The sequence below is a fragment of the Pseudomonas sp. ES4 genome, assembly GCF_050586665.1.
GTDB lineage: Bacteria > Pseudomonadota > Gammaproteobacteria > Pseudomonadales > Pseudomonadaceae > Aquipseudomonas > Aquipseudomonas frederiksbergensis.
Genome location: NZ_JBOBDO010000005.1, coordinates 1 through 57,671 on the forward strand (window position 1 = coordinate 1; position 57,671 = coordinate 57,671).

Consider the following 57,671-nt stretch of genomic DNA (forward strand, 5'->3'; position numbering starts at 1 on the left):
CATGCCGAGCCTAGGCGAGGCACCGTACGTCAGGGGCAAGAGCGCTTGGTTACTTGGCGCTTCTCCAAGTGACCCGCCGTAAGGGCGGAACCCTAAGTCGCCATCACCGCAGCAACGGATATGTCCCCCAACCTTAGTGACGCTGCCCGGTCTAGTGCCCGCGAATGTAATGCTCCAGCTGCCGAATCAAATCCGCCTGCTCAACGATAGCTTCCTTGACCAGATCCCCAATCGATAACAACCCCATCAGTTCGCCGCCCTCCATCACCGGCAGATGACGCAGATGGCTGTCAGTCATCACCGCCATGCAACGCTCGATACTCTGCTGACTGTCAGCCGTCACCACCGGCGCGCTCATGATGTCGCGCACCGGCGTACCCACCGAAGAGCGCCCCTGCAGCACGACCTTGCGCGCATAGTCACGCTCGCTGATCACCCCGACCACCTGCCCGGCCTCGATCACCGGAAGCGCGCCCACATTCTTTTCGGCCATGATCCTCAGCGCTTCAAGCACCATTTCATCCGGCGCGATGCTATGCACCTGGCGGTTTTGTACGACCTTGAGTTTCAGCAATTGTGCGGCTGTTTTCATAAATGCCTCCGATGCGGATACGCGATGCTGTTGACCAGGCTCAAGCCACTCCGACTTCCACCACGCCGCTGTTCAACCGCACGGGCCAGACACGCAGACGCTGTTGCGGATACTCCAGGCAACTGCCGTCCTCAAGGCGGAAATGCTGTTTGTAGATCGGCGATGCAACCACCAGATCACCCTTGATGCTGCCGACCAAGCCGCGACCGATCACATTCGCCCCGGATTGCGGGTCATGGTTGTCGATGGCGTAGAGGGTCCGACCCTCGGCACCCGGCAGGTAGAACAGCGCCACTTGCGCGCCATCGAGCCAGACGACGACACCGGAGTTGCTGACCAGGTCCTGTTGCTCGCACACCGTTTGCCAGGCCTCGGGGTTTTCCAGGGAATCGATGCGTTGGGTATTGGACTGGCTCATCAGGCAATCTCCTCGGTAACAGGGATAAGGTTGAGTTCGGCGGCCATGATCGGGCGCCGCTGGCCGCGCTCCTGGACAAAGTGGATGTCCGGGTCCGGGCGTTTATCGTTGACGAAGGTACGGAAGCGCTTGAGTTTTTCCGGGTCTTTGAGGGCGTTGGCCCACTCGCACTCATAGCGGTTGACCACCAGTTGCATCTGCGATTCGAGCTCTTCACCCAACCCGAGGCTGTCGTTGATGATCACGTCCTTGAGGTAATCGAGGCCGCCTTCCAGGCTTTCGCGCCAGACCGAGGTGCGCTGCAATTTGTCGGCGGTGCGGATGTAGAACATCAGGAAGCGGTCGATGTAGCGGATCAGGGACGCATCGTCGAGGTCGGTGGCGAACAGTTCGGCGTGACGCGGGCGCATGCCGCCGTTGCCGGCGATGTAAAGGTTCCAGCCTTTCTCGGTGGCGATCACGCCAACGTCTTTGCTCTGGGCTTCGGCGCACTCGCGGGTGCAGCCGGACACCGCGAACTTGAGTTTGTGCGGCGAGCGCAGGCCCTTGTATCGGTCCTCGATGGTCAGGGCCATTTGCACGCTGTCCTGCACGCCATACCGGCACCAGGTGCTGCCGACGCAGGATTTCACGGTGCGGGTCGATTTGCCGTAGGCGTGCCCGGTTTCGAAACCGGCTTCAATCAGCTCGGCCCAGATGTCCGGCAATTCATGCAACTGCGCGCCGAACAGGTCGATACGCTGGCCGCCGGTGATTTTGGTGTAGAGGTCGTATTTCTTCGCCACCACACCAATCGCGATCAGTTTGTCGGCAGTGATCTCGCCACCGGGGATCCGTGGCACCACCGAATAGGTGCCGTTTTTCTGCATGTTGGCCATGAAGGTGTCGTTGGTGTCCTGCAACGGCACCAGCGAGGCGTCCATGATCGGCTGGTTCCAGCACGACGCGAGGATCGACCCCACCGCCGGTTTGCACACGTCGCAACCGGTGTGGCCACGGCCATGCTTGGCCAGCAGTTCTTCGAAGGTGATCACCCCTTCTACCCGCACCAGCGCATAAAGCTCTTGGCGGGTATAGGCAAAGTGTTCGCACAGGCTCTTGTCGACGCTGACGCCACGGGCGATCAACTCGTGCTCGAACACCTGCTTGAGCAGCCCGGCACAACCACCGCAACCGGTGCACGCCTTGGTCTGCGACTTGAGCAAGCCAAGGTCGGTGCAGCCACCGTCGATGGCCGAGCAAATGGAGCCCTTGGTGACGTTGTGGCACGAGCACACCGTGGCCGCTTCGGGCAACGCGCCCGGGCCCAGGGTCGGCGCGCCTTCGGAGGATGGCAGAATCAGGCTGGCAGGTTCGGCCGGCAACGCAATCGCGTTCTGCATGTATTGCAGCAACGTGTCGTAATAGCTGTTGTCACCGACCAGCACCGCGCCGAGTACGTGCTTGCCCGTCGCGTCCACCACCAGGCGTCGATAGCTGGCCGTGGTTTCGTCGATGAACTGATAACTGCGCGCGCCCGGCGTGCTGCCGTGGGCGTCGCCGATGGAACCGACATCGACGCCCAGCAGCTTGAGTTTGGTCGACATGTCCGCGCCCATGAACGGCTCGGCGGTTTCGTTGCACAACAGTGCGGCAACGCCGCGCGCCATTTGATAGCCCGGGGCGACCAGGCCAAAAATGCTGCCATTCCACGCGGCACACTCGCCGATCGCATAGATGTTCGGATCGCTGCTTTGGCATTGGTCGTCAATCACCACGCCGCCGCGCGGGCCGACTTCCAGCAAGCATTGACGTGCCAGTGCGTCTTGCGCACGGATACCGGCGGAGAACACGATCAGGTCAGTTTCAAGGAATTCGTCATTGGCGAAGTTCATCCGGTAACGGTATTCCTCGCCTGCACTGATCGATTGTGTGCCGCGCGACAAATGCACGCCGACGCCGAGGCGTTCGATCTGCGCCTTGAGCGCCAAGCCACCGTATTCGTCCAGTTGCACCGGCATCAGGCGCGGGGCGAACTCCACCACATGCGCTTCCAGCCCCAGGGTTTTCAGGGCATTGGCCGCTTCAAGTCCCAGCAGACCACCGCCGACCACCACACCGCGTCGGGCGTTGCTGGCCGCGGCACGAATGGCGTCGAGGTCTTCAAGGGTGCGATACACCAGCCGCGAATCGCCCTCGGCGCCTTCGATCGGTGGCACAAACGGATAGGACCCGGTGGCCAGCACCAATTTGTCGTAGGAGACACAACCTTGCGCGGTGATCACCTGACGGCGTCCGCGGTCGATTTCCAGCACCGGCACTCCCAGATGCAGCGTGACGCCCGGGGTCTGGTACAGCGAGGCTTCGCCGAGGGCCAGCGACTCGGCATCGCGGCCGGAGAAATACTCGGAAAGGTGCACACGGTCGTAGGCACGCATTGGCTCTTCGCTGAACACGTGCAGCCGATAGTGATCAAGGGCACCGCGTTCGATCAGCTGTTCGACACAATGATGTCCGACCATGCCATTGCCGATCACGATCAGCGTTTGCAGCTTGTTCAAAGTGGCAACATTGGAATTCATAAGAGACACCCGTCGATAGCTGTTCAAAAAGCAAAAAAAAACGCCTGAAACCTTGCGGTTCCAGGCGTCTTTGCCTGTTCATTTACGGTGCTAAGTCAGGCATCTATGCCGGAACCACCGATGTTGCCCACGACCTGCTCGGCCAATCGATCGTCGTTGACCGAGGGGGCTGCCCACTCGACTGCGTCACAGTGGGCCTGAACAGTGTCTTGCAGACTTTGTGCCAGCCAGCGATTGGCAGCATTTGCATAGGTAAACAGGGGCCAAGGGGGTCCAGAACATCCGATATTTGCCTTCGCATAGTGCAGCGCAGTGTTGCGTGGCCTTATAAAAGTGCACAAAGGTCAGCAACTCGATGATGGTGAAATTCCATTGTTCCTATCCTTTTACGCACACCACCTGACGCAAGGTGTGCAGCACTTCCACCAGCTCGCGCTGGGCGTGCATGACGTGGTCGATGTCTTTGTAGGCCATCGGAATTTCATCGATGACGGCAGCATCCTTGCGACACTCCACGTGGGCGGTGGCACGGATCTGGTCTTCGACGGTAAACAGGCTTTTCGCCTTGGTACGACTCATGGTGCGGCCGGCGCCGTGGCTGCAGGAGCAGAACGATTCCTCGTTACCCAGCCCGCGAACGATGAAGCTTTTCGCCCCCATCGACCCCGGGATAATCCCCAACTCGCCCTTCTTGGCCGATACCGCGCCTTTGCGGGTGACCAGGATTTCCTGACCAAAATGCCGCTCTTTCTGCACGTAGTTGTGATGGCAATTCACCGCTTCCAGCGCCGCCTCAAAAGGCTTGTTGATCACTTTTCGGGTCGCCTGAATCACCGCTTGCATCATTAACGCACGGTTCTGCCTGGCGAAGTCCTGGGCCCAACCGACCGCTTCAACGTAGTCATCGAAGTGCCGGCTGCCCTCTTTAAAGTAAGCCAGGTCACGGTCCGGCAGGTTGGCGAGGTGCAGACGCATGTCCGCCTGTGCCATTTGAATGAACAGGTTGCCGATAGCGTTGCCGACACCACGGGAACCGCTGTGCAGCATGAACCAGACCCGGTCGGTTTCATCCAGGCACACCTCGACGAAGTGGTTTCCGCTACCCAGCGTGCCCAAGTGCCCACGGTTGTTGGTGTTGGCGAGTTTCGGGTACTTGTCGGTGATCACCTTGAACCGGGGTTCCAGTGCCGCCCAGGCCCGGTCCGCCTCACGCGGAACACTGTCCCAGGCGCCCTTGTCCCGAACGCCGCGCCCAATGGTGCGGCCATGGGGCACCGCTTTCTCGATCGCGCAACGCAAGCCATGCAGGTTGTCGGGTAAATCACTGGCGGTCAGCGAGGTGCACGCGGCGATCATCCCGCAGCCGATATCCACTCCGACAGCGGCTGGAATGATCGCGCCGACCGTGGGAATGACGCTGCCGATGGTCGAGCCCTTGCCCAGGTGTACGTCGGGCATCACGGCCAGGTGCTTGAAGATGAACGGCATCCTGGCGGTGTTCATCAATTGCTGTCTGGCTTCGTGTTCTACCGGGACGCCTTCGGTCCACAGCTTGATCGGTTTGCCGTTGGCGACTTCCAGCAGTTGATAGGTATGGGCTTGCATGATTTTGATTCTTTTCGATTGGCCGATCGTTCGGCGTTGTTCTGGCGCCTGGGGTGAAAAAGGTCGGTGCAACAGGCATGGCAGGTCGCCTGTCGAGAAAGGAACAGCCGCAGACGCGCCCGCTTTGATTTTCCTACTTCGCGAAAAAAAGTGGACATATTTATTTACTGGAAATAACCGCCGATGCTTTTCTCCTGTCAGCGCTGATAACAGAAACGCCGCTCAGTGAGCTAATGCTGTCAAAAACAAAGCGTGACAGCCTACCGGCCGGCCTGTTTCCTCAACGCCTGCGCGTGTTGATCGTTCCCACGCTCTGCGTGGGAATGCCGCCGGGGACGCTCTGCGTTCCGCTGTCGACACAAGGCTCGAGTCCTGCGCAGGGGTGACGCGGAGCGTCACGGGATGCATTCCCACGCAGAGCGTGGGAACGATCAATGGGTGTCGGGAGCTGCTGATCTGGCTCTGGCTTTTGATCTTGCTCTGCTTGCCCCTTTCCCAGAGGCCGAACGCAGGTATTGGGCAGGGGGCGGGTTCTGCTGGAAAAACGAATAGCCCCCTTTCAGAGCTTGGCGATCGAGACTTCAGTGGATTTGACGAAGGCAATCACCTCGCTCCCCACTTTCAATTCAAGATCGCGCACTGAACGGGTGGTGATCACCGAGGTGACGATGCCCGAGGCGGTTTGCACATCGATTTCGGAGACCACTTCACCTGTCACAATTTCCTTGATGACACCCTTGAACTGGTTGCGGACGTTGATCGCTTTGATGGTCATGATGAGGCTTCCTGTCTGATGTCGAGAACATCCGCACGAATGTGCAGGCCTTCAAAATGAACCTCACGGATAAATATTAAAAGGAATAGATATCGATTTACTTATTCTTTAATAGAATAACAAGTCCGACCGCTACCACAGCGCCACGGTATAGCTGACGATCAGGCGATTCTCATCCAGGTCATTACCGAAGTTCGAACGCACTGACGCGTTGCGCCATTTAAGGCCCAGCCCCTTCAACGAACCGTCCTGCACCACGTAAGCGATATCGGTGTTGCGCTCCCATTCCTTGCCTTCACCCGGCGCCGTGCGTTGCACATTGTCGCCAGAAATGTAGCGGGTCATGAAGGTCAATCCCGGCACGCCGAGTGCGACAAAGTTGTAGTCGTAGCGCGCCTGCCAGGAATGTTCATCGATGTTGGCGAAGTCACCGATCTGCACGAAGTTGACCAGGTACGGATCGCTGCGCCCGATATACGCAAACGGATCGTCGCCGCTCATGCGCTGATAGCCCAAGCCCAGCGCATGACCGCCCAGGCTGTAGGTAAACAGCGCGCCGAAGGCCTGGTTGTCGATATCACGAAAGTTGCCGTCTTCGGTGCTGCGCGCATAGCGCACGTCGCTCTTGAGCGACTGCCCGGAGCCCAGGTCCAGCGTGTGCACCAGCCCGAAGTAATTTTGCTGGTAGATGTTTTCCAGCTGGCCGTAGCGGTACTGCGCGGTCAGGTTCGGCAGGAACTGATAGTCCGCCCCGGCAAACTGAAACTTGTCGCTTTGCCCGCCGATGCGGTTGGCGGTCATGTCTTGATAGTCGGTGGAGTCGACAAAGTTGATCTGCGTGAGCTGACCGGCCGTGAGCTTCAAGCGATCGATTTCCTGCACATTCACCAGCCCGCCCTTGAACGTGCTCGGCAACAGACGGGTATCGTTGGAGCTCACCACCGGGTCCTTGATCTGCAACGTCCCGAATTTCAGGGTGCTGTTGGACACGCGCATTTTGCCCGTCAGGCCTAACTCGCCATAGCGATCCTGTGAGCCGCCGGACAAAGCCGGTGGCAACAGATTAGTCCCCGCCGTCCCGCCACCGGAGTCCAGTTTGAAACCGGCCATGCCCAAAACATCCAGGCCGAAACCGAACGTGCCGGCGGTGTAACCCGACTCCATCCGCAACAGAAAACCCTGGGCCCATTCCTCGGCCTTGTCGCGCGAACCGTCCTGGCGAAAATCACGGTTGAAGTAGAAGTTGCGCGCTTCCAGGCTGCCTTTGCTGTCCGCTACGAAATCCGCCTGAGCGGCCGGCGCACAGAGCAGACCCAGGCCGAGCAATGTGCCAGCCGAGGCGTACCCGTTGAATGGGCAGGTGCGCACCGCTTTTGAAGGCACGTGGACAGTCATGATTTTTTCCATGGAAGAGGTTCCTGCAGCAGCAAGGGAAGATGACGGACACGCCTCATTGTTTTTTTGTGAAAGCGTTGTCGTGGGGGGCAGACGCAGCGACCTGCGTCGTGGGGCGGATTCTTCGTGCCGGGGCAGAACGGCGTCAAACGGGAAAAAGACGAGGTTATGCATAAGAAAATTTGATGCCCGCGATGGCGGACTCTGGAGTAACAATTGCAACCCGCCCCTTCATTACAAGAGCCATAAGCGCCAAGGGAACCGCCATGAACCTCAAATTCCTCGAAACCTTCGTCTGGGTCGCCCGCCTGCAAAGCTTCAGCCTGACCGCCGAGAAAATGTTCAGCACGCAGGCAGCGATCTCCAGCCGGATCGCCGCGCTGGAAGACGAACTGGGTTTGCGCCTGTTCGTGCGCGATTCACGGGGGGTGTCGCTGACGCCCGAAGGTCTCAAGGTGCTCGACTACGCCGAGCAGATGCTTGAGGTTCAGCGCGCATTGAAACACTCGCTGGACAACACCAGCCCGCAGCAGGGATTGGTGCGCATCGGCGTGATGGATACGGTGATTCACACCTGGCTCAGCCCGTTTATGTCGACCCTGATGCAGACCTTCCCCGCCGTGGAAATCGAGATCACCGCCGACGCCGCGCGCAATCTCTGCGAGCAATTGCAAAAGGGCTATCTGGACATCGTTTTCCAGACGGACCTGATCCGCCACGAAAGCGTGCGCAACCTCGAACTGGCGCACTACCCCATGCACTGGATCGCCGCCAGCAATTCGATCTACGCCCGACCTTATGCCTCGCTCACCGAGATGGCCGGCGAGCGGATCATCACCTTCGTCAAACATTCACGACCGCATCAGGATGTGCTCAACCTGTTGCACGCCCATGGCATCGGCGCACCGCGTGTCAGTTGCGTCAACTCGGTGTCCGCCATGACCCGGCTGATTCGTGACGGCTTCGGTATTGGCGCCTTGCCCGCGGCACTGGTGGCCAAACCGTTGGCCAGCGGCGAGCTGATTCAGCTGGACCCCGGCAGCCGCTTGCCGCAACTGGACGTCGTGGCCTCGTGGCGCGCGGGGGTCGGACTGGAACTGATCGAGAACATCGTCGAGATGAGCCGCCAGGTGGTCTGCCAATACGCGGCGGATGTCGGGCCGTTACTCATGGTGGCGGCGCCCGGCCTCGACAGCCGACGGCCCCCTGAATAACTTTTAGTTGTCTGGGGGCAACAACATTCCTTGTTGGACGGCATCACCGCGGTTTTCTAAAAAGGCTCAACGAACCTGCCGAGACGCCATGATGAATCAACCCGCCCTGTCCTTCGAACAACTGCAGCGCAGCACTCCTCAGGCCCTGCGCCAAAGCATCGCCGCCGGGCACTATCAGGGTCACACCAGCGGCCTGGGCCAAGGCCGGGTGCAAGCCAATATCGTGATTTTGCCCAGTGACTGGGCCAATGAGTTTCTCAGGTATTGCACCCTCAATCGTCAAGCCTGCCCGCTGCTCGACATTACCGAACCGGGCGATCCTTATTTCCGCCATCTCGGAACAGCCATTGATATTCGCCACGACGTGCCCCGATACAGGGTTTACCGCCATGGCGAACTGAGCGAAGAACCGCTGGATATCGAGCACCTTTGGCAGGATGACCTGGTGGCCTTCGCCATCGGCTGCTCGTTCTCCTTCGAACAACCGCTGCTGGATGCCGGCATCCCCCTCAAGCACATCGATCTGGGCCGCAATGTCGCCATGTACCAGACCAACATCGACACGCGCCCCACCGCTCGCCTCGGCGGCAAATTGGTAGTCAGCATGCGACCGATGAAAGCCGCTGCCGCCATCCAGGCCATTCAGATCACCGCACGCATGCCCAACGTCCACGGCGCTCCCGTGCACATCGGCGATCCGTCGCTGATCGGCATCCATACGCTCGACACCCCGGACTACGGCGACGCCGTCCCCATTGAAGCTGACGAGATACCGGTGTTCTGGGCCTGCGGTGTGACCCCTCAATCGGTGGTGCAGGCCTCACGCCCGCCACTGTGCATCACCCATGCCCCCGGTTGCATGCTGGTGACGGATTTGTGCAACAGCGCTTTGTAAAGGCGTGGGTGTGCCGTAACCAAGGAACGACACCCTCTGTAGCAGCTACAGATGGCGTTTTGGGTGCCATTTTTTTTGCCTGTTGTTTAAGCAAAGTCGAAGCCTTGTAAAACCACTCAATGTAGTCAACGATGCGATTGGCCTTCGTCCCTTGTTTTGTGCCATGGACCCTGTCCCATTTCCTGAATGTTCGGGACTAAAGTTCGCGCACATTACCCACAAAAGACATGATGACAGCGAAACCGACTATCCTTTCGGACAGTGGACGCTGCACTCTTGGCAAAAAGGGACGCCATGCCAGACTATGATCGCGCCATCGGCTCCAGACCCGGCATCATATGCGGTGATCGAACTTGCCTGATCAGGCCCGGGCTACTCTGGCGGGCTTCGATTGCGCTGTTCTGTCTTTTCACCGCCACTCCCGGATTCGGCCAGAACCTGCCAACCACAGCGGATGTCGAAATCGCCACGGTTACGGTGATCCAAGCGCAGGAAATCGTTTCCAGAGCCACCCTCGAAGCCGTGCGCTGGAGCGGCCCTGAATCCGGCCCGCAAGTCCTGCGCGGCAAGAGCATCGCCTTTGTCGCAGAAGATTTACGCAACGGAGGCATTGTCGGTGTCGCGCAAGGCGCTCGCGAGGCAGCCAAGGCGATGGGCTGGACGCTGAAGATATTCGATGGCGCCGGATCATCGACCGGGCGCGCAAAGGCCTTTTCCGATGCCCTGGCAGCGAAACCCGACGGCTTGATTCTGTGCGGCTCCGACGCCCTTGAGAACAAGGCGGCGCTGGCCCTCTTCGCCAAGAGGGATGTGCCGGTGGTTGCCTGGCACGCCGGGGCACGGCCCGGGCCGATTGACGGCACACCGGTGGCCATGAACGTCACGACCGACCCGCTCGAAGTGGCCCGCCTCACGGCCATGGCGGCAGTGGCACAGTCGAACGGACGCGCCGGCGTGGTCATCCTGACCGACTCCAAGTACAGCATCGCCATGGCGAAAGCCAAGGCCATGGAAAACGTCATTCGGGGCTGTCGGGAATGTACATTGCTGGAAGTGCGCGATGTCGCGATTTCCGAAAGTGGCGAGAAGATGCCGGTGATCACCAAGGAGCTGCTTCAGCGCTTTGGCAAGCGCTGGACCCATACGCTGGCCATCAACGATATCTATTTCGATTACTCGATTGCCTCATTGACCAGCGCCGCAATACCCAGCGACGGCATCAGTCTGTTGTCTGCCGGTGATGGCAGTGCCTCGGCTTTCTTGCGCATACAGGCAAAAACCTATCAGACCGTCACTGTGGCCGAGCCGCTCAACCTGCATGGCTGGCAAGTGATGGATGAACTGAACCGGCTGTTTGCAGGTCAGCCAGTGAGCGGCTTCGTCGCGCCGATTCACCTGGTCAATGCCGACAATATTGCCTTCGACGGCGGAAAGAAATTCCAGTACGACCCTGACAATGGCTATCGAGACATCTATCGCCACCAATGGAATCCCTGACATTGGACGTTATTTCCCGGCTCGGACGCCGGCTGTTGCCGCAATCGCTACGCGCACAGTTCACCCTGGCGTTTCTGACGCTGGCGCTGCTGATCCTGGCGAGTGGTGCAACGGCGGTCTACGCCTTGCGCACATCGAACAACGCCACCCGCCAGCTGACGGATGAACGACTGGTCCGCATGCAAAACGGGCAAGACATGCTGCAACGTACCTTGCTGATCGAACGCCAGACCGATCAGCTCCTGACGACCCGCTCCCCGGACACCTTGCGTTCAAGCTATGCGGCGACCGTCGAACAGCTTGAAGCCCTCGATCGACTGGTGCAGCAGCTGACTGCCGCGAACAGTGGCGTGGCGATACTCGACATGCATCAGTCGAGTCAGATGTTCCGCAATACCGCCAACATCGTCGCGCAGCTGCGAGAAAGCCTGCTGCAAACCGAGGTCACCTTCGCGCAAACCATGGAGGATCACACCGCTCGGTTAACCGCGACTCAGGCCCGGGCCAGCCTGGAACTGGCGGTGTTACTTTTCGATCTGCCGCAGGCTGTTGACAGTGATGCCGTGCAACGGCTGCGGACCCGATATGAACGCCTGTCACGCACCGCAGGTAATTTGACCGACGCTAATGTGCAGACCCCCGATCTCTTCTCCCTGCGCCTCAGGCTCATCAATCAGCAAAACGTCATACAGCGCGTTAATGAGGAGCTGAAGAATGAGGCCGGGGTTCTGGTCGCGGTGGCCCGTGCGCAATCCAGTGCATACACCGAAGACTATCGAGAAGCTCTGCAGCGTCTGGTCGAAGCTTCAAATCGCAGCCAGCAATGGGTGCTGATCATGTTGGGTGCCAGCCTGGTGTTCGCCTGGTTCGTGACTCGGGTCTTCATGGGCCGTCACGTGCTGATGCGCCTGAATGAAATAAGCCGGCAATTGCGTCAGGAACACACTGACAAAACGCATTTGATGATGGCGGAACATGGAAAGGACGAGATCGGCAACATGGCTCGCGCGGTGAATCAGTTCCTCAGGGACCGGCTTCAGCTGGAAAAAAGAACGGTCCAACTGAGTATCGCCACAGAGCGGCTCGCCCTGCAGAACAGCCGATTGGAGCAAGAAGCCGTCATCCGCGCCGGGCAACGTCACGTCCTGGAGCTGATCGCCAGGAGCACCGAGCTTGCAGAGGTCCTCGACAGCCTGGCGCATCTGGTGGAGTCCCAGCTGGAGGGGATGATGGTGTCCATCCTGTTGTTGGACGAGGATGGCAAGCACTTGCTGCACGGGGCGGCCCCCAGTTTGCCGACAGCCTATAACCAGCTCATCGACGGGATTGCGATCGGCCCGAACGTCGGTTCATGCGGCACCGCGGTGTATCGACGAGAACCGGTCATCGTCACGGATATCGAGCTGGATCCGCTGTGGGAGGAGTACCGTTCAGCCGCTGCACCCTATGGATTTCGCGCCTGCTGGTCGACGCCGATCCTGTCCCATGAGCGAAAGGTATTGGGGACGTTTGCCTTGTATTCCAACACCGTCCGCAGCCCCAGCTCGACCGAGACGCGACTGATCGACATGGCGACACCGCTTGCCGGCATTGCGATAGAACGCCAGCTGACCGAAAAGCGCATTCGCTATATGGGCGACCATGACGCGCTGACCGGGCTGCCGAATCGCACACTGCTCGAAGACCGTCTCAAGCAGGCAATGCTGTATGCCCAGCGCTACGACCGCCTGGTGACGGTGGTGTTTCTCGATCTGGACAAATTCAAACTGGTCAATGACAGCCTTGGCCACAGTGCTGGAGACGAACTGCTGAAAACCGTCGCCCAGCGCATGCAGGAATGCGTACGCCGTACCGACACGGTCGTGCGACTGGGTGGCGACGAGTTTGTGATCATCCTGTTCGACCAGCCCTCAGACCTCGACGGTGTTACTCCGGCCCTGCACAAAATCCAGGAAGCCATCCTGCGGCCGATTCAGCTCAGCGGGCATACACTGCACGTCACCTGCAGCATGGGGTTGGCCACCTACCCTGCCGACGGCAGCGATACCGACACGTTGCTCAGCAACGCGGACGCTGCCATGTACCGGGCCAAGGAACTGGGTCGCAACAGTTACCAATTCTATACCAGCGAGATGAATAACAAGGTCCAGGGCAAGCTCGTCATGCAAGACGGGCTTCGAAACGCACTCAACCATGACGAGTTCCTGCTGCTGTACCAGCCCCAGGTGGATTTGCGGTCTGGTCAGATTATCGGCGTAGAGGCACTGATCCGCTGGCAACACCCCGAGCTCGGCATGGTGTCTCCCATCAAGTTCATTCCGCAGGCCGAGGAGACCGGGTTGATCGTGCCGATCGGCGACTGGGTGATTCATACCGCATGCAGACAGAACAAGGCCTGGCAGGATGCGGGCTGGCCGCCAATCACCATGTCGGTGAATATTTCTGCACGCCAGTTCGTCGAAAGGGATCTGATCGAGCGGGTGATGCACGCCTTGCAAGAAACCGGACTGAACCCGAAGTACCTCGAGCTGGAGCTGACCGAAAGCCTGATCATGCAAGACCTTCAGCAGGCCATCAGCAAAATGAAGGAACTGCAAGCGATGGGCATCAGCCTCTCGATCGACGACTTCGGCACCGGCTACTCCAGCCTCGCAGCATTGAAAAGCTTCCCGATCGCGAGACTCAAGATCGACCAGTCTTTCGTACGCGATCTGCCCGACAACGAGAACGACAAAGCCATCGCCACCGCGGTGATTTCGTTGGGGCACACACTGAACCTGAAGGTCATTGCCGAAGGTGTCGAAACCGAAGAGCAGCAAACCTTCCTGCGTGAAAACGGTTGCGATGAAATTCAGGGCCACGTGTTCAGTACTGCGGTCTGCGCAGAGGAAATCAGCCTGTTATTGCGTACGCCCCGTTCACCTCAACCGAGTCGCATTGCGAGCCCTGACTCGGTGAAGCGAAAACGCGATGCAAATCGCCCAAGCAGCCCAATATCCAGGCATTGAACTGCGCAGGCTCTCGCCCGCCAACCCGGACTTAAGCGCTACCCGCCAATCCACATAGCCCTCATGGCAACCATTTAAATGGCAGAATCGCCTTAACTTGATCGTTTCGGAGACCACCATGCTTCGCGCATTTGAACAAAAACTCGACCCCTTCCCGCCCGACGAGGTGCCGCCGCCACCCGAGGGCCTGGCTCGGTTCCTGTGGGCATGCACACGGGGCGCCCGCGGCTATATTCTCGCGTTTGCGCTGCTCAGTGCCGGGGTGTCGATCTACGAAGCCTGGCTGTTTTCTTTCCTCGGTCAGGTCGTGGATCTGCTCTCGACCTGGCAAGCCGGTGGTGATGCGGCGGCGCAGGAAAGTCGCGTGTTGTGGGGGATGGGCATCGTCATGGTGGCCAGCATCGGGCTGGTGGCGTTGCGGACCATGGTGCAGCACCAGATATTGGCGATCAATCTGCCGTTGCGGCTGCGTTGGGACTTCCATCGCCTGATGCTGCGGCAAAGTCTTTCGTTCTTTTCCGATGAGTTCTCCGGCCGGGTCACCACCAAGGTGATGCAGACTGCGCTGGCGGTGCGCGACGTGCTGTTCACCCTTATCGAGATCGCACCCGGCATCGGGGTGTATTTCATCGCGATCATCGCGCTGGCCGGCGGCTTCGCCCTGAAACTGATGCTGCCCTTCATTGCCTGGCTCGTGTTGTTCGGCCTGGCCATGCTCTACTTCGTGCCCCGCTTGGGGAAAGTCGGGCAGGAACAGGCCCATGCGCGCTCCTCGATGACCGGACGTATCTCAGACGCCTACACCAACATCACGACAGTGAAGCTGTTCTCCCATTCCAATCGTGAAGCGCACTTCGCGCGCGCGGCCATGGAGGATTTCAAGCAGACCGGTTTTCGCCAGATGCGCCTGGTCAGCCAATTCGAGATCGTCAACCAGGCATTGGTGGTGGCGTTGCTCATGGCCGCCGGCGGTTATGCACTTTGGCTGTGGCACCTGGGCGAAGTCGGCACAGGTGCGGTGGCGGCAATTACCGCCATGGCGTTGCGTATCAATGGCATGTCGCACTGGATCATGTGGCAAATGACCTCGCTGTTCGAGAGCATCGGCACTGTGCAAGATGGCATGGCAACCCTGACCCGCGGCCCCAAGGTGCAGGATGCGCCGGACGCGGGCGTGCTGGTGACCGCTGGCGGGGCGGTAACTTTCGACAATGTGAGCTTCAACTACAATGGCGAACGCCAGGTGCTCGATGGCTTGAGCCTGAACATTCGCCCGGGCGAAAAAATCGGCCTGGTCGGCCGCTCGGGCGCGGGTAAATCCACGCTTATCAACTTGCTGCTGCGCTTTTATGACGTCGACGGCGGGCAGATTCGCATTGACGGGCAAGACATTGCGCACGTGACACAAGACAGTCTGCGCAGCGCGATCGGCATGGTCACCCAGGATACTTCCCTGCTGCACCGTTCCATTGGCGACAACATTGCCTACGGCCGACCCGATGCCAGCGACGCACAGATCCGCAGTGCCGCGATCAATGCCCAGGCCGATGAGTTCATCAGCCAACTGAGTGACCGCCAAGGTCATACCGGCTACGACACCTTGGTGGGCGAGCGTGGCATCAAGCTTTCCGGCGGCCAGCGCCAGCGCATAGCCATTGCCCGGGGATGCTCAAGAACGCTCCGATCCTGCTACTTGACGAGGCTACCAGCGCGCTGGATTCGGAAGTCGAAGTGGCCATTCAGGAAAGCCTCGATGAAATGATGAAGGGCAAAACCGTCATCGCCATCGCCCATCGGCTGTCCACGATCGCGGCGATGGATCGACTGATTGTCATGGATGATGGACGCATCGTCGAACAGGGCACCCACACTGAACTGCTTGCCAGGAACGGTATCTACGCGCGGCTGTGGCACCATCAGAGTGGCGGATTCCTGGGTGAGGACCGGGAGATGACCGAGGTTATGGACCAGGTATGAACGTGAACGGCCCGGGGATGATCTGCAAGTGGCGGCGTTGAGTCCGATTGCAGAAAAACTCGTTGGCTGGCTCATTGAACGATGAGCGCCGTATAAAAAGGCCGCCCGCAAGCGTAATGCAGGCGGCCTTTCGCTGACGATTGTCACCGGGGCAATGCATAAACCCTGAACAGTTTTTTCACCGTATCGTCGGTACCGCCCAGGTACTGGTCGTATCCCTTTTCTATGGCACCGGAGGAATAGGCTTCGCTCAAGGCGGTATCAACCAGCAAGCGGAAGTCTTCGTCGTTGCGATCCACCATCATCGCCACCGGCGAGTACTCGAAAATGCGGTCCAGGACCATCAGGTTCCTGGCTGCGCCCTCCTTCGTGATTTCGTTTCGCAGCAGCATGCGTTCTGAGAAAAAGGCATCGGCCTTACCGTCGGCGACCAGTTTGATGCCCTCGTCATTGTTGTCCACGGTCACCAGCGAGGCGATCACATTGAGCAGGCGCATCCGTTCGCGAATCCAGTCTTCGGTCACTCCTCCCTCAAGGGTCGCGTAGGTTTGGTTGGCCAGACCATTGTTGATGCTGGCACGCCAGGTCGGACCGGTGTAGGCGACCTGGCCGTTGAGCACATTGAGCAAAGGCGCGGCAGCATCCTTGCGCACCACGACTGAGAGGCCAGCGGTATAGATCGGTATGGAGTAACTGATCATCTTGCGCCGCTCCAGGGTTGGCGGAGTCGGCGTGCAGAGGATATCGACCTTGCCCTGGCTCACAGCACTGACCTGTTCCGAAACTTGTACCGGCTGGTAGCGCACTTTGAGGTCGGGCAGACCCAACTCGCTCTTGAGCTTGTCGGCAATTTTCAGGCACAGGTCGATGGCATAACCGTTGGCCTTGTCGCCTTCCTGCTTGCTGAAGGGTGCCAGGTCCGGCATGTAACCCAGCGTAAAGGTGTGGCTGCTGCGCACGCGTTCAAGGGTGTCGGCGCCGGCCATCAGCGGCAGCGTCGAGAGAGCGAGGGCAAGCAGCAGCCTGGTGGTTGTGGCAAATGGTACGTTCATGTCCGGTTTCCCCGTATGCAGATGTCTGTGCAGTCCTGTTGGCAGCGCCTAAGGGTTTACGGCCCTGGCCTGGTTGGTGGCTGGCGCTTCGGTGAAGCGCTTGGCGAGGAATCCATAAAGCAGGTAGCCGACCGCGAGTACCAGGGTGCCGCCCATGACTGCGTCCTTGCCGCAGGCATACAGGGCGTACAAGCAGTACGTGACTGCAATCAACAAAACCACCACGTTACGCGTGTGAACTGCTGATGAGACGCCTGCCTTGTGCATGATCACCAGCAGGCCCGTCAGCGCGGTGATATAGGGGATCAGGTTGGTGACCGCTGCCAGGCTGACCAGCTTGCTGAACTGGGCGGCGGCATCGGGCGAGATGGTCGACAGAGCCATGAGGGTCTGCAGCACCCCGCAAACGATCATGCCAACGACAGGCGCATTCATGGAATTGACCTTGCTGAACAGCTTGAGAAACAGATTCTGGTCAGCCGTCATCTTGGCCGTTTGCGCCAGGGTAAATTGCCAGCCCAGCAGCGAGCCGACACAGGCCATGACGGCCAGGGCCATGACGATATTACCCACCATCGGGCTGAACATCGTGGCGTAGACCAGCGCGAAAGGTGCCGAGGACTTGGCCAGTTCATCGTTGGGAATGATGCCCTGGATGACGGTGGTCGACAGCACATAAACCACCGCGGCTCCGAGGGTGCCGAACAGACAGGCCAGCGGTACGTTGCGCTTGGGGTCTTCCACGGCATCGGTGGCCTGGGCTGCGGATTCCATGCCCAGGAATGCCCACAGGGTCAGGGGTATGGCTTTGCTGACGGCTTCGGAAATCGCCAGGTTGTTGGGGTTCCAGGCGGCGGCCAGCACATCCGGCTTGAACCAGAACCAGCCGATGATGCTCAGGCCGGCTACCGGAATGATCACGCCCCACACCGTGAAAGCGCCAATCTTGCCGGTGATGCCAGGGCCACCGAAGTTGGCGAAGGTGGTCAGCCAGATCAGCCCGATCGTGCCGACGCATAACGGAATGGCACCCGTGCCGAGCCAGGGCACGAAGGCCGTCATGTAGCCCACTGCCGAGATGGCCACGGCCACGTTGGCGATGGCCAGGGACAGGAAGTACAGGTACGAACACAGGAAAAAACCGGACTTTGAATGGGCTTCCTCGGTGTAGGCGGACAAGCCGCCTGAACGCGAACAAAAGACGCCGCACTGGGAAAAACAGTAGGCGATGGCCATCGAACCGATTGCGGTGAAAATCCATGACAGCAGCGACACGGCCCCCAACTGAGCCATATTAGTGGGCAACATGATGATTCCCGAGCCCATCATGTTGACTGTTACCAGCGTCGTGAGCCCCATCAGGCCCATTTTTTTGCTTGAATCAGCCATCGCAAACTCCTTGCCTTGTGCGAAGTTTTGAACCTGGGTTCGGCAACGTGCAGCACGCGACCGGACAGGGGCTACTGCTTACTGCTTGACTACGTAAACCTTGTAGGTCGGGCGCCCCTGGCTGTCGCGTTCGATCTCGACGCCATGGTTGTCATGTTCAAAACCGGGAAACCGGCCGTCGAAAGTCTCCATCGCCAGCAAATAGTCGACGATCGCTTTTTTGTCATTGCCTGCTTTTTCACCAGGCATCATCAGCGGAATGCCTGGCGGATAAGGAACGATCTGCACGGCAACGGTGCGATCGACCATATCGCGTACGGCAATCTGCTCGATTTCACCTTTGACCAGGCAGGCAAAAGTCGCCCTTGGCGAGGACACCGGGTCGGGCAGCAAGGTGTAGGCGGCATCCATGTTGTGCAGCATTTTCGTGGCCAGCATGTCCTGGTGCATCTCTTCGGCCAGGTCCTTGAGGCCCAGGCCGCTGTAACGCTCACCATGGCTGTCGACCAGGTCAGGCATCACCTGTTCGAGGGGCGAGTTGCCATCGTAGTGTTTCTTGAACTCCATCAGCCCAGCCACCAGCGAACCCCATTTGCCCTTGGTCACCCCCAGGCTGAACAGCAGCAGGATTGAGTAGGGTTCGGTTTTCTCGACCACGATGCCGCGACTGGAAAGGAAGGACGACACCAGCGGAGCCGGGATGCCGCTGTCCTCCATCTGCCCTTCAAGGGTTTGCCCTGGCGTGAGCACGGTGACCTTGATCGGGTCGAGCATGCAGTAATCGCTGCCCAGGTCGCCGAAACCGTGCCAGGTTGCCGTAGGCCTGAGCACCCAGGCGTCGCCGTGGTGCAACACCTGCGGGTCGACGTCAGCAAACGGCACGCCGTCGATCTGGTCCGGTTGCCACACGCCGAACCACCAGTCCTTGGCGTTGCGTTGCTGTATTTCGTTGTTCAGACGCGCCATGGCTTGGCGAAAGGCAATGGCTTCGTCAATGGATTCATCGGTCAGGTAACCACCGGCATCGTTCATCATTTTCGCCGAGACATCGGTCGACGCGATGATGCTGTATTGCGGTGATGTCGAGGTGTGCATCATGAAGGCTTCGTTGAACAGCGCCGGCTTGACCGGCACCTTGCCCGAGCGGATATGGATCATCGAGGCCTGGGACAGCGCCGCCAACAACTTGTGGGTGGAGTGGGTGACGGTCACCGTGGCGTCGTCGGTATGCCGTTCGCCGCGATGCATGCCATAGCGCCCCTCGTACAACGGATTGAAACGGGCATAGGCATACCACGCTTCGTCATAGTGAATGCGGTCGACGCTCTGGCTCAGTTCGCGGGTGGTGGTCTGCACGTTGTAGCAGAGACCGTCGTAGGTCGAGTTGGTCAGCACCGCCAGCACCGGCCTGGCAGTCTTGTCGGTTGCCAGTGGGCTGTCAGCGAGTTTCTGTGCGACGGCCGCAGGCGTCAGCTCGCTAAGCGGCACCGGTCCGATCAAGCCACGCGCATTGCGCCGTGGCCGCAAGTACAGCGGCACCGCGCCGGACATGTTCAAGGCATAGTTCAACGACTTGTGACAGTTGCGATCGACCAGAACAGCGTCACCATCGGTCACTGCCGAATGCAGGACAATCTCGTTGCTCGCGGAGCTGCCGCCCACGGAAAAGAAGGTGAAGTCAGCGCCAAACACGCGTGCCGCATATTTTTCCGCTTCATTAATCGGGCCGGAATGGTCATTGAGCGAGCCCAGTTCGCCGACCGAAACACTCAGGTCCGAGCGAAGCATCTGCTCACCGTAGAAGTCGAGAAAAGTACGGCCCACCGCAGTTTTCATGAAGGCGGTACCACCGGTGTGCCCCGGGGTATGCCAGGAATATTCATGGGTGCCGGCGAAGTTCACCAGTGCGCCGAAAAACGGCGGGAGAATACTGTCGAGGTAACGCCGGGCGGCGGCTTCGACGCGTCCAGCGATGAACTCCGGACTGTCTTCGGGCAGCCAGATAAAGCCGTCGATGTTCTCCACGAAAGCCAGCGGCACCTGGCTCTGATGTGCCTGGCTCATGCCGAGCATGATCGGCAACTGTGCCGTGCGGCGACGGATCAGCTGAATCAACTTCAGCGCCTGGTCCTGATTGTTTTCGCAAAGGCCCCAGCCAATGATCGCGCAGCAGTAGGCGGAGTTGGCACTGACGGCGATGTCTGCCTCCTCCAGCGACCCGACCAGTTCCACCTCCATCTCATGCTCACGCAAGACGGCAGCAATCGCCTGAGCACTGCGCAGAATGATGCTGTCGTCATGTTCCTGGATGTTGGCCACGATCAGCACCGGGAAGCGCTGTGCCAAATCGACTGGCAAGCGGGTAAGCGAGTGACTCATGCGTATCTCCTTGAGCAATGTTGAAAATGCAACATCAGACCTTGAGCACGTACCCATAGGCGCGGGTACGACCGCCGTCCTGTTTCAGGTACACGCCCTGCAACTCCGGTGTGAAGCCAGGCAAGCGGTTAATGCCCTCCTCCAGTGCCAGGAAGTACTTGAGCACCGCGCCGCCCCATATTTCCCCGGGCACCACGCAGAGCACGCCGGGTGGATAAGGAAGCGCACCTTCGGCCGCAATGCGGCCATCGGCGTCAGCCAGGGGCACAAGCTCGACATTGCCGCGGATGTACTCGATTTGCGCCTGCTGTGGATTCATGGCCTTTTTCGGGAAGTGTTCCTTGCGGAACATTTCCTTCTGCAACTGCTGCACGTTGTGGTGGCGATAGAGGTCGTGCATTTCCTGGCAGAGTTGGCGAATGGTGTAGTTGCGATAACGCTCCTCGTGCTGGCTGTAGATAGCTGGCAGCACCTGGCTCATGGGCGCGTCGTCATGTACGAAGCGTTCGAAACGCGCGATCTGTGCCGCCAGATGGCTCATCTTTGCCCAGTCTTCGGCCGGCGTGAGCAGGAACAGGATGGAGTTGAGGTCACACTTTTCCGGAACGATGCCGTTCTGGCGCAAGAAGTTGGCCAGGATGCCGGCATGAATACCGAAATCGGTATAGCTGCCATCCACTGGATCGATGCCCGGCGTGGTGAACAGCAACTTGCACGGGTCGATGAAGTACTGCTTCTCGGCATAGCCCGGGAAGGCATGCCAACGATCCTTCGGATGGAACTCAAAGAAACGGACGTCGCTGGCGATGGCGTCGGTCGGATGGTCCTGCCAGGGGCGCCCGTCGATTGAATCCGGCACGAAGGGGCGGACCAGGGTGCAGGCTTCCAGGATCAGCTTGCGGGCATTGATGCCGAACTTCACGCAGTCGTCCCAGAGGCGCAAGCCGCTACGGCCTGCGTGAATACGCGCATTCACATCCAGCGAGGCGAACAAGGGGTAAAACGGGCTGGTGGATGCCTGGGCCATGAAAGCGTTGTTCAGCCGTGCGTGATTGCAATAACGCGGCTGGCCCTTGATGTGTCGGTCCTTCTTGTGAATTTGCGAAGCCTGGGAAAAACCGGCCTGCTGTTTATGCACCGATTGCGTGACGAAGATCCCGGGGTCGTTCTCGTCCAGATCGAGCAACATGGGCGAGCAGTCCTTCATCATCGGGATGAACTGTTCGTAACCGACCCACGCCGAATCGAACAGGATGTAGTCGCACAGTTTGCCGATGCGCTCGACCACCTGCCGGGCGTTGTAGATCGTACCGTCATAGGTACCCAGTTGAATGATCGCCAGGCGAAAGGGTCGTGGAAGTTGAGCTTTGTCCGGTGCGACTTCGGTAATCAATTGGCGCAGGTAGTCTTCTTCGAAACAATGGGCGTCAATGCCGCCGATAAAACCGTAGGGATTGCGCGCGGTTTCCAGGTAGACCGGTGTGGCGCCGGCCTGCAGCAGCGCGCCCTGGTGATTGGATTTGTGATTGTTGCGGTCGAACAGCACCAGATCGCCCGGGGTCAACAGGGCGTTGGTCACCACCTTGTTCGACGCCGAGGTGCCGTTGAGCACGAAGTACGTCTTGTCGGCGTTGAACACTTTCGCGGCGTGTTTTTGCGCCAGCAGCGCCGGGCCTTCGTGGATCAGCAGATCACCGAGTTTGACGTCGGCGTTGCACATGTCGGCGCGAAACAGGGTCTCGCCGAAGAAGTCGAAGAACTGCCGGCCCGCCGGGTGTTTGCGAAAGAACTGGCCGCCCTGGTGGCCCGGGCAGGCAAAGGTCGCGTTGGCCGATTCGGTGTAGTGCTTGAGTGCGTCGAAGAACGGTGGCAGCAGGGTTTCTTCGTAGGCTTTGGCTGCGGTCTCCAGTTGATTGCCGTAGTACTCGGCATTGTTGCTGGACGAATCGAAGACGCCATTGACCTGCAAAATGACATCCTGCAGCTGTTTATAGACCTCCAGGGAGCGATTGCTGCGTCCCTGGGATGCCACGAGGAAGATCGGGATATCGAAGCCTGTTCGCTTGATGGAGTCCAGCGCCCCTGCTGCCAAATCATCTACCGAAAGAACGGCGACCGCGACATCGGTAAGGTCGGTCTGGTCGAACGGGACGATTTCACGGGTCGTACGAAAGCAATTTCGAACTGCATCGCTGGCAGCGATTTTCAAAGCGTTCATAACCAGAATCTCTCGGTCTGTTTGACGTTGAAGTTCCTGGGAAGACCATCTTTAAATGGCATCAGGTCCCGGAGTCAGGAGCGATTGCCCTATTGGGTATAGTTCATTTTTATATTCTGTTGCTCGTTAGCTAGTTTTTTTTGAGGGGGTATGTGAGGCATGGCGCAGTAACCGGACCATTTCTGCTAACAGGCCTTTCGGTGTTTGTCCGGGGTTATCGGGAGCTCTATTTCGAGAGTGTTAATCGATAACAGAGCATCGTGATATCGACTCTGTACTACATACTTTCGGACACCGAAGCTTCTCTTTTTCAACGCGGCATAAAGGTCACGTATAAAAAACGCTACTCATTAAGTGGCTTTTCTTTAAGAAATCTGGAGCGGAAAACGAGACTCGCAACTGGCGTCCGTCCCGTTGAATTCCAAGGGGTTCTTTCTTGCCTAGGCAGACTCAATTCTGGATTTCAACCCATCAAGAGCGCCAACTGGCGCGAAGCGTCGCGCGTGCTCCTTTAAACTCACCCGCTGCCCGGCAGCCCCTAAGGAACGGTTGGTAATCACAAGGAGGGGTCAACCACGGAGAAAAAGGCAAAAAGGCGCCGGCAAGCCGCAAGATGTGGAGCGCCGTATCGTGGCCACTACGTATTCACACAGTGCGACAAGGGACGGGCGACGATTGCTTCATCGCCCTCCTCCAGTCCATTCGATGGGCCGTTAGATCCCGCTGCTCGACCGCCTCAACGGTTACGTTGAACCAACTCGGCCGTTCGCCTCCCTGGGCGAGTGCCGCCGGCCGCCGATCACTTAAGGCCCTTACTCGGTCACACCAACGATGTGCTCAGGTGCAGGCTCGGCATCGCTGATCGGCGCGTTGAGCAACAGGTAATACGCCAGGGCCGAACACAGCGCCACCACCGCACTGATCATGAACGCGGTATTGAACGACCCCGAGTACTGGATGCTGAAGCCGGTGACAATCGGCGCGACGGAACCGGCGATGTAGCCGCCGAAGTTCTGGATGGAACCGAACGAGGCCACCCGACGGCTGTCGACGATGGTGTTGACGATCATCCAGGCCGTGGCACTGGCCATGTTGATGCTGAACAGCGCCAGGCAGAGCAGGATGATGCAACCGGTAAGGCCGGTGACAAACGACAGCGGCACGGTAAACAGTGCAGCCAGTACCAGGCCAGTGATCACGCCGAACTTGCGGCTGGCCAGGATGCTCATGCCACGGCGCACCAGCCTGTCGCAGAAGCGCCCGGCGACGATAGTACCCACCGCGCCGAAGCCATAGGCCAGCGACACCAACCACGCGGTCTTGTACAGGTTCATGCCATGCTCGCGCTCAAAGTAGCCCGGCAGCCAGGTCAGGTGCAGCCAGAGCATGTAGATCACGCCCATGAAGCCCAGGACGGCACCCCAGGTGCTGCGGTGTTTGAACAGGTCGAGCCAGCCGGCGAAGTAAGAGACCTTCGGTGCGGTGGCCGCTTGCACTTGAGGCTTCTTCTCGGTCGGCAACGGTTTGCCTTCAGCCGCGAGCTCGGCCAGGTACTGCGCCTTGCTTTTGTAGAAGGTCAGCCAGCACACGGCCAAGACGATACCGATTGCGCCAGTGATGATGAACATCCCGCGCCAGCCAAAGTTGACCATGAAAAGCGTCAGTAAGGGCGGCGCCAGGCATGGGCCCAGGCAGGTCGACGACCAGACGATCCCGGTCGGCGTACCACGCTCGTTGGCATCGAACCATTCGGACAGGGCCTTGGCCGCCGAAGGGAACATCGGTGCCTCGCCAATCCCCAACAGCACGCGCAGGCCCATGAAACCGGCGAAGCTGTTGACCATGCCAAACGTCGATTGAGCCACCGACCAGGCCAACAACGATGCGCCAAGAGCGATCTTGCTGCCCAGGCGGTCGATGATCATGCCCATCGGCAACTGCGCAAAAGCGTAGGCGATGGAGAAGGCCGACAACAGAATGCCCATCTGCGAGGGGCTGATCATCATGTCCTTCTGGATCGAGGTATTGGCGATCGACAGCGCACTACGGTCCAGGTAGTTGACGATGCCAATCAACAACAGGAAAACAACGGTGATGCTTTGATACTTCTTCAGTGTGTTCATCTGATGGCCTTTATTATTTTTATTGCAGCGGTTTCAATGCCCGGTGATCCTTCAAGCGGTGACACACTCATCCTTGGGGTATGACGAAAAGAATCAGGGCTGACGCGCCGTCACAGCCGCCTCAAGCAGGCCACGTCGACTCAGGCTCTCGATCAGTGAGCGCAGGCCGAAATTCCACTGCGGCGCCTGGTCGCTGGTGGTCACGCGGTTGCTCAGGGTGCCCAGTTGCGCGTTGCTGATGGCCACCATATCGCCCAGCTTGTGGGTGAAACCGTTGCCCGGCTGGTCGCGGTCCTGCTTGGGGGCGAACAGGGTACCGAGAAACAGCACCAGGCCATCGGGATATTGGTGGTTTTCGTTAAGGGTCTGCTGGACCAGGTCGAGCGGGTCGCGGCTGATCTGGCGCATCGAACTGTGGCCTTCAAGGATGAATCCGTCCTGGCCTTCGACGCGCAAATCCACTTGCGCGTTACGCACGTCATCCATGTTGAAAGTCTCGTCGAACAGACGCAGCAAAGGTCCCAGGGAGGTGGATGCGTTGTTGTCCTTGGCCTTGCCCAATAGCAAGGCGCTGCGCCCTTCGAAGTCGCGCAGGTTGACGTCGTTGCCGAGCATTGCGCCACGCACGATACCGTTGCTCGACACCGCCAGCACCACTTCCGGCTCCGGGTTGTTCCAGCTCGACTTGGGGTGAATCCCGATGTCGGCACCGTGACCGACCGCCGACATCGGCTGGGCCTTGGTGAAGACTTCGGCGTCCGGACCGATGCCCACTTCCAGATACTGGGACCACAGGCCCTGCTCCACCAGGACCTTACGCAAGGCTTCGGCCTGGGCCGAGCCAGGGACGATTTGCGAAAGGTCAGCGCCAATGCGGCTGGCCAGCGCGTCGCGGATCGCGTCGGCCTTGGCCGGATCACCCTTGGCCTGTTCTTCGACCACACGTTCCAACAGGCTGGCGGCGAAGGTCACGCCAGCGGCCTTGACCGCTTGCAGGTCGATCGGCGCCAGCAGCCACGGCAAGTTTTCGTCGCGCAGGGTCGGGTCACTATTGTCCAGCAATGCGGGCAACTCGATCAGAGCCGGGGTCAAGGGTAATGCACGCAAATACGCCACGGGGTCAGCCACTTCAAGCAAGGCCGAGACGGTCGCCACATGGTCACTGATATCGTGCACGGCGCTGTCCTTGACCAGAACCACTGCTGGCCCCTGGCCGGGTAACCAGACACGTCCGACCCAACTGCCGGTATTGAATACGGTGGCGTTGTTGCTTAACTGCAGCGGTGCTTGTGCTCTTGATTCGTTTGTCATCTCTGCACTCTTGTTGTCGTTGTCAGTCATTGAAAAAGCGCTGGCAGTTGCAACTGCACGGCGGTCTGGTTGAGGTCATCGACCACCTTCTGTGACAGGTTCACGCCTTCGCGCAGGGATTGCTCGCGCAGCTTCAGGCCGGCCTGTCCAGGCAAGCGCACCGGGCGCTCCGGGTCTACCGGGCGGCTGGCCAGGATCAATTTGCTCAGGAACGAACTTTCGTCGGTGAAAGCATCCAGCCCGCCGAAGAAACGCGGGTCAATCACCACGGCTGTTGCCGAAGCCCCCCATTGATCGGGAACGTCCTTGCGCCCGTGGCCGGCCAACCCCGAGGTCAGGGCCTCGACCAGGATCGCCAGAGCAAAACCTTTGTGGCCAAAGGCCTGACCACCCAGGGGCAGGATGCTGCCCGGCGGGGTGGTGAAGAAGTCGGCCGGGTTGTCGCTCAGGCGGCCCTCATTGCTCATCAACACCGGGTGCGGCAGTGTGCTGCCGGTATCGCGGCACTGGCCGATCAGGCCCAGGGTGACGGTGGACATGCTCACATCCAGCAAAATCGGCTCACCCCGGGTCGGGATACCGGCGGCAATCGGGTTGGGTGTGTAGATCGGGTCGATCCCGCCATGGGCGCACACCAGTCCCACTGACGGATCCGAGGAATACACCATCGCCACCAGGCCACGGTCAGTGAAAGGCTTCAGGTAAGCCGCCAGGCAACCGATGTGCGAGGCACGACGCACTACGGCGATACCTATGCCCTGCGCCGTGGCGCCTTTGGCCGCGTAGTCCAGGGCGCGGCTGACACAATAAGGGCCCAGCACATAGTGGCCATCGAACAGAGCCGAAATGCCGCTGTCCGAGACATGCTCAAGCAACTGGGTACTGGCCTTGACCTGCCCTGTCAGCATGCCGCCGATATAGCGGCTCACCAGATTGAGGCCGTGGGTGCGATGGCCCAGCAGTTCACCTTCGAGCAGTACCCGGGTCACCACCTGGGCAACTTCGGCATCAGCCCCTGCCGTTTCGAAAAGTTGCTCGACGAACGTGGTAAGCGTTTGCGCGTCGTAACGTTTGGCTTCAGTCATGCTTGCTACTCCGAGATCAACCCAAGGCCGCTGTGCTGTGCTTGCCATCGACCAGACGCTGTATGCCCAGTGGGTTGGCGTTCTTCAAGACATCGGGCAGCAACGCATCGGGCACGTTCTGGTAGCACACCGGACGCAGGAAGCGATCGATCGCCAGCGTCCCGACCGAGGTGCCGCGTGAATCAGAAGTCGCCGGGTACGGGCCGCCATGGACCATGGCGTCGCACACCTCGACACCGGTCGGGTAGCCGTTGAGCAGCACCCGACCGACCTTCACTTCCAAGGCGCCGAACAGTTGACCAAATGCGGCCAGGTCATCGTTGTCGGCCAGCAGCGTGGCGGTGAGCTGACCACGCAAGGCGTCGACAGCGCGTAACAATTCAGCCTCGTCCGCTACCTGGACGACCACTGTGCAAGGGCCGAAGACCTCTTCCTGCAGCAGCTCATCCTGTTCCAGCAACAGGCTGATATCGGCCTCGAACAGCTGCGGCTGCGCCTGGTTGCCTGTTTGCGTCAAGCCGCTCAAGTGTTTGATGCGCGGGTGAGCAAGCAAGGCCTGCAAGCCTTTGCCGTAACTGTTCAAGGTGCCGACATTGAGCATGGTCTGTGGCGCCTGCTCGGCCATGTGTTCGGTCAAGCGCTCAATAAAAGTACTGAACGCCGGTGAGCGAATACCCAACACCAGGCCAGGATTCGTGCAGAACTGGCCACACCCCTGCACCACCGAGGCAGTCAGTTCCTTTGCCATCTGCGCGCCTCGATTGACCAGGGCCTGCGGCAAGATCAGCACCGGGTTGATGCTCGACATCTCGGCAAACACCGGGATCGGTTGCGCCCGAGCGGCAGCCATGTCGCACAGGGCACGGCCGCCCTTCAGCGAGCCGGTAAAGCCGACCGCCTGGATGCCAGGATGCTTGACCAGCGCTTCGCCGACGCCAGCACCGAAGATCATGTTGAACACGCCGGCCGGCATGTCGGTGCGCTCGGCGGCGCGGATCAGCGCTTCGGCCACCCGCTCGGCTGTCGCCATGTGACCGCTATGGGCCTTGAACACCACAGGACAACCAGCGGCCAGGGCCGCGGCGGTATCACCACCGGCCGTGGAGAACGCCAGAGGGAAGTTGCTGGCACCAAACACCGCCACCGGGCCTACACCGATGCGGTACTGACGCAAGTCAGTGCGTGGCAAGGGCGTGCGTGCAGGCAGAGCCTGGTCGATGCGTGCACCATAGAAGTCGCCACGGCGCAGCACCTGGGCAAACAAGCGCATCTGGCCACTAGTACGACCGCGCTCACCCTGGATGCGGGCGCTCGGCAGCGCCGTTTCCTGGCAAGTCAATGCAATGAAATCCTCGCCCAAGCCGTCGAGCTCGTCGGCGATGGCTTCAAGAAATTCCGCCCGGCGTACCGCCGGCAGGTTGCGAAACAGCGCAAATGCCGCGCTCGCAGCTCCCACCGCCGTATCGACCTCCGCAAGGGTTGCCTGATGGAAAGCGCCTGGCAGTCGTTCGCCAGTGTGGGCGTCGACGCTGTAGACCAGGGTGTCGCCCAGCGCGCTGCGCTGGCCGGCAATAAAGTTGTATCCGGAAACTTGCATGTACTTTTCGCCTCGTGAAAGTTGCAGGGCTGTCAATCAGGTCACCGCACCGATCTGCCAGGGCACGAACTCGTTCTGCCCATAACCATGTTGTTCGCTCTTGCTGCGCTCGCCGGAAGCGATGCGCAGCATCTGTTCGAAAATGTAGGCGCCGCGCTCTTCAATGCTGGTGGAGCCGTCGGCGATGCCGCCGCAGTTCACGTCCATGTCTTCTTCCTGATGCTCGAACACCCGGTTGTTGGTCGCCAGCTTGATCGAAGGTGTCGGCGCGCAGCCGTAGGCTGAGCCCCGGCCGGTGGTGAAGGCGATCAGGTTGGCGCCGCCGGCGACTTGCCCCGTGGCCGAGACCGGGTCGTAGCCTGGGGTGTCCATAAACACCAACCCCTTGGCCCGGACCGCTTCGGCGTACAGGTACACATCCACCAGGTTGCTGGAGCCGGCTTTGGCCACCGCCCCCAGGGATTTCTCCAGGATGGTGGTCAGGCCACCGGCCTTGTTGCCAGCCGAGGGGTTGTTGTTCAGTTCGGCGTTCATGCGCTGGCAGTAGTCTTCCCACCAGTGGATGCGCGCGATGAGTTTTTCCCCCACCTCGCGGCTCACGGCGCGGCGCGTCAGCAGATGCTCGGCGCCATAGATCTCCGGGGTTTCCGAGAGAATCGCGGTACCGCCCGCCGCCACCAGACGGTCAACGGCATTACCGAGCGCCGGGTTTGCGGTGATGCCCGAATAACCGTCCGAGCCACCGCATTGCAGGCCGACGATCAGATGGCGAGCGCTGACCGGCTCACGCTGCACCTGGTTAGCCGTTGACAGCAATGCCTTGACCTGCTCGATGCCACTGGCGATGGTTTTCGACGTACCGCCTGCGCCTTGTATGGTGAAGGCACGTAACTGGTCACTGGCCTTGAGACCTTGAGTCTCAAGCAGGCTCTCGATCTGGTTGGTTTCACAGCCCAGGCCGATGATCAGCACCGCAGCAAAGTTAGGGTGGACGGCGTAGCCACCGAGCGTGCGACGCAATAACCCCAAGGCCTCGCCGTTGGGGTCCACTGCGCAACCGGCGCCATGCGTCAGCGCCACCACGCCGTCGATGTTCGGGAAGGCGGCCAATGCCTCGGGGTGGATATCCCGGCGAAAGTAATCGGCCACGGCCCGGGCCACGGTCGCGGAACAATTGACCGAAGTGAGGATACCCACATAGTTGCGGGTCGCGACGCGGCCATCGGCACGCACGATGCCCTGAAAGACGGCTTCAGTGCTTGGCGTGGCGTGGGCATCGACGCCGAAGGCGTAGTCACGGGCAAATTCGCCCATCTCCACGTTATGCACATGCACGTGGTCGCCGGCTTCGATGAGCTGTGAAGCAAAACCGATAATTTGCCCATAACGGCGCAGCGGCTGGCCCTGCTCCACACGCTGGGTAGCGACTTTGTGCCCAGAGGGAATCGGCTGGCGCACGGTGATCGCTTCGGCTTCCAGGCTCAGGCCTTCAGGCAGGACCTGGCGTGCAATCAGAACATTATCCAGGGGGTTGAGGCGGATCACGGCAGCGTCGCTGGTCCGGGTTCTGGCAATTAGTTGCATGGGACCTCTCAGGGCAGTACGGCAGTCTTCTTGTTATGGCGTCGCCCTTTCTGCGAAGGGCGAATCTGCGATAACTGTATGGACCCTGCCTGAACATTCCCAATGAGATGATCCGATCAATCGATAACCTGGCGTTATCGATTCGTCTTATTCAACCGTGTTAATCAATCAATCGCCGTCTCCTCCTCCCGTCGCTGGAGTGCGAAATCGAGCAGGATGTCGGCGAACTCACGGGCCGACCCTGTCAGTGGCTCGTCTTTGCGGGTGATGATGCCGTACTCCAATGGCGCCAGGCGTAGCGGGGTCTGCAGCTCTTTGAGCTGGCCGCTATCCAGCTGCGCTGCCACCATGGATCTGGGCAGCATGGCGATCATGGGCCCCGATTGCAGCAGTTGCAGGAACATCTGCATGGAGATGGTATCGACGCTGTCTGCCGGCGATGCGAGGCCAGCGGCCTTGAACGCCAACTCCAGGCGATCGCGAATGGGCGTACCGACCGGATACAGCACCCACGGCCACTGGCCCAGCGCTTCAAGCGGTGTAGAGTCCAGTTCGTTAAGCGGATGACGGCTGTTGACCACCAGGCTGAAGGGCTCAGGCTCCAATGGGTGGAAGTCGAAGACCTGGCTGTAACGCTCTTCGGTGAAGCGGCCGATCATCAGATCGAGCTTGTTTTGCTCAAGCATGGTGAGCAGGTGATCGCTGGACTGCTCCACCACTTCGATCGACAGCAAAGGGCTGCGCGCCTTGATAGCGGCGATGGCCTGGGGCAGTACCATCGAGGTTGCCGCAAAAATCCCGCCCACCTTGAGAAAACCATGGCCGCCTTTGCGCAGCCGGTTGACCTGGTCGACAAACTTGTGTGAATCGGCCAGTGCACCTTGGGCGTAGCGCACCACGTGCTCGCCCAGCTCCGTTGGTGGCATGCTACGTGGCAGGCGCTGGAACAGGGCAAAGCCGAACTGCTCCTCCAGGTCACGCAGCATTTTGCTCAAGGCTGGCTGGCTGAGGTTCATCCGTATGGCGGTGGCGTGCATGTTGCGCGTGCGCGCCAGAGTGTCGATCAACACCAGGTGCTTGAAGCGCACCCAGTTGCAAAAGCTGGAATGGGTAATGTCCGACGGCATCGGGTCAGTGCCTCCTGAAGGTGGTGTGCAGCGTCTGTCAGGTGTTGCGGGATGTCTGTAAAGCCAAAGCTATTGCTCCCGCAAATACTGCAGCAGCGTATTCAACGCCACCGACCTTGGCCGGGAACGCAAGGTCAGCAGGCCAATATTGACCATGGAGATCGGCAACTCGACCGGCAAGATAGCGACCATGCCATAGCGCGCATAATGCTCGGCCACGTCATTGGGCACCACCGCGATCATGTCCGAAGCCTCAAGCATCGCCGTGGTTGCCAGGATCGAAGCGGTCTCAATAATGTCCAGCGACTGCACCATACCGCCGGCCTGCAGGGCCGTTTCCACCCGGCGGCGCATGGGGCTGCCGATGGGGTGAAGGATCCAGGTCAATGTAATCAAGTCGGACAACTGCAATGGCGAGGCACCCGCCAATGGGTGACCAGCCCGGGCGATCACGCGCATCTGCTCGCCGTTGTCGAACAGTTCGATATCCAGGTCCTGACTGTCGCTCTGGTCCGGCAGGCGCCCCAGCACCACATCGAAATCACCGCGCAGCAAGGCCGGCAGCAAGGTGTCACTAGTGCCCACCTCAATGGAAATCCGCACCTTCGGGTGATCGCGCTTGTACGCCAGCACCGCTTTGGTCAGCAGCCTGGGCACCGGCCCCATCACGCTGCCGACGCGCACCCGTCCCATGGCCCCGCGCTCCAGTTCAGAGATCTGCGCCTGGGCCTGCTCGAACTCATGCAGCGCACCTTGGGCGTAACGGATCATCACCTCGCCATAAAGGGTCGGCTGCATGCCGCGGGGCATGCGTTCGAACAGGCGCACGCCGAGGCGCTCTTCCAGTTGCTGCAACAGCAAACTGGCGGCCGGTTGCGTGGTGTGCATCGCGGTGGCTGCCCGCCGCAGGTTGCCGAACTCACCGAGCGCATTGAGCAAGGTGATCTGCCGGCTGGAGATTTTCAGGGCGCCGAGGTTACGCGGTGTGGTCGTGGTGGTGTCTGGACCTGGTGACATATCGAATCCGGTATCCCTACTTAGGAAACCGTGATTATGCACATATCACTTGGCGACCTACAGTCGAGTCTCCAACTGGTCATCGAGCACAAGAGCACACCATGAGCATTCGAATCACCCAACTGAGCGTTCGCGACATCCGTTTCCCCACTTCCCTGTCGCTGGACGGATCCGATGCGATGAATAGCGCGCCGGATTACTCCGCGGCCTACGTCGTGCTGCACACCGACGCCCCTGCCGACCTTGAGGGTCACGGCCTGACGTTCACCATTGGCCGTGGCAACGAGATCTGTGTGGCGGCCGTGCAATCCCTGGCACCGATGGTGGTCGGCCTGACCCTGGAAGAGATCGTTGCCGACATGGGGGCCTTCTGGCACAACATCACCGTGGGCGACAGTCAACTGCGCTGGCTGGGCCCGGAAAAAGGCGTGATCCACCTGGCCACCGCGGCCATCGTTAACGCGGTCTGGGACCTATGGGCCAAACGCGAAGGCAAGCCCGTGTGGAAGCTGTTGGCCGACATGACGCCGGAACAATTGGTCCGCTGCCTGGACTTCAGCTACGTCACCGACGTGCTCACCCCCGAAGAAGCCATCGCCCTGCTACGCCGCCAGGCGCCGGGCAAGGCCCAACGCGAGGCGCAGATGCTGCGCGAAGGCTACCCTGGCTACACCACCGCGCCTGGCTGGCTCGGTTACAGTGAAGAAAAAATGCGCCAACTGGCCCGCGAAGCGGTTGAGGATGGCTGGACCCACATCAAGCAGAAAATCGGCGCCAACCTGGAAGAGGACATCCGTCGCGCCACTGTTCTGCGCGAAGAAATCGGCTGGGAACGCAGCCTGATGATGGACGCCAACCAGGTCTGGGGCGTCGATGAATCGGTCGCCAATATGCGCCGCCTGGCGGTTTTCGAACCGCTGTGGATCGAAGAGCCGACCAGTCCCGACGACATCCTCGGCCATGCCAGCATCCGCCAGCGCATCGCACCGATTGGCGTCGCCACTGGGGAGCATTGCCACAACCGGGTGATGTTCAAGCAAATGTTCCAGGCCGGTGCACTGGACTTCTGCCAGTTGGACGCGGCGCGCTTGGGTGGTCTCAACGAGGTATTGATCGTGCTGCTGATGGCCGCCAAGTTCGATGTGCCAGTCTGCCCCCATGGCGGTGGTGTCGGTTTGTGCGAGTACGTGCAGAACATCGCCCTGTTCGACTACATCGCCGTCTCGGCCTCGCTGCACAACCGTGTTCTCGAATACGTCGACCACTTGCACGAGCACTTCCTTGACCCCGTTGTGATCCGACGCGGCCGCTACATCCCTCCCCTTCGCCCGGGCTATAGCATCGAAATGACAGCTGAAACCCTGGAGCTTTACCAGTACCCCAACGGACAAGTGTGGATCGATATCGCCTGTACCTGATCGCCACGCCGCGACAACCGACAAAGTATTAGAAACCCAAAACCGCTCAACTTTCGAGGAGCAAGTGCATGTCACAGGGGGGGTCAAAGAGATAACCACACGCTCTGCGCCGCTATAGAGCTGACTGCTTAAAATGCGGTCATTGTGAAAGGCTAAAAATTATTGTGAAGTGATCAGTTTTTTCGCACCAACCAAATGAGCAAGATCTGTGTACACCCAAGAAAAAATCAAGCCCCGAAAAAACACGGGGCTTGATGTGAATCACACCTCATCAGGACTTACGTCCGCTACCAGGGCCTTGTTCACCTCCTTTGCGCCCTGCTTGAGAGGCTTTATCCCTGTCGTCGGCAAAGTTACCGCCGCGCCCACTTCCCTGTCCGCCACTGGACGACCGATCCGCGTCGGAGGATTGTCGCCCACCCGAAGCCTGGCCACCTTTCTGGCCCGACTGCGAGATTTCTTCGTTGTCGTCGGTAAAGCTGCCTTCGCGTCCTGCGCCCTGACCACCGCCGGACATACGGTCAGCATCTTTTGACTGCTGTCCGCCTGAAGCCATGCCACCTTTTTGGCCAGCCTCAGAAGCCCGTTGTGGATCGTTGGCAAAATTGCCGCTTGATGCCTCGCCGCCTTTCTTGCCGGCTTCCGAGGCTTTTTCCCGGTCATTGCCAAAGTTTCCGGGGTTGTTGTTTCCAGTGTTAGCCATTTTTGTTCACCTCATTTTCAAGGACGAGCGCGTGTGCTCGCCTTCAATTACGAGGTCATGAAAAATCGAAAGTTTGAACGAAAATGCCCCTCTCGGGACGGGCGGAATGGGCAATATAGTTCCCGGAAAATCTGCCGGGAGCGACTGGCGGCACAGTCGCCGCCGATCACCCGGCGATTGGCTTATTTTTCAAAAGAGTTCAGATTTTTATTAGCCTGTATTGGCTTTTGGATCCTGCGAATGTCGTGCATGGGAGGTCAGTCGATGACTGAACACATCATCCATTTTCATTGCCAGATCGACCAGGGAACGACCGAGCGCTTCAGGGATTGTTGTCTTGAAGCCATCGATCAAGGTGCCACGTCATTGCTGTTGAACCTGTCGACGTGTGGTGGCAGCACCAATTTCGGCTTCACGCTCTATACCTTTCTGAAGTCGTTGCCGGTGCCGCTGTGCGCGATCAATGCGGGCAACATCGAATCGATGGGCATCATCATGTTTTTAGCGGCAAGCCGACGCATCACGTCGCCGCATGCGCGCTTCCTGATTCATCCCATGAACTGGTACTTCAGTCAAAAATCGGTCGACCATCAACGCTTGCGCGAATACCTGTCGAGCCTCGACAACGACCTCGCCCGCTATGTACAGATCTTCAACCTCGAGACCGCTGAGGCAGAAACCAAACTCGATATTTTCCATTGCCTTTCAGCGGAAGAGAAAGTCATCGCAGCCCACGAATCCCTGGCTTACGGCATCGCCCATGAGATGCAGCAGATGGTCTTCGCCGACGATGTCAAACACTGGAAAGTCAGCGGTGGTTGAGGTCAGCGCGGTCAGTTAAGCCCCCCACAATCCTGTAGCAGCTGGCGAAGCCTGCGTTCGGCTGCACAGCAGTCGTAAAACCTGAACGCACGATCTATCTGATGCACCGTGTTGTCTGAATTCACGACTGCTTCGCAGCCGAACGGGGCGGTGCGACGTTTCGCTAAATCCCCTCGCCACAACGCAGCTGCTACAGGGTAGGCGTCGCTATTGAATCGCAAGGCTCTTGTGCCGTTTCCATCAGCAAATGGTCCACGACTTGAGAGAGCGCTGCAGGACCATCCTCTCCACCGCGTATGGCTCGTTTGAAGACGGTCCTCTGCCGCTCTGCACTGGTTCCGTCCCGGAGGATTCGGCGAGCTTGAGAAAAGGCGTTTTCCACCTGCATGTTCCGCGCTGCGTCGCCCAGCATCTGCTCCGCCAGGAACAGCCACTGCTCGGCAGAGAATGGCCGGTCGTAACCTTCAACGATGAACGCCGCATGGATACCAAATCGTTTAGCCCGCCAGCGATTTTCCTTGAGGATCCATTGCGACGCTTGCGAATAGGCTGACCCTGGCCGCGGTTGATCCATGGCGTAGGCGACCAGCAATCGAAACAACGAGGCAATGCACAGCGCATCGTCCAGGCGTGGGCAGGCATCGGTCATGCGCAATTCCAGGGTCGGGTAGTGCGCAGCAGGCCGCACTCCCCACCAGCATTCGCTGGCCTGTTTGATAGTGCCGGTACGGATCAACAAAGCGATATAGGCGGCGTAGGCCGCTTCATCCTCGAAGAACTCCGGTATGCCCATCCTCGGCCACTCGTCACACGCCGTCTGCCGGTAGCTCATGAAACCGCTGTCGACGCCGTCCCAAAATGGCGAGGAGCTACTGAGTGCCAGCAACAACGGCATCCACGGCAAGACTTCGTTCATCACTTGAATGCGATCCAGGTGTCGGCCAACTTCAACATGCACGTGCAAACCGGATAACAGGCTACGCCGAGCTACGCACTGATAGTCTTCGAACAGTTGAAGAAAATGATCTTGCCCGGTGGCCTGTTGCGTACGCCAGTCGGCCAGAGGATGGCTTGCGGCGCAGAGCAATCCCAGGTCAAAGGATTCGAGTGTGCACCGCAATCGATGGCGAGCCGTTACAAGGTACTCCTTTGCTTGCGCAAGGCTGGTGAAAATCGGCGAGGCCACTTCGATTTGACTCTGGAACATTTCATAAGCGAAACAATCGCCCGTCACCCGCTTGCACGCTTCAATCGACGCGCCGGGAGGCTGCTCGCACAGGCGTCGTGTGTCCAGGTCAGTGATGAAGTATTCCTCTTCAATACCGAACCTCAATGGCCTGTTCATCGAATTCATGGCAAGGCAATCCCCGAGCTGTTTTTGATGGGTCAACAGGACTCGACGCAGGTTCAGGGGCGCCGACAAGAGGCGCAAATCCAGACGAAAAAAACACTTGATTCACACGCTTCAGAAGGTCTGTTAAACACTTTGAATTTTTTTTGACGCACTCACTCCTTTGTCTATGAGCATAAGGAGGGGGTCTTATGAACCGCACTGATCTCTTCGTCATCGAGTACAAGCTCCATGGAGAGCCGAGGTCCTTCATCATCCGGGCCAAGAAAATGTGCAATGCGGATGCCTGGCATTGGGCGAGTTGTGATGCCGGATTGGCGCCTATTCCCAGGCCCGGGAAACCGCCGCTTAAAGTCGTATCCAAACCCCAGGCCGAGCGGTACGGCGTCACGGATGTGAAATGGCGCGAGTCCGCAGCGCTGGATTGGACGCAGGTTTAGACTTAACGAGGGATAAAAAACGGGAGGTCAGTTCTGGCCTCCCGTCTTTCATTCGACCTTTTACGAAGTGCCTAACCCTCGTGATAGATCGGCTGGTGAATCGGACGCTGGACGGCGCTCCCCATCCGGCCTGACCTCCGTCTGCGAATGATCAGTGGTCTTTGTCACGGTGTCGCGCACCGCCTCAAAGCCTTCCCGTGCCTGTTGCTTGACCTTGTCAGCCAGACCGGCGCTGGTCTTGCCCAGGTACCGCTGTTCAGTCGCCGTCGACGGCAAAGCCGCCCCCAGCATGGCGCCCAAGGCGATGCCAGCAGCGGCGACCACCAAGGGTTGTTCCTTGAGCAGATGGCTGAACTGATTGCTCATGACGTGGGTGCTGCGCACCAGCCGGTCGCCGACATCATGCACGGTGTGGCTGATGTTTTCGGTGGCGGCACCCAGGTTATCCGTCAGATTGGCCGCTTTGCTTTTGACCGTCTGATAACCCTCTTTGAGCGTATCGGTGGTGTGGTGCAAATGCTCGCGCGCACTGTCGATACCGTCCGCCAGGCCATCGGCCCACTCGCCAACCCTGTCCTGATCGGGAACCGTTCGATAAACCGGGGTCGGCGGACGATTCTGACTCATCATCAACCACAGCAACCCGACTGACGTCAGTACCGCTGGAACGGGGTTGTTACGAACGCTGGTGCCCAGATTGCTCAGGAACATCGTGCCATTGCTCTGCATCAAACCCAGCGCCTGATCGAACATCTGACCCGGGGTGAATTTGCTTTCCAGCGCATCAACGATATTGCCGATGCTGGCCCGCTGCGCATCGATTTCACGTTCGATGGTTTCCGGGCTTTTTTGTGATTCCAGTTCAAGTTCACGGTTCATGAGACTTTCCTCCGCAGGGCTTCCTGGTCTTTATTCAAAGCGTCCAGTGTGCGATCTGGCTTGAAGTGAGACGGCTCGAATTGTTTTTTTCCTGACTGCAACATGGCGAACCCGATGATCATCACCACCACACCCACAATCAGCGCAGCCAACCAGGGCGCCATCACGAGGCTCAGTCCGTAGACGGCAGACATCAACAAGATAATGAAGCCTGCCAGCAGTACAATCGCACCGCCCGCGACCGCGGCAATGCCGGCCTTGAGCGTCGTCAGGCTGGCTTGAAGCTCGGCTTTGGCTAATGCCAGTTCCTTGGTAAACAACGCTGGCACTTCGCGCGACAGCTGGCGTAACAAGCCGACAACCGACGCGTCATGCTCAGTGGCGGACACCGGTCTTGTACCAGGGAAATCTGAATCTTCTCTGTTCATCACAGTTCTCCTTTGAAGGCTGTCGAGCCAGGTGTGGAGGTCGTTGCGAAGTCCGAAGGACGGTCTTGTTCATTTGGTGAAGGCGGCGTGATGCCAGTGTCCGGACCGGCGCCTGGATCGGTGCGTGGTGCCACGGAAGTTTCATAGGGTCGTTGGGCGCCAAAACCGCCTGGTGGCGGCATTGAATGGCCTGCCGCCGGGTCGCCGGTGTCGGGGAATGTCGCCGCAGGGGCGCTGCCGGCTTTGAGGAAGCGCGACAGGCCAAAACCCAGCGCAACACTGCCAGCGATGAAGAGTGCGGGGTTGTTACGGGCCAGGTCGGCCGCGTCGTGCAGCAGCTGTTCGGCGCTCTTCCCACGCAGGTTGCCCGCCAGGCCGCTCATGGACTCCGCGATGTCTGACAGGTAGTCGGACATACCGAGCGTGTCTTTGCTTTCAATCTCGGAAACGAAGGATTTTGTTCCCTGCGCCAACGCCTCGATCTGGTCTGCTGCCGTGTCGCGGTATTGCCCAAACTGCGCATCGGCCTGCTGTCTTGCGTCGCCAAGCGCCTCTGTTACGTTTTCCTTCAAGTGTTGAAAATCCTGCTCCGGTGTTCCGGTGCCCTGCTGATCGGTCTGACCGTCCGTTCTGGTGTCTGAAGTATTCATGACTGCCCTCGCCTTCTAGATGAAAAAGCGGTATCGGGTTCGCCACGAAACGCCCGTAGCCCCCCTCATTGCAGAGGACGGAGCAGCGTTATGGGAGTTCCAACGAAATGATGAGCGATGCGTCGGCAAGACAGATATGAACGGCAATGGCAAATATTGATTTAAAGACTTTAATCATAAAAATAACTTATTTTTGAAAACGACAATATAAAGGCGCCACTTAAGTGACTATCAAGCGCATGATAGCCCTGACAATCCGCTCTCACCGCGACACTTACAGATAAGGAATAATTCAAACTTCCAGACAAACGGACAATAAACTTTAAAAACTTATAAAAACATAAACTTAAGCAATAATTTATTAACCCCGATAACTTTTCATAAAATATCGAAAAACTAGAAAAGACCCGCAACCCATATAAAAGTTTCAAACTTATTCGCTTAAATAAAAAACGCATATACCCCTTTGAGATATGTACATTCGATGCTAATAATCCCGGCCGGTTACTGCATCCAAACACTCAGTACATATCAACACTCCCACTGAGCACTCGGCCTCTCCCAACTCCAACTATCGCTTGCGGCCCAAGTTTCAATAGAACTTGAACTGCTGTTGTGCTGCGCACTGAAGCTGCGCAAGGAAGACACCATCATTCACCCTCATTCAAGGCTGAAAATCCTTTCGATCTTCGGTACCCGTCCGGAAGCCATCAAGATGGCGCCGTTGGTCAAGGCCCTTGCTGCAGAACCTGGCATTCATTCGCAGATATGCGTTACCGGCCAACATCAAAGCATGCTTAAACAGGTGCTGGATCTGTTCGACCTCAAGGCCGATTTCACCCTCGATGTCATGACCCCCCATCAGACGCTCAACTCGCTGACGGCGGCGCTTTACGGGGCGATTGATCCGGTTCTGGAAACGATTCGGCCGGACCGGGTGCTGGTGCATGGCGATACGACTTCGGCGATGGTGGCCGCGATGGCTGCTTTTCACCGTCGGATCCCGGTCGGTCATGTGGAAGCCGGGTTGCGAACCGGTGATATCTACAGCCCATGGCCGGAAGAAATGAACCGGCGCTGCATCGATATGGGGGCGGACATGCTCTTTGCGCCGACTCACGAATCGCGCAAAAACCTGCTCGACGAACGCCTTCAAGGTCGTTCCTTCGTGACCGGTAATACGGTGATCGACGCGTTGCAAATGACGGCGCGGCGCATTGAGCGGGACGCTGAGTTGCGTGCAAGCCTGGACCGGCAATTCCTGTTCCTGAAACCCGGCCGCAAGGTTCTGCTGGTAACCGGGCATCGTCGGGAAAACTTCGGCGAAGGCTTCCTCGATATCTGCAAGGCGCTGAGCCATTTGGCCCGACGGGCTGATATCCAGATCGTTTATCCGGTGCACTTGAATCCCAATGTCATGGGGCCGGTCACCGAGCACCTGGGCGACCTGCCCAACGTGCACCTGATCAAGCCACTTGACTACCTGGCGTTCGTGCGCCTGATGCAACGTGCGCATGTGATCCTCACCGACTCCGGTGGCGTGCAGGAAGAAGCCCCCTCCCTGGGCAAACCCGTGCTGGTCATGCGTGACGTTACCGAGCGCCCCGAAGCTGTCGCCGCGGGCACTGTGCGTCTGGTTGGCACCTCGCCCAACTCGATCATCGCTGGCGTCAATGCATTGTTCGATGACGACTTGCTGTGGCGCCGTTGCTCCCAGGCTGCCAACCCTTATGGCGATGGCAAGGCCAGTGCGCGCATCGTCGACGCCCTGATGGGTCGCCCGGTCGATGAATTCGTCGTGACACGGGGGCTTTTACCCAAGTTCCTGCACTACCCGTCCGGGGTGCCTGTTACCGAAAAATATCACCCGGCCTTCACCTGAACCGCTTCTCCCCTTATCAGCTCGAGATCTACCTGAATGAAGTCTTCCGTTGCCATCCATACGGGTGCGCTCAGCGCCCTTGCCTGTGGCGTGAGTCTGCTCGCACTCATGCCGACCTTTGCTCTGGCCGCGGACAGCCCGCTCACCCAGGCGATCAACCGGCTCAATGCCGACACGCGCCAGGAGCGTGAGGTCCGCTTGAGCGATCTGGGGATCGACGCTCCCATCATCCTCGGTTCGACCGATGCCCGCCGCGAACTGTATCTGCCGGTACCGGCGGGTGTGCCGCTGACGGATGCCACCCTGAATTTCGACGCCAGCTACCTCAATGGCGAAGGCGGCCGCAACACGCTGCTGTTGTCGCTGGACGGTTATCCGGTGCGCGCGCAAGGGCTCAGCGAACCCCAGGGCGACGCCAGCGTCACGCTCGGCGTGGATAAGAAAGCGCGAGAAAACGGCTCGTTGCGCCTCGGGGTTGCCTGGTCGTCAATCGTGTCCCGTGTGCTGTGCGAAGACGAACGCGCCATCGGCAACGTGTTGCGCATCGAACCGGACACCCGCCTCACTTACAGCTACGACGCCAGCCAGTTGCAGGACGTCGGTGCCGCCTGGACGGCATTGCCCGGCAAGCCGGGGATCATGGTCGCGCCGGGCACCTTGTCCGCCGAAAGCTACGACGCGGCCTGGCGCCTCGGTGTGGCACTGGAACGGATCGGCAAACACAGCCGCATCCTGCCCTTCCCCGCCGTGCAGGACAGCGTTGACCTGACCGGCCTGCGCATTCCGGCCGAACTGCAAATGATTCCAGCCTTCGCCAGCCTCAACGTTAAAGGCCCGCACGTTCTGGCGAACCCGGCAGAAATCGGCGCCCTGTTGATGTTGGGACAGACGCCGAACGTCCAGGCGGATCTGGCCGTCAACGATCCGCAACTGCTCAAAGCCGTCAACCAATCCCTGGACGCGTTGCAGAGCCAGGTTCAAGGCCTGGACGCAACGGCAGCCCGCGCCTTTACGCAATGGCGTGAGCGGCATATCAATGCAGGCCTGGCCGCCACCGGCACGGACAACGTGCGCCTCGCATTGCTGGGCACCCGCCCGGTGCTGATGATCGCGCCACAAGCGACCGGCAAGGCGCTGGCCTTGTTCAGTTCAGCCTGGAACACATTGGCACGCAGCCGCCAATTGACCGTCAGCGAAGCACAAATGCCCTTGAGCGCCGACGGCCGCGTGGCCTTGTCGCGCCTGGGTGGAAACGCCGGCGCCATTGACGTGCTGGCCAAATCCGACTGGAGCACCTCGTTCCCGCTGGGCAGCGTCGCCTACGACGGTCGTTTGCCGGTGAAGGCCGTGATCGATGTGTCTGCCGCCCCTGGCGCCTCGGATACCGCGCCGGTGGCCTCGCTGTTTCTCAACGATTACCTGATCGGCGCGCAACAGCTGGTGGCCGACGGTGAGAAGCAACGCATCGAAGCGCGAATCCCGCGGTACGCCCTGGGTTCGAAAAACGTGCTGCGCGTCTCTTTCCAGCGTCAGCCGGTCAGCGACCGTTGCCTGGAAACACCACAGGCCTTCCCGGTCTCAGTGCTGCCGACCAGCCACATCGTGCTGGAAAAAACCGCGTTGGATGATGACTTCTCCGGCATGGCTGCGCGCTTTGCCATGGACGCGCAAATCCTCGTGCCGCAGGCCTACCTTGAGCAACCGGCGAGCAGTTTGCCGCAAGTGATTTCGGTCGCTGATGCCACCGGCGTTTCACCGTTGCGTGCGCACTTGAGCGTCAGCGCCGACTCCAAGGTTTCGGCCACGCCGGACAAAGCCTTCCTGGCGTTCGAGCTGCCGATCAAGGACAGCAAAGAGTCGGTGCAGGTCGATGAGCAGGGTCGCCTGCGCATCAATCACAAGGATCAGGTGCTGCTGGACGTCCATCCCCTCAATCATCTGGCCTCGCTGCAAGTGGTGGATGCTGGCGGCCAGCACGGTCTGGTCTATCACGCCCTGGGCAACGACGCGCCCCGCTTCGCCAGGCAGATTCTGCTGACCCGCGGCGACGTGGCCATCCTCGGTGATAACGGCGTGCTGTCCACCTTCGATGCCAAGGATCCAAGTGGCAGCCAACTGATCGACAACGACGAACCCAAGAGCCTGGACGCCTGGCGCACGCCGTCGCTGTTGTGGCTGATTCCGGGTGGAATCCTGTTGGTCCTCATCCTGATGCTGGCTGGCCGTAACGCCCGTCGCAATCGCCAGTAACGGAAGCCCTCGATGACGTCGCTCTATTGGCCCTATTGGCTGGCCCACTACTACAGCTTCCTGGAGATCGCGACCATCGTGGTCGCGGTGCTGATCCTGATTTCCAGCCTGGACGACCTGTTTATTGACCTGTGGTACTGGTCTCGCCGCCTGTTCCGCAAGTTCACTGCGGACCGCAGGTACCGGCCGCTGACCGCCGAACAGTTGATGGCCCGGGATGAACAGCCTCTGGCAATCATGGTCCCGGCCTGGCTGGAATATGACGTCATCGCCCCGATGATCGAAAACATGGTCTCGACCCTCGATTACCAGAACTATGTGGTCTTCGTCGGCACCTACATCAACGACCAGCGCACCATCGATGAAGTGGAACGCATGCGTCGGCGTTACAAGCAGCTGCATCGCGTGGAAGTCCCGCATGCCGGGCCAACCTGCAAGGCCGACTGCCTGAACTGGGTGATCCAGGCCATCTTCCTGCACGAAAAAACCCACGGCATGACCTTCGCTGGCGTCGTGTTGCACGACAGCGAGGACGTGCTGCACCCGCTGGAGTTGCGCCTGTTCAACTACTTGCTGCCGCGCAAGGACATGATCCAGTTGCCCGTGGTTTCGCTGGAGCGCAACTGGTACGAATGGGTGGCCGGCACTTACATGGACGAATTCGCCGAATGGCATGGCAAGGATCTGGTGGTGCGTGAAAGCATGACCGACACGGTGCCATCGGCCGGAGTCGGTACCTGTTTCTCCCATCGTGCCTTGCGAGTACTGGCCGGGGAAACCCAGAACCAGCCGTTCAACACGGACAGCCTCACCGAGGACTATGACGTCGGCGCACGCCTGGCCAACGTGGGCATGAACGCAATCTTCGTACGCTTCCCGGTGCAGTTTCGCGTGCTGCGCAAATCATGGTTTCGCAAGCCTTACGAATCGACCCTGAAGATGCCGTTGTGCGTTCGCGAATTCTTTCCCGACACCTTTCGCACTGCGTTTCGCCAGAAAGCCCGCTGGACACTGGGCATTGGCCTGCAAGGCTGGGAGCAAATGGGCTGGAGCGGCTCACTGGCCAATCGATACCTGCTGTTCCGTGACCGCAAAGGCATAGTGACGGCGTTCGTCAGCATCATCGCCTACGTGATTCTCTTGCAGTTGCTGGGCCTGATTATCCTGCGCCAGAGTGGCCTGTGGGATGTGAGCTTCCCGACCCCGTTTGAAACCAGTGGCGTGATCAAATACTTGCTGCTGGCCAACGGTATCGCGCTGGCCTGGCGCATCGCACACCGCTGCTATTTCACCACCGTGCTGTACGGCTGGCAGCATGGTTTGCTGTCCATTCCGCGGATGGTCGTGGGCAACTTTGTCAACTTCATGGCCGCCTCACGGGCCTGGCGCATGTTCCTGGTCGGCAAGGTGCTGAACCGCAAGCTGGTGTGGGACAAGACCATGCACGACTTCCCGTCCACCGACCTGGTTGCCTTCGCACCGCGCAAATTGGGCAGCGTATTGCTGTCGTGGCAGGCGATCAACGAAACCGACCTGCAAAGCGCCCTCGCCGAACAGAAAACCCGGCACATGCCATTGGGGCGGATATTGCTCAGTAACGGCTGGCTGGATGACGAGACACTGGCTGAAGCCATTGCCTTTCAGAACGACCTGCCGCGCGTGTTCAATGTGGCGGCCATGGCTCAGGATTCCACCCAGGCCCTGGACGATGAATTCGCCCTGCGCTGGCGCGTAGTGCCGCTTGGCTTGAATGCCGACGGCCGCGCGCAAGTCGCGGTGGCCAGTCCACTGACGGCTGAAGGCCTGCAACAGATCAGCGATGAACTGGGCACCGAGCCGCTGCAACTGATTGCCCGGGAAAGCGAAATCGTCGCGCAGTTGCGTCAACAGAACGTGCGTGAAGGCCAATCGGTGCCGGATGCGCGAGCGCCACTGTTGGGTGACCTGCTGATCGAAATGGGGCTACTGGATCGCGACGTGTTCAGTCGCGCCATGTTGCAGTACCGCCCACAGCATCACGGACGCATCGGCGACTATCTGGTCGACAGCGGCGTGTTGCCCCGCTCCACCATCGAAAAGGCCGTGGCCCGTCAGCACAGCCACTACCCTGAGGAACTTCCGGCATGAACCGTCCCTTCCTGACCCTAATGGCCACGGGACTGTGCCTGATACCCGCCGTTGCGCCTGCCGAGACGCTGCCATTGCCGTTGACCGGCCCGGCCTATGTCACGGCCAACGAGGCCTATAGCGCTTACGAACGCAAAGACTACGACCTGGCCATTGCCAAGGCCCGCGAGGCGTTGCGTCAGCGGGCCGATATCACCCGTTTGAACACGCTGATTACCTTGGCCCAGCGCGACAAGGATCTGCGGGATCATCCCAAACGCTACCCACAGTCGCGCCAAGCCCCGGGCTTCGGCGCCGCGGCAAAGGCGTTCAAGGCCTATGATCGCGATGACTTCGGCGCGGCTGCCCAGGCGGCACGCAGCGCTGTCGCCCAGGCGCCGAAACGCATGGATTATCGGCTGCTGCTAATCGAGTCCTTGCAGCGTCAACAGCATCTGCAAGAAGCGGATCAGGCCACCACCCAGGCACTGGCGATGTTCCCGGACGACGAGACTTTGCTGCTGCGCCGTGAAGCGATTCGTCGTCAACTGGCGGCGCCGCTGGCGGTACAGGGGTATCACGCCCTGGAGCAAGGCAATGTGACCTTGGCCGTTGACCAGGCCAGGAAAGCCGTCGCCTGGGCGCCCGAGATCAGTGCCAATCAGCAACTGCTGATCAGTGCGCTGCTGGCTGGCAAGGATTACCACGGCGCCGAACAGGCTGCGTCGGCTGCATTGGCACAGAACGATGGGGACATTGCGCCGTGGATTTTGCGCAGCTACGCCCTCGACCGCCAGGGCAAAACCCGGTTAGCCCAGGCTGACCTGAATCACGCGCTGGCCGTCGATGGCCTGCCGAAAGCGGAAACCCGCCACATTCGGTTTTTCGCCGCCGACACCGCGTTGGCCCATGGCGAGCCGCAGCAGGCGCTCGATCATTTGCAGCCACTGACCGACGATGACAGCGGCGAACTGGCCCGCCGACGGACTGCCGCGCGAATGGCGTTGCGGCAGAAAAACAACGGCTTGAACGCTGTCGCCCTCTTTCCGGCACCCGCATTGAACTGTCAGGAAAGTGCCTTCGGCCTGGTCTGCAATATCTGGCCGGGCAACCGGCGCGACGGGGGAACCGACATGGCCTCCCAGGCCTACGCGGCGTTGGCCCGCAAGGCCCCCGAGACGGCAGTTGCCCTGGCGAAGGTAGCCATTGATCGCGCACCGGAAAATCCGGCCTACCGACGTCTGTTGGTCAGCGCCCTGAGTGAGCAGAAACGCTTCCCCGAAGCCATCACCGCAGCCAACGACGGCCTCAAGCTCAATGCCGATGACGCGCAACTGTTGGCCCAGCGTGGTCGTCTGCGTCAGCAATCGGGGGACGATGCCGGGGCTCGCAAGGACTTTACCCAGGCCTTGGCACTGGGCAGCCTGCCCGCTTATGAGGAGGCCAGCCTGTATGCGGCGATCGGTCAGCGCCGAACTGCGCGCGAGCGATTGCAGCAAGCACGGGCAACGGGCGAACTGGAATCGATGAGCGATCTGCAGATCGCCTACCTGTCCGTCCAGGCGGGTGATGACGACGGCGCCCACACGTCGTTCCGCAACGCCGATGCCGATAACCGGCTCACGCCGACGGCAACGCAGGACGCGGCGTATACCGCAATGCGGGTCAATGACGACGAGCAAGCCGTCAGCTACTTCAAGCGTGTCATCGACGCACAAGCCTCCGGCGAACGGGACATGTCGGCGCAGCAGTTGTTCGATACCCGCCGCGCAGTGGCCGATGTTTCGCGCGCCTGGGGCTTGACCAGCACCACCAGTTATCGCGGCAACAATTCCAGCAGTGGCCTGAGTTCAGCCCCCAGCGGCGGCAGTAGCAATGACAGCTTGCAGAACAGCACCGAACTGTCCTGGCGTCCCTTGGGCTATCGCAACGCCCGTTTTGTCGAACTCTACGGACGCGTCACCGACACGCTGTGGAGCAAGAACGGCGACTCGGATACTGGTTTCGATGCGCTGCAAGGCGCTGTCGGCGTACGGGTCAAACCGTTCACCTCGCTGAATGTGATGGCCGCGGTCGAACGCACGTTCCCGTTGGGATCGTCGGACATTGACGGTGATTGGCTGGTGCGCCTGGGCTACGGTTCAAGCATCGGCACCGATCTGCGGGTCGATGCCTCCAGCTGGTGGACCTCGCAGTTGTTCGCCGAGGCCGGGCACTACATCAACGACTCGCGAGACTATTTCAACAGCGAATGGCAGGTGGGTCGCAGCTACGCGATTGGTGGAGCAGGCTCGCGCTGGGTGAGTTTCCCGCATGTCGTGGCGGCGTTCGACTACGACTCCAAAATGAACAGTGGGACCGATGCCGATGGCAGCACCGACTCATCATCCGGCAAGGCCGGTGGCGTGGGTGTCGGTAATAACGTTCGCTACTGGTTCCGCGAGGATGCCTACAACGCTCCCCGCTCCTACGTGGATTTTTCCTTGCAGTATCGCGTGAAGGTGCTGGGTGACGATCGCGCTCAAGGCGTGTTCGGGCGCCTGACTTATTCCTATTGAAAGGCCCTGCCGTGAAAGTCTTTAACTACAACGTCAGTCGCGCGGCTGTTGCTGCGCTCCTGTTTGCCGTCACGCTTGCCGCAACGACCGGCGTGCTCTACGTGACGCGCACCCAGGCTGTCGAACCGGGGATTGTCGGCATCGTCTGGCAGCCGGACAACCAGACCGTCGGCATCAACGGGCACTGGGAAAAACTCGGGGCTCGTGAGTTGCTGGTGCAGTGGACTGTGGTCGACGATCAGGCCTTCATTCCCGGTACCGGCTTGCCCGACGTGCCGGTGCTACCCGATTGGGCGCGCATCGCCAAGGCGCCCTGGGCGCAGGATGTCATCCTTGGGCTGGCGGGTTATTTCAGCGAAAACCGTTCACGGGACAACATCGAGCAACTGGCTGCTGTCTCGGAACGCATCGCCAAACTGCCCACGCCGTTAAACGTCACCGGCTGGTATTTCCCCGTCGAAGTCGACCCGAGCTGGACCCGTGCCAAAGAGCTGCCCGCCCTGCTGGCCAAATTACCGCGACCGTTATGGATCAGTGTTTATGACGGCGCCAATATCGGCCCGGTCGCCACGGCCGAATGGCTCAAACGCTGGCTGCCGGATGACATCGGCGTGTTCTTCCAGGACGGCGTCGGTGTCTACGCCCGCAGCGCGCCGATCGCCAGAACCTACGCCGACGCCTTGCGCCAACGTCTGGGTGAAAAACGTGTGCGCATCATCGTCGAAGCCTTCCGCCCGAGTTTCGGTGGCGGCTTCCGCTCCGCCACGGCCGCCGAGCTCAAGACCCAATTGGCGGCCTATGACGGTTACCCGCTCTACCTGTTCGACGGACCGCACTACGTGACCGATGAGTTGGTGGAGCAACTGGTGCGCTAATACCCATCGCCTCAATGGCACCGAAACATCCAGAAATTGTCGCACTTTAAACAGCGCTAAATGTCTCGCGCGAAGATTGAATGCGGAGATTTAATCATGAGCACAACACGGCGACCAAGCCTATGACCTTGGAGTGAAAGTCATTCATATCGCCGAATACGATTCTCAGTGTACTGATCGCCGTAAAGAAATCGGAGAGTTCGTAAACACATGGTCAGTGGAAGGCTTCATCCCCGGAGGCATGCCAGCCCGCTGAACTTGGCTGGGGCAGCCATGAGTTTCCGGAGCACAGCATCAGCCGGACGACCCTTGGCAATTTCGCAATTTTCGAGCCGGCTGGTGAATGCATGAAAGAACTTCAAGATCGGTTTCGACGATGAAGGGTCGGTCATGGATCTCATTTTTCCTGGCACTTCAGCGGGTGTCCCTTACCCGGAATAGAAATGTCAGCGGCACGCGAATTGTTCCTGGCGCGTGATCTGGAGCGCTACCACCTCGATTGAGATAATCGCCTGAAGCCGTCATCGCCCCGGTCGCAATAGATCCCGCTGCTCCAAATCGTATTTGAACGTCTCTCCTTCATCGTCCTGGGGCATTACTTGCTCTGTTCAGCCTTACCTTCTTGCATCTGCACCGATGATTTGGTGCCGTCGGTATTTTGCTTGGTTGTATTTTTTGAGCTATCGAAGCAACCCTGCAGCAGAAACAGGCTGCCGAGGGTAAGGCACACGTATAGTTTTTTCATGGCTGTCTCCTGCTTTGGTAAATTTCAAAAAACCTTCAACGCTGTCGACAAACGGACAAGGTTTTATCCTTTGCTGTGTTCCTGCGAGGTTGGCCCTTCCTTGATTCCGCGCGGCCCTGCAACACCCCAAACGATCAATCCAATCACTGGAAAGAGGATGAGGCCGATAGCCCAAGCCGCTTTCACCCCCACCGTTTTGTCGCTGCGAAACACACTGATGATGGCCCAAAGGTCAACGAGCAGAATGAACACCGCGACAGCGATTGAAAAATAGCTGATAGCTTCAGACATGGTTTTGCCCTCCTGCGATTACTACTGATTAGGTCTCAGCCGAAGACAGGGGTTCAACCCAGGTTTTGCCTCGAAAGGGATGTCACTTGACGCTTCAGACCGTTAGGTGGGACAACGTGCGTGGCCCGGATGCAAGCGTTGGGTTCAACAGGAATCAAGGAAGACTCATTTGAAAACCCTACTGTGTTTGCTGATCGCCAGCGGCGTCGGCACCGCGCTGCAATATGCCGGTCTCCCCCATGGCCTGTTGCTTGGTTCAATACTCGCCACTGCGTTGATCGCCAGTAACCGTCCTGACCCATCACCTGGTGCGCATGGTCGTGCTGCACTTTGCGCCGGCGTTGGCGTGAAGACGTTTGATCGCCGGAAGGACTAAGCCGGAGAGATCGTGGCCAGGGCACCAATCAGAATGGTCAACACCAGAAATCCACCCAGGAAAATCGCCATCTTGCCCATTGGGCCTCCTACATTATGAGTTTGCGGTGCAGCGTTCGCTGCGAGTGCGGAGCGTGCCGTTATTGTGAGGCGGCGGCTGTGTGCGTTACAGATGCAGATAGCGCAGGAAAATACGGATCAGAACACCGAGTTGGGGCTGGATCGCCTTTAAACATCAATTGCGCCAGGATCTTTGTATGCCGCTGAGTTTTCAAAAAATGCACGCCAATGGCGATGACTTCGTTGTAGTGGACTCACGAAACGCGGCCAACCCAATGACAAGTGCCCTCGCTCGGCGAATGGGTGATCGCAACCGAGGCGTCGGATTCAATCAACTTGCGGTGGTGCTCGATTGCGATGATGCCGATGCGCGTTTGATGTTTTGGAATGCTGATGGCTCCACACTGGATGTTTGTGGCAGTGCCACGCGGGGCGTCGCGCATATGCTGATGCGCGAATCGAACAGCACTTCGATAGCGCTCCGAACCAACCGTGGTCTACTCACTTGCGAACGAACTTCAACCGGCGCAACTTCCGTCAACATGGGAGAGCCGCTTTTCAGCTGGTCGGATATTCCCCTGGCTCTGGAACTGGACACTGCTGTTTTGCCACTTACCGGTGACCCAACAGCTTGCAGCATGGGAAATCCGCACTGCACCTATTTCGTGGAGGATCTAACAGCCATCGATATAGCGACCATCGGCCCGACAATTGAAACCAACCCCCTGTTTCCACTCAGGACGAACGTGCATTTCGTCCAGATCATCGACCGAAAACACATTCGGTTGCGCATTTGGGAGCGCTGGGGTGGCATTCCGCTCGGTTCAGGTTCCTGCTCTTGTGGTGCCGCTGTTAACGGAATTCGTCGTGGCTTGTTAGATAACTCCGTGGAGGTTGAATGTGATGGCGGAACCGTAACGGTTCAATGGGATGGCGTGGGACCTGTGTTTCTCATCGGACCGGTCGAGGCGACTTTTTCGGGAGTATTCATGGATGGTTTATTGCACGTTTTATAGCTGCTTTATCGTGATTCGGAGGAGCTGATCATGACAACTGAAAGCGCTGCTTTGGCCATTTCTGGAACTACGAACTCAAAAAACGCCACCGCTTGTCAGCTTCTTAGCACCTTCCCTTTCCCGCTTTTTCCAACGCTGTACATCCCCTCACACGGCAGGCTCATCTGATGAACAGGACAATTGCTGCAATCACTATCGCGGGCCTGTTCGCCTGCCCGCTTTTCTCACTTGCGACCGAAAAGGTCACTGAAGATGCTGCTGTGCCACCTGCCGCGCTCCCCGGAATCAATCAGACCCAGGGCACTGAATCCAAAGAGGAAAAGGCCGACAAAAAAGGTGAGGAAGCTTCGGGTTCAAACTCCGGCGCCGACCCGGAAGCGATGGAAAAAGATGCGGCCACCTCTAGCGATTCGGAGGACATTGAGCAAAAACCAACGCAGTAGCGTTATGACGGATGCGAAGTCTCCATTAATCGCTATTGTTACAGCGCGCGTCAGGCCCGCCACGGTGGAAGAGCCCCTTCGAAAAGAGAAAAGGCTCGATGCATGAAACTGTTGAAGCGAGCGGCATCGCGCCGCAGCCCTGCCTGTTGACCACCAATCAGGCACATATGGGCCACAAGCCCGATCACTTCTGCTTCGCCTGGCAGATGGACCAAGCGGCGGCAAGTTCGTATCGCGAAGTCCAGACGTCTTGTATCCACACGCTGCTGAAACTCGCCTACCAACGGATCGTGCAGCGACCAGGCTCGGATGGCAACTTCCCGCCCAGGTTGTTTCTCAGCGGCAATATTCAAGTAGCGTTTCAAGGTTTCGCCCGCACTACGACCCTGCGCCGCAAAAGCGAGCATGCGCTCCGTGTAGTCTTCTTCCCAAGCGGCCAGCAAGGTGCGGACAAAGTCTTCGCGATTGCGGAAATGGTGATAGAACGATCCGCGGGTCACATTCAATCGGCGCGATAGGCTCTCGGCCGAAACGCCAACATGCCCTATTTGGTCGAGGGCCTCAAAACCAGCCGCGATCCAATGGTTACGAGTTAGTGTGCTCACCAGTTTTTTCGCTCCATATTTAGCGCCATACAGACTGTGTATGGTGCGCAACCGATTGATACGCTGCGAACACCAGCAAAGATGGCCGTTGCGTTTTGCACGCCGCACTTTTCATGGAGCTCGCCTTGAAAAAAATCGTTCTGGTTGCTTTCGACCAATTCACTGATATCGACCTGTTCCTGATGTGGGACATCTTAGGCCGTAACACTGAGGACTGGCACGTCCGAATATTGGGTTCCAACGCTATCGTGCGATCGGCGCACGGCTTGCCTGTTTCGGTGCACGGTCCGCTTTCCGAGGCCAATAGTGCTGACGCGGTATTGTTCGTCAGCGGCAAGGAAGGGATACCCGCTGCACTTGCCGCCCCGGATTTCCTGCCGTCGTTTGAACTTGACTCCAGGCGCCAGCGAATCGGCTCCATATGCGCCGGAGCGTTCATTCTCGAGCGGCTTGGGCTGCTCAACGGCCAAGCCACTACACACCCGGATGCACGATCGGGATTACAAGCTCTGGGACTTGAGTCCGTGAATCAGCCTCTTGTATGCCAGGGAAACGTTGCAACCGCTGGCGGATGCCTTTCGGCGCTCTATCTGGTGGGATGGCTGGTTGAATCCTGGTTCGATGCCGACAAGCGCCGGGCGACGTTGCTCCCTGTTCTGCCAACTGGGCAGCAAGCGCTCTATGATGCTTTGATCGGACTCAGTATCCGACAAGGAGAAGTTGGTGCCTCGTGCCGGACAGCCTAAGCAGGAAACGCGACATGGCATGTCGTCCAATCAGTAGTTGGAACTCAGGAGAGATCACCGATGCCCCGAGAATTTGAGCTCATTAAGTCCGTGCCAGTCCCCTCGAGGTCCGGCATCACCCACCTTTACAAGTCGATGAACCTGGCGGACGCTTTTGCGATTCGGCTGCCTGCGGGCACATCCGGCAATCCAGATTTGCTTGCTCGATTCATCCTTTCCCACCAGCCATCCTGGATCGGATGGCTCATGAAAGTCCGGGACACTATCGTTGCCTGTTTTGGTCTCAAGACAGCCAGACAGTTGGCATCACTTGCCAATCGGGTTGGAATCTTCAAGGTCTACAGCACGAACCACACTGAAATCGTGTTGGGAGAGGATGACAAGCACCTCGACTTCCGGATATCGATCCTGTGTTCTGGAGAGGCAGAGCCAGAAGGCAGTCGCCAACTCGTTTTTTCAACCGTGGTCCACTGCCACAACCGCTTAGGCCGGGCCTACATCTTTGTTATTGCCCCCTTTCACCGCATGGTTGTTAAGGCCAGTCTCCTTCGTGCAGCGCGAATTGGTTGGCCACTGGCTACCTGCCCCCAAGGCTGAGAGCGCTGACCCATCACGCACAAAAAAGCCCACTGACCGTCACCGGTTCAGTGGGCTTTTGATCAGGCCTCTAGTTACAGAGCCATATCCGTCGCAGCATTAGCCTTCGGCGCCTTGGCCGGAGCAGCCGGAGCAGCCGCCGGAGCCGCCATCTGACCAATCGCCGGCGGCGGAGTCAGCTGCAACACCTTGGCGGTGTAAGCCCACTCTTCAGCCACTTTCGCAGGGTTGCCATTCAACTGAGTGCCATAGCTCGGCACGATCTGGTGCAGCTTTTCCTGCCAGGCAGGCGATGCAACCTTGTCCTTGAACACCTTCTGCAGCACGGTCAGCATGATCGGTGCGGCAGTCGATGCACCCGGCGATGCGCCCAGCAGACCAGCGATGGTGCCGTCTTGCGAGGCAACGATCTCGGTACCCAGCTTCAGCACGCCACCGGCGGCTTCATCACGCTTGATGATCTGCACGCGTTGGCCGGCTTGCCACAGGCGCCAGTCTTCGGCTTTGGCGTTCGGGAAGTATTCTTTCAGGGCGTTGAGGCGGTCTTCATCAGACAGCATCAGTTGGCCAGCAAGGTACTCGACCAGCGGGTACTCCTTGATGCCGACCTTGGTCATTGGCCACACGTTGTGCGTGGTGGTAGTGGTCAGCAGGTCCAGGTACGAGCCTTCTTTCAGGAACTTGGTGCTGAAAGTCGCGAATGGGCCAAACAGGATGACGCGCTTGCCGTCCAGGACACGGGTGTCCAGGTGCGGAACCGACATTGGCGGTGCGCCAACAGAGGCTTTGCCGTAGGCCTTGGCCAGGTGTTGCTCGGCCAGGGTCGGGTTCTCGGTCACGAGGAACGAGCCGCCTACCGGGAAGCCTGCGTATTCCTTGGCTTCAGGAATGCCGGACTTCTGCAGTAGGTGCAGTGCACCGCCGCCCGCGCCGATGAACACGAACTTGGCGTCGGTTTCGGTTTTGCTGCCGTCTTTGAGGTTTTTGTAGCTGACGCGCCAGGTGCCGTCTTCGTTCTTGGTGATGTCTTGCACTTCGCTAGACAGTTTCAAGTCGAACTTTGGCGTGGTTTGCAGGTGCGCAACGAACTGGCGGGTGATCTCGCCGAAGTTGACGTCGGTCCCGATAGGAGACCAGGTGGCCGCGACTTTCTGGTTCGGGTCACGCCCTTCCATCATCAGCGGAACCCACTTCTTGATCACAGCCGGGTCTTCGGAATACTGCATGCCAGCGAACAGCGGGCTCGCTTGCAGGGCTTCGTAGCGCTTTTTCAGGAACTTGATGTTGTCATCGCCCCACACGAAGCTCATGTGCGGCGTGGAGTTGATGAACGAACGCGGATTCTTCAGCACGCCTTGCTGAACCTGCCAGGCCCAGAACTGACGGGAGATCTGGAAGGCTTCGTTGATTTCAACGGCTTTCGGGATCTGAACGTTGCCTTTATCGTCTTCCGGGGTGTAGTTCAACTCGGCCAGGGCGGAGTGACCGGTACCGGCGTTGTTCCAGCCATTGGAGCTTTCCAGGGCGACGCCGTCGAGGCGCTCGATCATTTCCATCGAAGTGCCAGGTTCCAGCTCATTGAGCCAGACACCGAGGGTCGCGCTCATGATGCCGCCGCCGATGAGCAGCACATCGACTTTCTTTGCCTCTTCCGCGTGAACGGACGTGATCCCCATCGACAAAGCCAGCCCCAGCAGGGCCGTGTTCATTTTTTTAAACATGTGTAGCACCTTTGATAAAACGCCATCCGCCCTTCCATCCCCATGCTTGAGGCCCCGGTTCACGGCATGCAGGCAGCATGCAGTGGGTTGCGCTCCCACAAGGATTGGAGGGTGGGCACACAAGGCCGACGTGTCTCCATCGACCTCAGTTTATATGTCCCTACTGAACTGACTTCTTATCGTTATTGGCTTCAGCTACTTGAGCGACAGTGATTCTGTTGGCGCGTCTCAAGGACACGCAAACTGAATAGGTCAAAGCAAGTTGGGGCGAAGAATATCACGACACGGCAAACCCGCGCGTCTGTTCCCGACTTGATAGTCTGCCCCGGCCACTATACTCATCGTGCTTTTCTCGATGAGCCGGTGAGGAGATGTCATGAGCGACAAGGTTGATCTGCGCAAATATTCCTCCCAAGTGGTCGACGGCGTAGAACGCACGCCCGGCCGCGCGATGCTGCGGGCCGTGGGTTTCACGGACGAAGATTTCAAGAAACCGCAGATCGGCATCGCCTCGACCTGGGCGATGGTCACGCCCTGCAACATGCACATCGACAAGCTGGCCATTGAAGCCGAAAAAGGCGCGAATGCCGCTGGGGCCAAGGGCGTCATTTTCAACACCATCACCATTTCCGACGGCATCGCCAACGGCACCGAGGGCATGAAATATTCGCTGGTATCGCGTGAAGTGATCGCCGATTCCATTGAAGTCGTGGCCGGCTGCGAAGGCTTTGACGGCCTGGTCACCGTGGGCGGATGTGACAAGAACATGCCGGGGTGCCTGATCGGTATGGCGCGGCTGAATCGCCCTTCCATCTTCGTCTATGGCGGCACCATCCGGCCGGGCGCCGGCCACACCGATATCATCTCCGTGTTCGAGGCCGTGGGTCAGCACGCGCGGGGCGATATCAGCGAGATTCAAGTCAAGCACATCGAGGAAGTGGCGATTCCGGGCCCCGGCTCCTGCGGCGGCATGTACACGGCCAACACCATGGCGTCCGCGATTGAGGCGCTGGGCATGAGCCTGCCCGGTTCCAGCTCTCAGGACGCCGTTGGCAGCGACAAGGCGTCGGACAGTTTCCGCGCTGGCCAGCAGGTCATGGAGCTGCTCAAGCGAGACATCAAACCGCGGGACATCATGACCCGCAAGGCGTTTGAAAATGCCATTCGAGTGGTGATCGCCCTCGCCGGCTCGACCAATGCCGTGCTGCACCTTCTGGCGATGGCGCATGCCGTGGATGTCGAGCTGACGCTGGATGATTTCGTCGAGCTGGGCAAGGTGTCACCGGTGGTGGCCGATCTGCGTCCCAGCGGCCAATACATGATGAGCGAACTGGTGGCCATCGGCGGCATCCAGCCGCTGATGAAGCGCATGCTCGCCGCCGGCATGCTGCATGGCGATGCACTGACGGTCACCGGCAAAACCCTGGCCGAAAACCTGGAAAACGTGCCCGATTACCCCGCAGGCCAGGACGTGATCCTGCCCTTCGACCAACCGATCAAAAAAGACTCCCATTTGGTGGTGTTGCGCGGCAACCTTTCGCCAACCGGCGCCGTGGCCAAGATCACCGGCAAGGAAGGCCTGCGCTTTGAAGGCACGGCGCGGGTCTACCACGGAGAGGAAGGTGCGCTGGCCGGCATCCTCAACGGTGAAGTCAAGGCCGGCGATGTGATCGTGATCCGCTACGAAGGCCCCAAGGGCGGGCCCGGCATGCGCGAAATGCTTTCGCCGACGTCAGCGGTCATGGGCAAGGGACTGGGCAAGGACGTTGCGCTCATCACCGACGGTCGTTTCTCCGGCGGTTCACACGGGTTCGTGGTGGGCCATATCACGCCCGAAGCCTTTGACGGCGGGCCGATCGCGCTGATTGAAGACGGCGACAAGATCACCATC

The 57,671-nt window shown here is 59.2% G+C and carries 44 protein-coding genes and 2 pseudogenes (1 of these 46 running past the window's edge); 20 read left to right on the forward strand and 26 right to left on the reverse strand.

From position 1 onward, the window contains the following. Positions 1-151 precede the first annotated feature (151 nt). The 6 genes from ACQ4OB_RS07325 to ACQ4OB_RS07350 all read right to left on the reverse strand — a co-directional run bounded on the left by ACQ4OB_RS07325 (position 152) and on the right by ACQ4OB_RS07350 (position 7,346). Entirely contained in the window at positions 152-592 is a 441-nt protein-coding gene (locus tag ACQ4OB_RS07325) for a CBS domain-containing protein (RefSeq protein WP_046046902.1), read from the reverse strand. Positions 593-632: 40 nt separating this feature from the next. Next, entirely contained in the window at positions 633-1,010 is a 378-nt protein-coding gene (gene nirD, locus ACQ4OB_RS07330; protein ID WP_008156769.1) for a nitrite reductase small subunit NirD, read from the reverse strand. Next, a complete protein-coding gene (gene nirB, locus ACQ4OB_RS07335; RefSeq protein WP_430955377.1) occupies positions 1,010-3,571 on the reverse strand; it encodes a nitrite reductase large subunit NirB in 2,562 nt (853 codons plus the stop codon). The genes nirD and nirB overlap by 1 nt, the downstream gene beginning before the upstream one ends. A 378-nt stretch (positions 3,572-3,949) precedes the next feature. Continuing rightward, on the reverse strand, positions 3,950-5,176 hold the full coding sequence (locus tag ACQ4OB_RS07340) for an RtcB family protein (RefSeq protein ID WP_430955378.1): 1,227 nt from the start codon (positions 5,174-5,176) through the stop codon (positions 3,950-3,952). 559 nt (positions 5,177-5,735) lie between these two features. Next, positions 5,736-5,951, reverse strand: coding sequence for a TOBE domain-containing protein (locus ACQ4OB_RS07345; RefSeq protein ID WP_008145745.1), 216 nt, complete (start codon positions 5,949-5,951; stop codon positions 5,736-5,738). A gap of 132 nt (positions 5,952-6,083) precedes the next feature. Then, positions 6,084-7,346, reverse strand: coding sequence for an OprD family porin (locus ACQ4OB_RS07350; RefSeq protein ID WP_430955379.1), 1,263 nt, complete (start codon positions 7,344-7,346; stop codon positions 6,084-6,086). Between the two features lie 266 nt (positions 7,347-7,612). Here ACQ4OB_RS07350 and ACQ4OB_RS07355 point away from each other — a divergent pair, with 266 nt between their 5' ends. The 5 genes and pseudogenes from ACQ4OB_RS07355 (at position 7,613) to ACQ4OB_RS07375 (ending at position 15,937) form a co-directional block, all read left to right on the forward strand. Next, a complete protein-coding gene (locus ACQ4OB_RS07355) occupies positions 7,613-8,560 on the forward strand; it encodes a LysR family transcriptional regulator (RefSeq protein WP_430955380.1) in 948 nt (315 codons plus the stop codon). A gap of 91 nt (positions 8,561-8,651) precedes the next feature. Next, positions 8,652-9,455: a putative hydro-lyase gene (locus ACQ4OB_RS07360; protein ID WP_430955514.1), complete on the forward strand. Its 804-nt coding sequence runs from the start codon at positions 8,652-8,654 to the stop codon at positions 9,453-9,455. A gap of 477 nt (positions 9,456-9,932) precedes the next feature. Then, positions 9,933-10,952: a substrate-binding domain-containing protein gene (locus ACQ4OB_RS07365; protein WP_102615445.1), complete on the forward strand. Its 1,020-nt coding sequence runs from the start codon at positions 9,933-9,935 to the stop codon at positions 10,950-10,952. Then, entirely contained in the window at positions 10,940-13,960 is a 3,021-nt protein-coding gene (locus tag ACQ4OB_RS07370; protein ID WP_102615432.1) for an EAL domain-containing protein, read from the forward strand. The genes ACQ4OB_RS07365 and ACQ4OB_RS07370 overlap by 13 nt, the downstream gene beginning before the upstream one ends. 118 nt (positions 13,961-14,078) lie before the next feature. After that, positions 14,079-15,937: pseudogene (locus ACQ4OB_RS07375) on the forward strand (ABC transporter ATP-binding protein). A 143-nt stretch (positions 15,938-16,080) separates the two neighbouring features. On the opposite strand, the gene ACQ4OB_RS07380 reads toward ACQ4OB_RS07375, so the two are convergent. The 11 genes from ACQ4OB_RS07380 to ACQ4OB_RS07430 all read right to left on the reverse strand — a co-directional run bounded on the left by ACQ4OB_RS07380 (position 16,081) and on the right by ACQ4OB_RS07430 (position 32,819). Continuing rightward, the gene (locus ACQ4OB_RS07380; protein ID WP_430955381.1) at positions 16,081-16,989 is read right to left on the reverse strand and encodes an amino acid ABC transporter substrate-binding protein; all 909 of its coding nucleotides are present in this window, start codon (positions 16,987-16,989) and stop codon (positions 16,081-16,083) included. A gap of 48 nt (positions 16,990-17,037) precedes the next feature. Then, positions 17,038-18,378, reverse strand: a complete 1,341-nt coding sequence (potE, locus tag ACQ4OB_RS07385) for a putrescine-ornithine antiporter (protein ID WP_074876139.1) — start codon at positions 18,376-18,378, stop codon at positions 17,038-17,040. A gap of 78 nt (positions 18,379-18,456) precedes the next feature. Continuing rightward, positions 18,457-20,757 carry an Orn/Lys/Arg decarboxylase N-terminal domain-containing protein gene (locus tag ACQ4OB_RS07390; RefSeq protein ID WP_430955382.1) on the reverse strand — a complete coding sequence of 767 codons (2,301 nt, stop codon included), beginning with the start codon at positions 20,755-20,757 and terminating at the stop codon, positions 18,457-18,459. A 34-nt stretch (positions 20,758-20,791) separates the two neighbouring features. Beyond that, positions 20,792-22,975, reverse strand: coding sequence for an ornithine decarboxylase SpeF (gene speF / locus ACQ4OB_RS07395; protein WP_074876135.1), 2,184 nt, complete (start codon positions 22,973-22,975; stop codon positions 20,792-20,794). Between the two features lie 812 nt (positions 22,976-23,787). Further along, positions 23,788-25,098, reverse strand: a complete 1,311-nt coding sequence (locus ACQ4OB_RS07400) for an MFS transporter (protein WP_074876133.1) — start codon at positions 25,096-25,098, stop codon at positions 23,788-23,790. 93 nt (positions 25,099-25,191) lie between these two features. After that, entirely contained in the window at positions 25,192-26,409 is a 1,218-nt protein-coding gene (locus ACQ4OB_RS07405) for a fumarylacetoacetate hydrolase family protein (RefSeq protein WP_102615429.1), read from the reverse strand. A 26-nt stretch (positions 26,410-26,435) separates the two neighbouring features. Then, positions 26,436-27,494 (reverse strand): Ldh family oxidoreductase, encoded by a 1,059-nt coding sequence (locus ACQ4OB_RS07410; protein ID WP_430955383.1) that lies wholly within the window; start codon positions 27,492-27,494, stop codon positions 26,436-26,438. 16 nt (positions 27,495-27,510) lie between these two features. Further along, positions 27,511-29,091, reverse strand: a complete 1,581-nt coding sequence (locus ACQ4OB_RS07415) for an aldehyde dehydrogenase (NADP(+)) (RefSeq protein WP_430955384.1) — start codon at positions 29,089-29,091, stop codon at positions 27,511-27,513. Positions 29,092-29,127: 36 nt separating this feature from the next. Continuing rightward, a complete protein-coding gene (locus ACQ4OB_RS07420; protein ID WP_074876124.1) occupies positions 29,128-30,675 on the reverse strand; it encodes a UxaA family hydrolase in 1,548 nt (515 codons plus the stop codon). Between the two features lie 164 nt (positions 30,676-30,839). Further along, positions 30,840-31,802, reverse strand: a complete 963-nt coding sequence (locus ACQ4OB_RS07425) for a LysR family transcriptional regulator (RefSeq protein WP_074876123.1) — start codon at positions 31,800-31,802, stop codon at positions 30,840-30,842. Between the two features lie 69 nt (positions 31,803-31,871). Next, positions 31,872-32,819: a LysR family transcriptional regulator gene (locus ACQ4OB_RS07430; protein ID WP_430955385.1), complete on the reverse strand. Its 948-nt coding sequence runs from the start codon at positions 32,817-32,819 to the stop codon at positions 31,872-31,874. Positions 32,820-32,920: 101 nt separating this feature from the next. On the opposite strand from ACQ4OB_RS07430, the gene ACQ4OB_RS07435 reads away from it, so the two are divergent. Next, a complete protein-coding gene (locus tag ACQ4OB_RS07435) occupies positions 32,921-34,237 on the forward strand; it encodes an L-fuconate dehydratase (RefSeq protein ID WP_102615425.1) in 1,317 nt (438 codons plus the stop codon). A 271-nt stretch (positions 34,238-34,508) separates the two neighbouring features. Here the strand turns inward: ACQ4OB_RS07435 and ACQ4OB_RS07440 are convergent, their stop codons facing one another. Next, entirely contained in the window at positions 34,509-34,940 is a 432-nt protein-coding gene (locus ACQ4OB_RS07440) for a general stress protein (RefSeq protein ID WP_074876117.1), read from the reverse strand. A gap of 264 nt (positions 34,941-35,204) precedes the next feature. On the opposite strand from ACQ4OB_RS07440, the gene ACQ4OB_RS07445 reads away from it, so the two are divergent. Next, positions 35,205-35,762, forward strand: a complete 558-nt coding sequence (locus tag ACQ4OB_RS07445; protein ID WP_074876115.1) for an ATP-dependent Clp protease proteolytic subunit — start codon at positions 35,205-35,207, stop codon at positions 35,760-35,762. Positions 35,763-35,952: 190 nt separating this feature from the next. On the opposite strand, the gene ACQ4OB_RS07450 is transcribed toward ACQ4OB_RS07445, so the two are convergent. Continuing rightward, positions 35,953-37,107 (reverse strand): carboxylate-amine ligase, encoded by a 1,155-nt coding sequence (locus ACQ4OB_RS07450; protein WP_430955515.1) that lies wholly within the window; start codon positions 37,105-37,107, stop codon positions 35,953-35,955. A gap of 197 nt (positions 37,108-37,304) precedes the next feature. Between ACQ4OB_RS07450 and ACQ4OB_RS07455 the strand changes: the two genes are divergently transcribed. Beyond that, on the forward strand, positions 37,305-37,553 hold the full coding sequence (locus ACQ4OB_RS07455) for a DUF6555 family protein (RefSeq protein WP_074876111.1): 249 nt from the start codon (positions 37,305-37,307) through the stop codon (positions 37,551-37,553). A gap of 60 nt (positions 37,554-37,613) precedes the next feature. Here ACQ4OB_RS07455 and ACQ4OB_RS07460 read toward each other — a convergent pair whose 3' ends face one another. Genes ACQ4OB_RS07460 through ACQ4OB_RS07470 form a run of 3 tightly spaced genes read right to left on the reverse strand, consistent with a single transcriptional unit; the run spans position 37,614 to position 39,510 of the window. After that, the gene (locus tag ACQ4OB_RS07460) at positions 37,614-38,432 is read right to left on the reverse strand and encodes a DUF3618 domain-containing protein (RefSeq protein ID WP_430955386.1); all 819 of its coding nucleotides are present in this window, start codon (positions 38,430-38,432) and stop codon (positions 37,614-37,616) included. Continuing rightward, positions 38,429-38,860, reverse strand: a complete 432-nt coding sequence (locus ACQ4OB_RS07465; protein ID WP_074876108.1) for a phage holin family protein — start codon at positions 38,858-38,860, stop codon at positions 38,429-38,431. Before ACQ4OB_RS07465 ends, ACQ4OB_RS07460 begins: the two co-directional genes overlap by 4 nt. Continuing rightward, on the reverse strand, positions 38,860-39,510 hold the full coding sequence (locus ACQ4OB_RS07470) for a hypothetical protein (RefSeq protein ID WP_074876106.1): 651 nt from the start codon (positions 39,508-39,510) through the stop codon (positions 38,860-38,862). Before ACQ4OB_RS07470 ends, ACQ4OB_RS07465 begins: the two co-directional genes overlap by 1 nt. A gap of 715 nt (positions 39,511-40,225) precedes the next feature. On the opposite strand from ACQ4OB_RS07470, the gene wecB reads away from it, so the two are divergent. The 6 genes and pseudogenes from wecB to ACQ4OB_RS07500 form a co-directional block, all read left to right on the forward strand. Further along, complete coding sequence (wecB, locus tag ACQ4OB_RS07475; RefSeq protein WP_235865041.1) at positions 40,226-41,392, forward strand: non-hydrolyzing UDP-N-acetylglucosamine 2-epimerase; 1,167 nt, start codon at positions 40,226-40,228, stop codon at positions 41,390-41,392. Between the two features lie 36 nt (positions 41,393-41,428). Continuing rightward, positions 41,429-43,642, forward strand: a complete 2,214-nt coding sequence (locus ACQ4OB_RS07480) for a hypothetical protein (RefSeq protein ID WP_430955387.1) — start codon at positions 41,429-41,431, stop codon at positions 43,640-43,642. Between the two features lie 12 nt (positions 43,643-43,654). Further along, positions 43,655-45,769, forward strand: a complete 2,115-nt coding sequence (locus tag ACQ4OB_RS07485; protein ID WP_430955388.1) for a glycosyl transferase family protein — start codon at positions 43,655-43,657, stop codon at positions 45,767-45,769. Beyond that, the gene (locus ACQ4OB_RS07490) at positions 45,766-48,306 is read left to right on the forward strand and encodes an NfrA family protein (protein ID WP_430955389.1); all 2,541 of its coding nucleotides are present in this window, start codon (positions 45,766-45,768) and stop codon (positions 48,304-48,306) included. Before ACQ4OB_RS07485 ends, ACQ4OB_RS07490 begins: the two co-directional genes overlap by 4 nt. Positions 48,307-48,317: 11 nt before the next feature. Further along, positions 48,318-49,181, forward strand: a complete 864-nt coding sequence (locus ACQ4OB_RS07495; protein ID WP_430955390.1) for a hypothetical protein — start codon at positions 48,318-48,320, stop codon at positions 49,179-49,181. A 127-nt stretch (positions 49,182-49,308) separates the two neighbouring features. Further along, positions 49,309-49,459 (forward strand): annotated as a pseudogene (locus tag ACQ4OB_RS07500) (saccharopine dehydrogenase NADP-binding domain-containing protein); the annotation flags it as partial. Between the two features lie 317 nt (positions 49,460-49,776). Here the strand turns inward: ACQ4OB_RS07500 and ACQ4OB_RS07505 are convergent. Next, the gene (locus ACQ4OB_RS07505) at positions 49,777-49,926 is read right to left on the reverse strand and encodes a hypothetical protein (RefSeq protein ID WP_162842858.1); all 150 of its coding nucleotides are present in this window, start codon (positions 49,924-49,926) and stop codon (positions 49,777-49,779) included. A gap of 63 nt (positions 49,927-49,989) precedes the next feature. Further along, positions 49,990-50,217, reverse strand: a complete 228-nt coding sequence (locus tag ACQ4OB_RS07510) for a PLD nuclease N-terminal domain-containing protein (protein WP_430955391.1) — start codon at positions 50,215-50,217, stop codon at positions 49,990-49,992. Between the two features lie 169 nt (positions 50,218-50,386). On the opposite strand from ACQ4OB_RS07510, the gene ACQ4OB_RS07515 reads away from it, so the two are divergent. From ACQ4OB_RS07515 to ACQ4OB_RS07525, 3 genes are all read left to right on the forward strand, one after another. Further along, a complete protein-coding gene (locus ACQ4OB_RS07515; protein WP_309475426.1) occupies positions 50,387-50,593 on the forward strand; it encodes a hypothetical protein in 207 nt (68 codons plus the stop codon). A 256-nt stretch (positions 50,594-50,849) separates the two neighbouring features. Next, positions 50,850-51,668, forward strand: coding sequence for a diaminopimelate epimerase (gene dapF / locus ACQ4OB_RS07520; protein WP_430955392.1), 819 nt, complete (start codon positions 50,850-50,852; stop codon positions 51,666-51,668). 167 nt (positions 51,669-51,835) lie between these two features. Further along, entirely contained in the window at positions 51,836-52,111 is a 276-nt protein-coding gene (locus ACQ4OB_RS07525; RefSeq protein ID WP_430955393.1) for a hypothetical protein, read from the forward strand. 50 nt (positions 52,112-52,161) lie between these two features. Here ACQ4OB_RS07525 and ACQ4OB_RS07530 read toward each other — a convergent pair whose 3' ends face one another. Beyond that, the gene (locus ACQ4OB_RS07530; RefSeq protein ID WP_430955394.1) at positions 52,162-52,716 is read right to left on the reverse strand and encodes a TetR/AcrR family transcriptional regulator; all 555 of its coding nucleotides are present in this window, start codon (positions 52,714-52,716) and stop codon (positions 52,162-52,164) included. Between the two features lie 125 nt (positions 52,717-52,841). On the opposite strand from ACQ4OB_RS07530, the gene ACQ4OB_RS07535 reads away from it, so the two are divergent. Both ACQ4OB_RS07535 and ACQ4OB_RS07540 read left to right on the forward strand, forming a co-directional pair. Then, positions 52,842-53,462: a DJ-1/PfpI family protein gene (locus ACQ4OB_RS07535; RefSeq protein WP_430955395.1), complete on the forward strand. Its 621-nt coding sequence runs from the start codon at positions 52,842-52,844 to the stop codon at positions 53,460-53,462. Positions 53,463-53,522: 60 nt separating this feature from the next. Beyond that, positions 53,523-54,059, forward strand: a complete 537-nt coding sequence (locus tag ACQ4OB_RS07540) for a DUF2867 domain-containing protein (RefSeq protein WP_074876087.1) — start codon at positions 53,523-53,525, stop codon at positions 54,057-54,059. 74 nt (positions 54,060-54,133) lie between these two features. Here the strand turns inward: ACQ4OB_RS07540 and mqo are convergent, their stop codons facing one another. Next, the gene (gene mqo / locus ACQ4OB_RS07545) at positions 54,134-55,780 is read right to left on the reverse strand and encodes a malate dehydrogenase (quinone) (protein ID WP_102615415.1); all 1,647 of its coding nucleotides are present in this window, start codon (positions 55,778-55,780) and stop codon (positions 54,134-54,136) included. Between the two features lie 376 nt (positions 55,781-56,156). On the opposite strand from mqo, the gene ilvD reads away from it, so the two are divergent. Next, positions 56,157-57,671, forward strand: partial view of a dihydroxy-acid dehydratase gene (gene ilvD / locus ACQ4OB_RS07550; protein WP_102615414.1) — the 5' portion only. Its footprint extends 168 nt past the window's final position; the window shows 1,515 of its 1,683 coding nt (coding positions 1-1,515); the start codon lies at positions 56,157-56,159; its stop codon lies off the right edge, out of view.

Bases quoted from the DNA above. Each gene is read 5' to 3' on its own strand.
- ACQ4OB_RS07450 (WP_430955515.1), bottom strand. From the start codon at position 37,107: ATGAACAGGCCATTGAGGTTCGGTATTGAAGAGGAATACTTCATCACT.
- nirD (WP_008156769.1), bottom strand. From the start codon at position 1,010: ATGAGCCAGTCCAATACCCAACGCATCGATTCCCTGGAAAACCCCGAG.
- ACQ4OB_RS07340 (WP_430955378.1), bottom strand. From the start codon at position 5,176: ATGCAAGCCCATACCTATCAACTGCTGGAAGTCGCCAACGGCAAACCG.
- ACQ4OB_RS07490 (WP_430955389.1), top strand. From the start codon at position 45,766: ATGAACCGTCCCTTCCTGACCCTAATGGCCACGGGACTGTGCCTGATA.
- ACQ4OB_RS07430 (WP_430955385.1), bottom strand. From the start codon at position 32,819: ATGTCACCAGGTCCAGACACCACCACGACCACACCGCGTAACCTCGGC.
- ACQ4OB_RS07445 (WP_074876115.1), top strand. From the start codon at position 35,205: ATGACTGAACACATCATCCATTTTCATTGCCAGATCGACCAGGGAACG.
- ACQ4OB_RS07350 (WP_430955379.1), bottom strand. From the start codon at position 7,346: ATGACTGTCCACGTGCCTTCAAAAGCGGTGCGCACCTGCCCATTCAAC.
- dapF (WP_430955392.1), top strand. From the start codon at position 50,850: ATGCCGCTGAGTTTTCAAAAAATGCACGCCAATGGCGATGACTTCGTT.
- ACQ4OB_RS07505 (WP_162842858.1), bottom strand. From the start codon at position 49,926: ATGAAAAAACTATACGTGTGCCTTACCCTCGGCAGCCTGTTTCTGCTG.
- ACQ4OB_RS07325 (WP_046046902.1), bottom strand. From the start codon at position 592: ATGAAAACAGCCGCACAATTGCTGAAACTCAAGGTCGTACAAAACCGC.
- ACQ4OB_RS07435 (WP_102615425.1), top strand. From the start codon at position 32,921: ATGAGCATTCGAATCACCCAACTGAGCGTTCGCGACATCCGTTTCCCC.
- wecB (WP_235865041.1), top strand. From the start codon at position 40,226: ATGGCGCCGTTGGTCAAGGCCCTTGCTGCAGAACCTGGCATTCATTCG.
- ACQ4OB_RS07390 (WP_430955382.1), bottom strand. From the start codon at position 20,757: ATGAGTCACTCGCTTACCCGCTTGCCAGTCGATTTGGCACAGCGCTTC.
- ACQ4OB_RS07485 (WP_430955388.1), top strand. From the start codon at position 43,655: ATGACGTCGCTCTATTGGCCCTATTGGCTGGCCCACTACTACAGCTTC.
- nirB (WP_430955377.1), bottom strand. From the start codon at position 3,571: ATGAATTCCAATGTTGCCACTTTGAACAAGCTGCAAACGCTGATCGTG.
- ACQ4OB_RS07470 (WP_074876106.1), bottom strand. From the start codon at position 39,510: ATGAATACTTCAGACACCAGAACGGACGGTCAGACCGATCAGCAGGGC.
- ACQ4OB_RS07455 (WP_074876111.1), top strand. From the start codon at position 37,305: ATGAACCGCACTGATCTCTTCGTCATCGAGTACAAGCTCCATGGAGAG.
- ACQ4OB_RS07405 (WP_102615429.1), bottom strand. From the start codon at position 26,409: ATGACAAACGAATCAAGAGCACAAGCACCGCTGCAGTTAAGCAACAAC.
- ACQ4OB_RS07410 (WP_430955383.1), bottom strand. From the start codon at position 27,494: ATGACTGAAGCCAAACGTTACGACGCGCAAACGCTTACCACGTTCGTC.
- ACQ4OB_RS07345 (WP_008145745.1), bottom strand. From the start codon at position 5,951: ATGACCATCAAAGCGATCAACGTCCGCAACCAGTTCAAGGGTGTCATC.
- ACQ4OB_RS07425 (WP_074876123.1), bottom strand. From the start codon at position 31,802: ATGCCGTCGGACATTACCCATTCCAGCTTTTGCAACTGGGTGCGCTTC.
- ACQ4OB_RS07525 (WP_430955393.1), top strand. From the start codon at position 51,836: ATGAACAGGACAATTGCTGCAATCACTATCGCGGGCCTGTTCGCCTGC.
- mqo (WP_102615415.1), bottom strand. From the start codon at position 55,780: ATGTTTAAAAAAATGAACACGGCCCTGCTGGGGCTGGCTTTGTCGATG.
- ACQ4OB_RS07370 (WP_102615432.1), top strand. From the start codon at position 10,940: ATGGAATCCCTGACATTGGACGTTATTTCCCGGCTCGGACGCCGGCTG.
- ACQ4OB_RS07355 (WP_430955380.1), top strand. From the start codon at position 7,613: ATGAACCTCAAATTCCTCGAAACCTTCGTCTGGGTCGCCCGCCTGCAA.
- ACQ4OB_RS07380 (WP_430955381.1), bottom strand. From the start codon at position 16,989: ATGAACGTACCATTTGCCACAACCACCAGGCTGCTGCTTGCCCTCGCT.
- ACQ4OB_RS07415 (WP_430955384.1), bottom strand. From the start codon at position 29,091: ATGCAAGTTTCCGGATACAACTTTATTGCCGGCCAGCGCAGCGCGCTG.
- ACQ4OB_RS07465 (WP_074876108.1), bottom strand. From the start codon at position 38,860: ATGAACAGAGAAGATTCAGATTTCCCTGGTACAAGACCGGTGTCCGCC.
- ACQ4OB_RS07420 (WP_074876124.1), bottom strand. From the start codon at position 30,675: ATGCAACTAATTGCCAGAACCCGGACCAGCGACGCTGCCGTGATCCGC.
- ACQ4OB_RS07360 (WP_430955514.1), top strand. From the start codon at position 8,652: ATGAATCAACCCGCCCTGTCCTTCGAACAACTGCAGCGCAGCACTCCT.
- potE (WP_074876139.1), bottom strand. From the start codon at position 18,378: ATGGCTGATTCAAGCAAAAAAATGGGCCTGATGGGGCTCACGACGCTG.
- ACQ4OB_RS07480 (WP_430955387.1), top strand. From the start codon at position 41,429: ATGAAGTCTTCCGTTGCCATCCATACGGGTGCGCTCAGCGCCCTTGCC.
- ACQ4OB_RS07400 (WP_074876133.1), bottom strand. From the start codon at position 25,098: ATGAACACACTGAAGAAGTATCAAAGCATCACCGTTGTTTTCCTGTTG.
- ACQ4OB_RS07440 (WP_074876117.1), bottom strand. From the start codon at position 34,940: ATGGCTAACACTGGAAACAACAACCCCGGAAACTTTGGCAATGACCGG.
- ACQ4OB_RS07460 (WP_430955386.1), bottom strand. From the start codon at position 38,432: ATGAACCGTGAACTTGAACTGGAATCACAAAAAAGCCCGGAAACCATC.
- ACQ4OB_RS07540 (WP_074876087.1), top strand. From the start codon at position 53,523: ATGCCCCGAGAATTTGAGCTCATTAAGTCCGTGCCAGTCCCCTCGAGG.
- ACQ4OB_RS07510 (WP_430955391.1), bottom strand. From the start codon at position 50,217: ATGTCTGAAGCTATCAGCTATTTTTCAATCGCTGTCGCGGTGTTCATT.
- speF (WP_074876135.1), bottom strand. From the start codon at position 22,975: ATGAACGCTTTGAAAATCGCTGCCAGCGATGCAGTTCGAAATTGCTTT.